Annotated in this window: 49 protein-coding genes and 2 pseudogenes (2 of these 51 cut by a window edge); 23 read left to right on the top strand and 28 right to left on the bottom strand. The window is 67.3% G+C overall.

Annotated elements, in window-relative coordinates:
• From gyrA to dnaA, 6 genes and pseudogenes are all read right to left on the bottom strand, one after another.
• Positions 1–360, bottom strand: partial view of a DNA gyrase subunit A gene (gene gyrA, locus ACIA76_RS14940; protein WP_397152334.1) — the 5' end (the start) only. It extends 2,154 nt beyond the left edge of the window; 360 of the gene's 2,514 nt are visible here — the first part of the coding sequence; it begins with the start codon at positions 358–360; the stop codon falls past the left edge of the window.
• Positions 361–444: 84 nt separating this feature from the next.
• Positions 445–2,493: a DNA topoisomerase (ATP-hydrolyzing) subunit B gene (gyrB, locus tag ACIA76_RS14935; RefSeq protein ID WP_397152333.1), complete on the bottom strand. Its 2,049-nt coding sequence runs from the start codon at positions 2,491–2,493 to the stop codon at positions 445–447.
• A 380-nt stretch (positions 2,494–2,873) separates the two neighbouring features.
• Positions 2,874–3,443, bottom strand: a complete 570-nt coding sequence (locus ACIA76_RS14930) for a DUF721 family protein (RefSeq protein ID WP_397152332.1) — start codon at positions 3,441–3,443, stop codon at positions 2,874–2,876.
• A 135-nt stretch (positions 3,444–3,578) separates the two neighbouring features.
• On the bottom strand, positions 3,579–4,790 hold the full coding sequence (gene recF, locus ACIA76_RS14925) for a DNA replication/repair protein RecF (protein WP_397152331.1): 1,212 nt from the start codon (positions 4,788–4,790) through the stop codon (positions 3,579–3,581).
• Between the two features lie 85 nt (positions 4,791–4,875).
• Positions 4,876–6,030, bottom strand: coding sequence for a DNA polymerase III subunit beta (gene dnaN / locus ACIA76_RS14920; RefSeq protein WP_397152330.1), 1,155 nt, complete (start codon positions 6,028–6,030; stop codon positions 4,876–4,878).
• An 801-nt stretch (positions 6,031–6,831) separates the two neighbouring features.
• Positions 6,832–8,418: pseudogene (gene dnaA, locus ACIA76_RS14915) on the bottom strand (chromosomal replication initiator protein DnaA); the annotation flags it as partial.
• 668 nt (positions 8,419–9,086) lie between these two features.
• Between dnaA and rpmH the strand changes: the two are divergent.
• The 9 genes from rpmH to ACIA76_RS14870 all read left to right on the top strand — a co-directional run bounded on the left by rpmH (position 9,087) and on the right by ACIA76_RS14870 (position 16,161).
• Positions 9,087–9,230 carry a 50S ribosomal protein L34 gene (rpmH, locus tag ACIA76_RS14910; RefSeq protein ID WP_003942540.1) on the top strand — a complete coding sequence of 48 codons (144 nt, stop codon included), beginning with the start codon at positions 9,087–9,089 and terminating at the stop codon, positions 9,228–9,230.
• A gap of 82 nt (positions 9,231–9,312) precedes the next feature.
• Positions 9,313–9,738: a ribonuclease P protein component gene (gene rnpA, locus ACIA76_RS14905; protein WP_397152329.1), complete on the top strand. Its 426-nt coding sequence runs from the start codon at positions 9,313–9,315 to the stop codon at positions 9,736–9,738.
• Complete coding sequence (gene yidD / locus ACIA76_RS14900; protein ID WP_397152328.1) at positions 9,735–10,085, top strand: membrane protein insertion efficiency factor YidD; 351 nt, start codon at positions 9,735–9,737, stop codon at positions 10,083–10,085. Before rnpA ends, yidD begins: the two co-directional genes overlap by 4 nt.
• Positions 10,086–10,089: 4 nt before the next feature.
• A complete protein-coding gene (gene yidC, locus ACIA76_RS14895; RefSeq protein WP_397152327.1) occupies positions 10,090–11,190 on the top strand; it encodes a membrane protein insertase YidC in 1,101 nt (366 codons plus the stop codon).
• Between the two features lie 31 nt (positions 11,191–11,221).
• Positions 11,222–11,785, top strand: a complete 564-nt coding sequence (locus ACIA76_RS14890; protein WP_397152326.1) for a protein jag — start codon at positions 11,222–11,224, stop codon at positions 11,783–11,785.
• 122 nt (positions 11,786–11,907) lie between these two features.
• Complete coding sequence (gene rsmG / locus ACIA76_RS14885; RefSeq protein ID WP_397152325.1) at positions 11,908–12,660, top strand: 16S rRNA (guanine(527)-N(7))-methyltransferase RsmG; 753 nt, start codon at positions 11,908–11,910, stop codon at positions 12,658–12,660.
• Positions 12,661–13,234: 574 nt separating this feature from the next.
• Positions 13,235–14,200, top strand: coding sequence for a ParA family protein (locus ACIA76_RS14880; protein ID WP_397152580.1), 966 nt, complete (start codon positions 13,235–13,237; stop codon positions 14,198–14,200).
• Positions 14,201–14,204: 4 nt separating this feature from the next.
• Positions 14,205–15,203, top strand: a complete 999-nt coding sequence (locus ACIA76_RS14875; protein WP_397152324.1) for a ParB/RepB/Spo0J family partition protein — start codon at positions 14,205–14,207, stop codon at positions 15,201–15,203.
• Between the two features lie 211 nt (positions 15,204–15,414).
• Positions 15,415–16,161 (top strand): GNAT family N-acetyltransferase, encoded by a 747-nt coding sequence (locus ACIA76_RS14870; protein ID WP_397152323.1) that lies wholly within the window; start codon positions 15,415–15,417, stop codon positions 16,159–16,161.
• A 134-nt stretch (positions 16,162–16,295) separates the two neighbouring features.
• Here ACIA76_RS14870 and ACIA76_RS14865 read toward each other — a convergent pair whose 3' ends face one another.
• The 8 genes from ACIA76_RS14865 to ACIA76_RS14830 form a co-directional block, all read right to left on the bottom strand.
• The gene (locus tag ACIA76_RS14865; RefSeq protein WP_397152322.1) at positions 16,296–17,498 is read right to left on the bottom strand and encodes an N-acetylmuramoyl-L-alanine amidase; all 1,203 of its coding nucleotides are present in this window, start codon (positions 17,496–17,498) and stop codon (positions 16,296–16,298) included.
• A 243-nt stretch (positions 17,499–17,741) separates the two neighbouring features.
• On the bottom strand, positions 17,742–18,068 hold the full coding sequence (gene trxA / locus ACIA76_RS14860; protein WP_397152321.1) for a thioredoxin: 327 nt from the start codon (positions 18,066–18,068) through the stop codon (positions 17,742–17,744).
• A 41-nt stretch (positions 18,069–18,109) separates the two neighbouring features.
• Positions 18,110–19,072 carry a thioredoxin-disulfide reductase gene (gene trxB / locus ACIA76_RS14855; protein WP_397152320.1) on the bottom strand — a complete coding sequence of 321 codons (963 nt, stop codon included), beginning with the start codon at positions 19,070–19,072 and terminating at the stop codon, positions 18,110–18,112.
• An 87-nt stretch (positions 19,073–19,159) separates the two neighbouring features.
• Entirely contained in the window at positions 19,160–19,996 is an 837-nt protein-coding gene (locus tag ACIA76_RS14850) for a hypothetical protein (RefSeq protein WP_397152319.1), read from the bottom strand.
• A 188-nt stretch (positions 19,997–20,184) separates the two neighbouring features.
• Positions 20,185–20,742 carry an RNA polymerase sigma factor SigM gene (gene sigM / locus ACIA76_RS14845; protein WP_397152579.1) on the bottom strand — a complete coding sequence of 186 codons (558 nt, stop codon included), beginning with the start codon at positions 20,740–20,742 and terminating at the stop codon, positions 20,185–20,187.
• A gap of 249 nt (positions 20,743–20,991) precedes the next feature.
• Entirely contained in the window at positions 20,992–25,032 is a 4,041-nt protein-coding gene (locus ACIA76_RS14840; RefSeq protein ID WP_397152318.1) for a lipid II flippase MurJ, read from the bottom strand.
• A 769-nt stretch (positions 25,033–25,801) separates the two neighbouring features.
• The gene (locus tag ACIA76_RS14835) at positions 25,802–28,369 is read right to left on the bottom strand and encodes a DUF6049 family protein (protein ID WP_397152317.1); all 2,568 of its coding nucleotides are present in this window, start codon (positions 28,367–28,369) and stop codon (positions 25,802–25,804) included.
• Positions 28,366–28,923, bottom strand: a complete 558-nt coding sequence (locus ACIA76_RS14830; RefSeq protein ID WP_397152316.1) for an NUDIX hydrolase — start codon at positions 28,921–28,923, stop codon at positions 28,366–28,368. The genes ACIA76_RS14835 and ACIA76_RS14830 overlap by 4 nt, the downstream gene beginning before the upstream one ends.
• A gap of 273 nt (positions 28,924–29,196) precedes the next feature.
• Here ACIA76_RS14830 and ACIA76_RS14825 point away from each other — a divergent pair, with 273 nt between their 5' ends.
• Complete coding sequence (locus ACIA76_RS14825; RefSeq protein WP_397152315.1) at positions 29,197–30,660, top strand: CCA tRNA nucleotidyltransferase; 1,464 nt, start codon at positions 29,197–29,199, stop codon at positions 30,658–30,660.
• Here the strand turns inward: ACIA76_RS14825 and ACIA76_RS14820 are convergent.
• Complete coding sequence (locus ACIA76_RS14820) at positions 30,657–31,397, bottom strand: hypothetical protein (protein WP_397152314.1); 741 nt, start codon at positions 31,395–31,397, stop codon at positions 30,657–30,659. The genes ACIA76_RS14825 and ACIA76_RS14820 overlap by 4 nt on opposite strands.
• A gap of 138 nt (positions 31,398–31,535) precedes the next feature.
• Between ACIA76_RS14820 and ACIA76_RS14815 the strand changes: the two genes are divergently transcribed.
• The 4 genes from ACIA76_RS14815 to ACIA76_RS14800 all read left to right on the top strand — a co-directional run bounded on the left by ACIA76_RS14815 (position 31,536) and on the right by ACIA76_RS14800 (position 35,017).
• Complete coding sequence (locus tag ACIA76_RS14815) at positions 31,536–31,934, top strand: molybdopterin-binding protein (protein ID WP_397152313.1); 399 nt, start codon at positions 31,536–31,538, stop codon at positions 31,932–31,934.
• Positions 31,931–32,692 carry a molybdate ABC transporter substrate-binding protein gene (gene modA, locus ACIA76_RS14810; protein WP_397152312.1) on the top strand — a complete coding sequence of 254 codons (762 nt, stop codon included), beginning with the start codon at positions 31,931–31,933 and terminating at the stop codon, positions 32,690–32,692. The genes ACIA76_RS14815 and modA overlap by 4 nt, the downstream gene beginning before the upstream one ends.
• 85 nt (positions 32,693–32,777) lie before the next feature.
• Positions 32,778–33,629, top strand: a complete 852-nt coding sequence (locus tag ACIA76_RS14805) for an ABC transporter permease (RefSeq protein WP_397152578.1) — start codon at positions 32,778–32,780, stop codon at positions 33,627–33,629.
• A complete protein-coding gene (locus tag ACIA76_RS14800) occupies positions 33,590–35,017 on the top strand; it encodes a sulfate/molybdate ABC transporter ATP-binding protein (RefSeq protein ID WP_397152311.1) in 1,428 nt (475 codons plus the stop codon). The genes ACIA76_RS14805 and ACIA76_RS14800 overlap by 40 nt, the downstream gene beginning before the upstream one ends.
• On the opposite strand, the gene ACIA76_RS14795 is transcribed toward ACIA76_RS14800, so the two are convergent.
• The gene (locus ACIA76_RS14795; protein WP_397152310.1) at positions 35,018–36,490 is read right to left on the bottom strand and encodes a DUF4185 domain-containing protein; all 1,473 of its coding nucleotides are present in this window, start codon (positions 36,488–36,490) and stop codon (positions 35,018–35,020) included. It lies immediately after the preceding gene.
• Between the two features lie 176 nt (positions 36,491–36,666).
• On the opposite strand from ACIA76_RS14795, the pseudogene ACIA76_RS14790 reads away from it, so the two are divergent.
• Positions 36,667–36,770: pseudogene (locus ACIA76_RS14790) on the top strand (pullulanase); the annotation flags it as partial.
• 10 nt (positions 36,771–36,780) lie between these two features.
• On the opposite strand, the gene ACIA76_RS14785 reads toward ACIA76_RS14790, so the two are convergent.
• Positions 36,781–38,109, bottom strand: coding sequence for a hypothetical protein (locus tag ACIA76_RS14785; RefSeq protein WP_397152309.1), 1,329 nt, complete (start codon positions 38,107–38,109; stop codon positions 36,781–36,783).
• A gap of 1 nt (position 38,110) precedes the next feature.
• Complete coding sequence (locus ACIA76_RS14780; protein WP_397152308.1) at positions 38,111–38,581, bottom strand: NUDIX hydrolase; 471 nt, start codon at positions 38,579–38,581, stop codon at positions 38,111–38,113.
• 276 nt (positions 38,582–38,857) lie between these two features.
• Here ACIA76_RS14780 and ACIA76_RS14775 point away from each other — a divergent pair, with 276 nt between their 5' ends.
• Both ACIA76_RS14775 and ACIA76_RS14770 read left to right on the top strand, forming a co-directional pair.
• Positions 38,858–39,637, top strand: coding sequence for a pirin family protein (locus ACIA76_RS14775; RefSeq protein ID WP_397152307.1), 780 nt, complete (start codon positions 38,858–38,860; stop codon positions 39,635–39,637).
• Between the two features lie 57 nt (positions 39,638–39,694).
• On the top strand, positions 39,695–40,219 hold the full coding sequence (locus ACIA76_RS14770) for a DUF4190 domain-containing protein (protein ID WP_397152306.1): 525 nt from the start codon (positions 39,695–39,697) through the stop codon (positions 40,217–40,219).
• Here ACIA76_RS14770 and ACIA76_RS14765 read toward each other — a convergent pair.
• Positions 40,216–40,665, bottom strand: coding sequence for a hypothetical protein (locus ACIA76_RS14765; RefSeq protein ID WP_397152305.1), 450 nt, complete (start codon positions 40,663–40,665; stop codon positions 40,216–40,218). The two genes, ACIA76_RS14770 and ACIA76_RS14765, sit on opposite strands and share 4 nt — an antisense overlap.
• A gap of 136 nt (positions 40,666–40,801) precedes the next feature.
• On the opposite strand from ACIA76_RS14765, the gene ACIA76_RS14760 reads away from it, so the two are divergent.
• From ACIA76_RS14760 to ACIA76_RS14750, 3 genes are all read left to right on the top strand, one after another.
• A complete protein-coding gene (locus ACIA76_RS14760; protein WP_397152304.1) occupies positions 40,802–41,653 on the top strand; it encodes a helix-turn-helix domain-containing protein in 852 nt (283 codons plus the stop codon).
• A gap of 9 nt (positions 41,654–41,662) precedes the next feature.
• Positions 41,663–42,046: a DUF397 domain-containing protein gene (locus ACIA76_RS14755; protein WP_397152303.1), complete on the top strand. Its 384-nt coding sequence runs from the start codon at positions 41,663–41,665 to the stop codon at positions 42,044–42,046.
• Positions 42,047–42,133: 87 nt separating this feature from the next.
• Positions 42,134–44,116, top strand: a complete 1,983-nt coding sequence (locus ACIA76_RS14750) for a M13 family metallopeptidase (RefSeq protein WP_397152302.1) — start codon at positions 42,134–42,136, stop codon at positions 44,114–44,116.
• Between the two features lie 79 nt (positions 44,117–44,195).
• On the opposite strand, the gene ACIA76_RS14745 is transcribed toward ACIA76_RS14750, so the two are convergent.
• The 8 genes from ACIA76_RS14745 to ACIA76_RS14710 form a co-directional block, all read right to left on the bottom strand.
• Positions 44,196–45,278, bottom strand: coding sequence for an ABC transporter ATP-binding protein (locus tag ACIA76_RS14745; protein WP_397152301.1), 1,083 nt, complete (start codon positions 45,276–45,278; stop codon positions 44,196–44,198).
• A 48-nt stretch (positions 45,279–45,326) separates the two neighbouring features.
• A complete protein-coding gene (locus tag ACIA76_RS14740; protein WP_397152300.1) occupies positions 45,327–46,655 on the bottom strand; it encodes an ABC transporter substrate-binding protein in 1,329 nt (442 codons plus the stop codon).
• A gap of 19 nt (positions 46,656–46,674) precedes the next feature.
• Positions 46,675–47,568, bottom strand: a complete 894-nt coding sequence (locus ACIA76_RS14735) for a carbohydrate ABC transporter permease (protein ID WP_397152299.1) — start codon at positions 47,566–47,568, stop codon at positions 46,675–46,677.
• Entirely contained in the window at positions 47,565–48,494 is a 930-nt protein-coding gene (locus tag ACIA76_RS14730; RefSeq protein ID WP_397152298.1) for a carbohydrate ABC transporter permease, read from the bottom strand. The genes ACIA76_RS14735 and ACIA76_RS14730 overlap by 4 nt, the downstream gene beginning before the upstream one ends.
• A 368-nt stretch (positions 48,495–48,862) precedes the next feature.
• Positions 48,863–49,804 carry a L,D-transpeptidase gene (locus ACIA76_RS14725; RefSeq protein ID WP_397152297.1) on the bottom strand — a complete coding sequence of 314 codons (942 nt, stop codon included), beginning with the start codon at positions 49,802–49,804 and terminating at the stop codon, positions 48,863–48,865.
• Between the two features lie 305 nt (positions 49,805–50,109).
• Positions 50,110–51,480, bottom strand: a complete 1,371-nt coding sequence (locus tag ACIA76_RS14720; RefSeq protein WP_397152296.1) for a cytochrome P450 — start codon at positions 51,478–51,480, stop codon at positions 50,110–50,112.
• 39 nt (positions 51,481–51,519) lie between these two features.
• Positions 51,520–52,743 (bottom strand): serine hydrolase domain-containing protein, encoded by a 1,224-nt coding sequence (locus tag ACIA76_RS14715; protein ID WP_397152295.1) that lies wholly within the window; start codon positions 52,741–52,743, stop codon positions 51,520–51,522.
• A 25-nt stretch (positions 52,744–52,768) separates the two neighbouring features.
• The gene (locus ACIA76_RS14710) at positions 52,769–53,284 is read right to left on the bottom strand and encodes a DUF6764 family protein (protein WP_397152294.1); all 516 of its coding nucleotides are present in this window, start codon (positions 53,282–53,284) and stop codon (positions 52,769–52,771) included.
• Between the two features lie 119 nt (positions 53,285–53,403).
• Between ACIA76_RS14710 and ACIA76_RS14705 the strand changes: the two genes are divergently transcribed.
• Positions 53,404–54,939, top strand: coding sequence for an MFS transporter (locus ACIA76_RS14705; protein WP_397152293.1), 1,536 nt, complete (start codon positions 53,404–53,406; stop codon positions 54,937–54,939).
• A gap of 165 nt (positions 54,940–55,104) precedes the next feature.
• On the opposite strand, the gene ACIA76_RS14700 is transcribed toward ACIA76_RS14705, so the two are convergent.
• The gene (locus ACIA76_RS14700) at positions 55,105–55,776 is read right to left on the bottom strand and encodes a S1 family peptidase (protein WP_397152292.1); all 672 of its coding nucleotides are present in this window, start codon (positions 55,774–55,776) and stop codon (positions 55,105–55,107) included.
• A gap of 561 nt (positions 55,777–56,337) precedes the next feature.
• Here ACIA76_RS14700 and ACIA76_RS14695 point away from each other — a divergent pair.
• Together ACIA76_RS14695 and ACIA76_RS14690 are read left to right on the top strand one after the other, a co-directional pair.
• Complete coding sequence (locus ACIA76_RS14695; protein ID WP_397152577.1) at positions 56,338–57,156, top strand: MlaE family ABC transporter permease; 819 nt, start codon at positions 56,338–56,340, stop codon at positions 57,154–57,156.
• A gap of 4 nt (positions 57,157–57,160) precedes the next feature.
• A protein-coding gene (locus ACIA76_RS14690; protein WP_397152291.1) for an MlaE family ABC transporter permease crosses the window boundary here: on the top strand, positions 57,161–57,671 show its 5' portion. Its footprint extends 353 nt past the window's final position; 511 of the gene's 864 nt are visible here — the first part of the coding sequence; it begins with the start codon at positions 57,161–57,163; its stop codon lies off the right edge, out of view.

The following is a 57,671-nucleotide window of genomic DNA, read 5'->3' as shown; positions in this document are numbered from 1 at the left end:
GCCGCGCGAACCGAAGTTGCCCTGGCCATCGACCATCGGATAGCGCAGCGACCACGGCTGGGCCATGCGCACGAGGGTGTCGTAGATCGAGGCGTCACCGTGCGGGTGGTAGTTACCCATGGTCTCGGCGACCGGTCGGGCCGACTTCACATAACCGCGGTCGGGCCGGTAGTTGTTGTCGTACATCGCGTAGAGCACGCGGCGGTGCACCGGCTTCAGGCCGTCGCGCACCTCGGGCAGCGCGCGGCCCACGATCACACTCATCGCGTAATCGATGTAGCTGTTCTGCATCTCGTGCTGGATGTCGACCGGTTCGATGCGGTCGCCGCCGCCGTTGGGCGGCAGGGTGGTCTCGGTCATGGAATCGTCTCCGTTGGAAGTCTTTGCGGGCCGGTCTCATTCGTCGTTCCGGCGTGCTGGAGCAGCCGGAACGACGAGGCGCGCCTACAGATCGAGGAAGCGGACATCCTTGGCGTTGCGGGTGATGAAGCTGCGCCGGGCCTCGACGTCCTCACCCATCAGAATGCTGAACAGCTCGTCGGCCGCGGCCGCATCGTCCAGGGTCACCAGTCGCAGCAGCCGGGTCGCCGGATCCATGGTGGTCTCCCACAGCTCCTTCGGATTCATCTCGCCCAGACCCTTGTAGCGCTGCACGCCGTCGTCCTTGTTGATCTTCTTGCCGGCGGCCAGACCTCGCTCCATCAGCGCGTCGCGCTCGCGGTCGGAGTAGGCGAACTCCGGCTCGGAGCGCTGCCACTTGAGCTTGTACAGCGGCGGGCAGGACAGATACACGTGACCGTGTTCGACCAGCGGACGCATGAAGCGGAACAGCAGCGTCAGCAGCAGGGTGGTGATGTGCTGGCCGTCGACGTCGGCGTCGGCCATCAGGATGATCTTGTGGTACCGCAGCTTCGCGATATCGAATTCGTCATGGATACCGGTGCCGAACGCGGTGATGATCGACTGGACCTCGTTGTTCTTGAGGACCCTGTCGATGCGGGCCTTCTCGACGTTGATGATCTTGCCTCGGATCGGCAGGATCGCCTGATACATCGAGTCGCGGCCGGATTTGGCCGAGCCACCGGCGGAGTCACCCTCGACGATGTAGATCTCCGACAGTCTCGGATCCTTGGAACGGCAGTCGGCCAGCTTGCCGGGCAGACCGCCGAGGTCGGTCGCGCTCTTGCGCCGGACGAGCTCACGCGCTTTACGCGCGGCGATGCGTGCCTGCGCCGACGAGACCGCCTTTTGCACAATGGTTTTGGCATCGGCCGGATTGGCCTCGAACCAGTGCGCCAGGTGTTCGTTGCAGGTGCGCTGCACGAACGACTTGACCTCGGTGTTGCCGAGCTTGGTCTTGGTCTGGCCCTCGAACTGCGGATCGGAGATCTTCACGCTCACGATGGCGGTCAGACCCTCGCGGATGTCGTCGCCGGTGAGGTTGCCGTCCTTCTCCTTGAGGATCTTCTTATCCTTGGCGTACTTGTTCACCACCGTGGTGAGCGCCGCGCGGAAGCCCTCCTCGTGGGTGCCGCCCTCATGGGTGTTGATCGCGTTGGCGAAGGTGTGGACCGACTCGGAGTAGCCCGAGTTCCACTGCATCGCCACCTCGACCTCGTGCCCGGTGCCCTTACCCGTGAACGCGACGAGCGAGTTGTGGATCGCCTGCTTGGACCGGTTGAGGTGCTTGACGAAATCCTCGAGGCCACCCGGATAGTGATAGGTGCGGGTCTTGACCTTGTGCTCGACCGGCGCGCCGACGATCTCGGCCTGCTTGGGCGCCTCGGCGGTCTCGCTGACGACCTCGTCGGTGACATCGGAGGCGGTGACGCGCTGATCGGTGAGGGTGATGGTCAGGCCCTTGTTGAGGAAGGCCATCTCCTGCAGCCGGCGCGCGACCGTCTCGAAGTTGTAGACGGTGGTCTCGAAGATCTCCGAATCGGCCCAGAACCGCTGCGTGGTGCCGCGGCGCTTGGTCGGCTCGCCCTGGATCAGCTTGCCGGGCTTGGAGTCCTTGTACTCCTGACTCCAGTGGTAGCCGTCCCGGTCGATCTCCACCTCCATCCGGCTCGACAGGGCGTTCACCACGGAGATACCGACACCGTGCAGACCACCGGAGACCTGATAAGCATCGGAGTCGAACTTGCCGCCCGCGTGCAGCTGGGTCATGACGACCTCGAGGGTCGGAATGCCCTGGGCATGCATCTCCACGGGGATGCCACGGCCGTCGTCGACGACCTCGACACCGCCGTCGGCCAGCAGGGTGACATCGACCCGCGTGGCAAAACCGGCCATCGCCTCGTCGACGGAGTTGTCCACAACCTCCCAGATCAGGTGGTGCAGACCGCGCTCACCGGTGGAACCGATGTACATACCGGGGCGCTTACGGACCGCCTCGAGGCCCTCCAGGACCGTGATGTTGGAGGCACCGTAGTCCTTGTTGCCCGCTGTCGCCGGGGTCGAGCCGCTTGCGTTGGAGTCGTTGGCAGCCACTGCTCGGTAGCTCTCCTTACTTGCTGATCCCTCGGCGCAGCGCTGACAACACACACAGGGGGCCCGGTAGATAGGCTCGAGGTGACGAACTGCTCGAGAATTACGGGTCCTCGTGCGGGCTGCGCGGAAACGCGCCGAAGGTATCGCCGCTAGTTACTCCCCCATCCTACTGGCACACCCGGCCCAGGATGCACCTATGACACCCCTGAGAGCGCCGTGAGTGCGTGAAATCGATCGCCCACGAGACCGGTTGTAGGTATCCGGGGTCCCGGGAGCCTCAGCGGCGCACTGCGCACCGACGCAAGATTGTTTGCTGTCCCGTTCGCACTCCACCCGATTCGCGGACCCCGGCGCACTCGGGTTCCACGTGAAACGACCGATCAGCCGTAGGTGTCGCGCGGGCCGCGGCCCTTGATATGCCGCTCGCCCTTGCGCCAGCTCGGCGCGGCGGGGCCGCTGATCTTCAGTTTGGTGACCACGCCCTGGCCGACGGCCGCGTTGATCTTCGCCAGCAACTGGGACTGCAGCATGCGCAATTGCGTTGCCCACGCGGTGGATTCGGCCTGAATGCTCAGCACCCCGTCGGTCAGCGAGATGGGTGTCGCATGCGAGGCGATATCCTCGCCGACCACGCTCGACCAGCGCCCGAACACCATGCCCTCGGCCACCTTGCTCGACCAGCCGCGGCTCTTGGCCAGGGCACCGGTGAGCGAGGACAGCAGCTGCGGATCGCGCTCATCGGGCCGCGCCCCGGACCAGCCACGCCGGCGCAATGCCCGCACCCCGGTCTTGCGCGGCGACGCCCGGCCCTGACCGACGGCCTTCCCACTGGCCTTGGCGGCCGCGCGCGCCTCCTCCAAGGCCCGGCGCGCGAGATCGATCCCGCGTAGTTCGGGCTCCGAACCGGTAGCGGCCGAACGATCACCGTCATGGTCGGCGCCGTCCGCCATCACTACCTCCCGCCGCCTCGAACCGATGAATGCTGCAGGACAGGCTAGCCGCTGGCAACCGCGACACCGAACCGACGCGACCGGCGTCACGCGGCCCAGTTGTGACATCGGGAAGCCGGCCGCAGCGGGCGACGGTCACGACTCGCCGGGTTCCGAGATCGCCGGAATCGCGGAGTCGACGATATGGGATGTGCGGTTGTCGGATTCGCCGGTGGTCTCCACGCGCAGCGGGGTGGCCTCGAGTTCGGGCGGGACGTCCTCGGGGACCGCAGCGGTGATGAGAACCTGTTCGGCGGTGGCGGCCACCGCTGCCAGCGCGGCGCGGCGGCGGCGGTCGAGTTCGGCGAAGACATCGTCGAGGAGTAGCACCGGATCGGTGCCGATATCGCGCAGCAGTTCGAAGGACGACAATCGCAGAGCGAGCGCGAAGGACCACGATTCCCCGTGGCTGGCAAAGCCTTTCGCCGGTGCCGAGCCGAGCATCAGCTCCAGATCGTCGCGGTGCGGCCCGACCAGGCACACCCCCCGCTCCAATTCCTTGGGACGGGCTGTGGATAACTCGCGCAGCACGATCGACTCCAGCACCTCGGCGTCGTCGGACTCCGGCGCGCGGTCGGGTTCGAGGAATTCCGGTGGGAGATAACCACTTCGGTAGCGGATGGCGGCCGCGCGCGATTCCGGCGCGATCGAACGGTAGGCCTGCTCCAGATACGGGAACAGCTCGTGCACCAGGCGCAGCCGCTGGGCCAGCAGCTGGGCGCCGTGCGCCGCCAGATGGCCGTCCCAGACGTCGAGGGTGCTCAGCTCGGCCGCCGACCCCGCGCGCGAACGCGCCTGCCGCCCAGCGGTTTTCAACAGGGCGGAGCGCTGCCGCAGCACGCGGTCGTAATCCGCGCGTACCCCGGCCAGCCTGGGTAACCGGGCTGTGCACAACTCGTCGAGGAAGCGCCGCCGCTCCGATGGATCGCCACGCACCAGCGCCAGATCCTCCGGCGCGAACAGCACCGTCTGCAGGATCCCGAGGATCTCGCGCGGCCGCCGCACCGGCGACCGATTGATCTGCGCGCGATTGGCCGCACCCTGATTCAGCTCGATATCGATGCGCAACTCACGGCCGGAATTCACCACTGTCGCACCGATCCGGGATCGCTGCGCTCCCAACCTGATCAGCGGCGCGTCGGTGGACACCCGGTGCGAGCCCAGGGTGGACAGATAGCCGAGGGCCTCCACCAGATTGGTCTTGCCGTTGCCGTTGGACCCGAGGAAAACCGTACGGCCCGAGGGCAATTCGAGATCGACCTCGGACCAGGAGCGGAAGTCCCGCAGGGTGAGCGCCCGGACGTACACGGCTCAGCCCACCCGTCGTCGCGAAATCGCCACGCGCCCAGGGTTCCTCACAGAGTTGTCAACAGTGTTCACAGATATGCGGGGATCAGCCCGGCAGGCGGACCGGCATGAGCAGGTAGATGTAATCGCTCGCCAGCGCGGGGTAGGCACCCGATTCCGAGGGCGTGGGCTCCTCCTCGACGGTCGGGCACATCACGGCCGGCCGACTCGGCGTGGTGAATCCGAAGGTCACCCGCTCCGAATGCAGTGCGGACAGACCGTCGTTGAGATAACCCGGGTTGAACGCGATGGTCAGCGGCTCGCCGCGGAAGTCGGCCTCGAGCCATTCCTCGGCGCGGCCCGCATCGTCGCCACCCGCGGACAGCTGCAGACCCTGTTCGGAGAACTCCAGCCGCACCTGGGCGCCGCGCTCGGCGACGAGGGCGACGCGCTTGATGGCCTCGATCAGGACGCTCACCTGCAGGGTCGCGATGGAGGTGTGTTCCTTGGGGAGCAATTGGCGGAACTTGGGGAATTCCGCGTCGAGCAGTCGCGTGGTGGTGCGGCGGCCGCCGTTGACGATGCCGAGCAGGCCGTCGGTGCCGGTGCCGAATGCCAACTGCACGGGGACATCCGATGTGCCCAGGGTCTTCGCGGCCTCGGACAGGGTGCGGGCCGGAACCAGCACGGCCGTCTCCACATCGTCACGACCCGGCTGCCACTCCAGATGCCGGACCGCGAGCCGGAACCGGTCGGTGGCCGCGAGGACGACCTTGGTGCCGTCGATCTCGACCCGGATGCCGGTGAGCATCGGCAACGTGTCATCGCGCCCGGCGGCGACGGCCACCTGGCCCACGGCCGCCGAGAACAGGTCGACGCCGAGTTCGCCGGTCTGCGGCGGCAACTCGGGCAGCTGGGGATAGTCCTCGACCGGCATGGTGGGCAGCGAGAACTTCGCACTGCCGCAGGCGATCAGCACGCGAGTGCCATCCACGGAGACGTCGACGGGCTTGTTGGACAACGCTTTTGTGATGTCGGCCAGCAGGCGGCCGGACACCAGTACCTGACCAGGCCCGGCGACCTCGGCGGCCACGCGCATCTGCGCGGAGACCTCGTAGTCGAAGCCGGAGACGGTCAGCCCGCTCTCATCGGCCACGAGCAGAACGCCACCGAGCACCGGCACGGGCGGGCGCGACGGCAGGCTGCGGGCCACCCAGGCGACGGATTCGGCGAAATCCTCGCGAGCGACCCGAAACTTCATGCTCTCCATCGCCCGGTTGTCCTCTCCCAAGTCTCGATCGGTCGTGATCCGGTTCGGCTCAGCGGCCGGTTCATACGGGGGGTGCTGGATCGGACGCCCCCGCATCGAAGTGTGGCACGGGCGACCGACACCAAACCGTACTCGTGTGCGTCGGTGATCACCACGTCACCCCTCCCGATGCGTGTCGTCCCCAACCCTGTCCTCGATGCGCTCTTGCCCTGAGTGAGTGAGCGCGGTCGGGTGGTCCGTCCCCGAACCGAGTTTCCACACACCCTGTTTTAAAGAGAGATCTTCTAGGAGAAGAACTGAAGTAGTAGTAGGCACTGTGGATTCTGTGGACTTCGAGCGAATCCGCTGCTCGCGGCGCGTGCCGCCATGGGGATGTCCGGCGGGTGACTCGAGGATGAACGGCGGGGCCCTGTGGAGGTTACGAATCTGTTCATGCGCTGTCCTCGAGTCATCCTCGAGTTCTTCCATGTCTGGACCGGGGTTGTGCACACATGTGCGCAAGTACGGGGACAACTCGAGGATTCCTCGAGGAGCTGACAAGGACTCCTCGAGGAATCCACAACCCTGTACGGGGATTCGGGCAGCTCAGTGCCGGTGGATGAATCAGCCTGTGCGAACTGTGTACTACCGGGTGTGAGTGAAGCCGTCAACGACCCTCACGCCCAACTGTGGGTAAACCGGTGGAGAACGGTGGGATTCCTCGAGGACTCCACAAGGATTCCTCGAGGAATCCACAACACGAAAAAGCCGATCCGCCCAGGTCATTCGGGTGGATCGGCTTGTGGAGGGAATTCAGCGGGAGCGCTGTTTGATTCGGGCTGTGAGTTCCTGAACCTGGTCGTACACCCGGCGCCGCTCGGTCATCTCCTTGCGGACCTTCTTCTCGGCGTACATGACCGTCGTGTGGTCGCGCCCGAAGGCCTGACCGATCTTCGGCAGCGACAGATCGGTCAGCTCGCGGGACAGATACATCGCGATCTGCCGCGCCTGCGCCAGCGGCCGCGCCTTACCGGGCCCGGTCAGCTCCTCGAGCGTGGTGTTGAAGTACTCCGCGGTGACGGCCATGATCGTCGACGCGGTGATCTCGATCGTGCTGGTATCGGGCATCAGATCCCGCAGCACCAGCTCGGCCAGCGACAGATCCAGCGACTGCCCGTTGAGCGAGGCGAAGGCGGTCACGCGGATCAGCGCGCCCTCCAATTCGCGGATGTTGCGCTCGACCCGGCTCGCGATCAGCTCCAGCACATCGTGCGGCACGTCGAGGCGATCCATCCGAGCCTTCTTGCGCAGGATCGCGATTCGAGTCTCGAGCTCCGGCGGCTGCACATCGGTGATCAGGCCCCATTCGAACCGCGTGCGTAGCCGCTCCTCCAGCGTGGCCAGCTGCTTGGGCGGCCGATCCGAGGAGACCACGATCTGCTTGTTCGCGTTGTGCAGGGTGTTGAAGGTGTGGAAGAACTCCTCCTGGATGCCTTCCTTACCCTCGATGAACTGGATGTCGTCGACCAGCAGGATGTCGGTCTCGCGATAGCGGCGCTTGAACGCCACCTTGCGGTCGTCGCGCAGGCTGTTGATGAAGTCGTTGGTGAATTCCTCGGTCGACACGTACTTCACCCGCATGCCCGGGAACAGCCGCTGGGCGTAGTGACCGGCCGCGTGCAGCAGATGCGTCTTGCCCAAACCCGAAGCGCCCCAGACGAACAGCGGATTGTAGGCCCGGGCCGGCGCCTCGGCGATCGCCACCGCGGCGGCGTGCGCGAACCGGTTGGAGGCGCCGATGACGAACGTCTCGAAGGTGTACTTGGAGTTCAGGCTGGCCGAGGGGCTCGCGGGCGCCGTCGCCGAGGGCTCGGGCGATTTGGTGAAGTAGGTCGGCCACGAGTTGCGCACGCTGACGACCGGTTCGTCCTCGCCGGATTCCTCCCCGCCGCCGGGCCGACGCGCGCCGGCATCGCTCTCGGTGGTGAACAGCGACTCCTGTCCCGGCGGATTGGCCGCCGGGTGGGCCGAGTGCATCTCCATCTCACGGCGAGCGGATGTGGCAGGTTCCACTCCGGACGGGTCCGGCAATTCTCCGGCCATCGGTGTGGCGGAGAACTCACCCTGGGGATAGTCGGGTCGAGCGGGGTAGTCGGCTGGGGACAGATAGCGCGGTGCGGCGTAGTCGGCGGGTCCGGGATACTCCGCCGCGGCGGAATAGGCCACCGATTCGCGCGGCGCCTCGCGCACCCGTTCCGGCCGCGATGTGAGTCGTGCGTGGCGCGGCGGACCGGCCGGGCGATCGGCCGGCGGGGTGGTCGGCGCGGCGATGCGGACACCGAGTCCCTCGACCTGAGGACCCAGTCGGCGGGCCAGTGAGCGCAGGATCGGCTCGCGCAGATCGCGTTCGATCGCCTCCTGTGCGAGTGAGGAGGGCACCGAGAGCAGTGCGAAGCCCTGGGCCACCGTCAGTGGCTTGACCAGGCCTAACCAGGCCTTTTGAGCATTGGTCACCGGCGGAATGGCGCCATCGGCCGAGCCGGTTGTAAGCTCTGCCACCACCTCGTGCCACACAGCGGTCAACACGTTCTGCTCGTCGTCCACGTACGTTTTCCTCCCCGGAATAGGTAGATAGGAGCAGACGGTCGGAACCCGCCCGCATCCCCCGTCAGCGCGGGCGCTCGGCATGGCCGTCGGCCCTACGAATATGCCACTCCAGGGGTCTTTCCACACAATTATCCACAGATGTGGAGAACCACAAGGATGTGAGTCGCGCCGTGGCGAGCCGTCGCGGCCGGTCCGGACCTGCGCTTCTATAGCAATCCCCTGGCTACGCGGCGCGGACATGGGCGTGTCGCGGTGTCGAGCCGGGTTCACGGGCACCCCGAGTTTGACCCCGATCGGCCCGATCAGTACCCTCGTACAGTCACCCATTGATGCGGTGGCGGCTGCTTGCTGCCCGTGCCGCGATGGGCGTTGCACCGACGAGGCACTCGTCGCGCGCATACCAGTTTCATCGATAAGCTTCGAGCGCCGTACGGCGCTCACCAACTCGAGGAGTGTTGACCGTGGCCAAGGGCAAGCGGACGTTCCAGCCGAACAACCGTCGTCGGGCGCGGGTCCACGGTTTCCGTCTTCGGATGCGGACCCGTGCGGGCCGTGCCATCGTGTCGGCGCGCCGTCGCAAGGGCCGCGATTCGCTGACGGCCTGATCCACCGGCACCGGGTTCGGCGTCATGTCTGATTCGCCGTTCGGTCCGTTATCTCCCGCCCGTTACGCGCTCGGACACTCGGGTGTTGCCTGAGCCGTATCGGCTGCATCATCGTGCCGATTTCTCCCGGACGGTGCGGCGTGGCCGGCGAATCGGGAGGCGTGATCTCGTCGTGCACGTGCTGTTGTCGAACGAGGCGGACTCCGACGCCGCGGCTCCGGCCGTGCGAATCGGTGGGCCGCGCTTCGGACTTATCGTCAGCAAGGCGGTGGGCTCCGCGGTGATTCGTCATCGCGTGGCCCGCCGCCTGCGTCATATCTGCGACCCGCTCATCGGCGAACTGCCGGAGGAGACGGATGTCGTGATTCGTGCGCTGCCCGGTGCGGCGCATACCGACTCCGCCGAATTGGAGCGGCAGCTGCGCGCCGCGTTGCGCAAACTCGTTCCGGCCGTGACCGTCCCCGAGACCGATCCTGTCGGATCGTTCGATCCGGGTGGATCGTCATGAGCCTGCGCACGCTGACTCGGCTGCCGTCCCACGCGCTGATCTTTCTCATCGAGCTGTACCGGACCTATGTCTCCCCTACCCGCATGCCGGTGTGTCGGTTCACCCCCACCTGCAGTGAGTACGCGGTGACCGCACTGCGCACCCGCGGCCTGTTCGTCGGGCTCGGACTGACGGTCGTGCGTCTGGCCAAATGTGCTCCCTGGCACCCTGGTGGGTGGGACCCCGTTCCGCCGTCCCGGCGAGCCGGGGCAGCCGCCGAGCCGACGGGCGACGAAGTGGCCGAACACAAGCCTGTAAAAGGGTCGCCGCACGCGGTGACCGGCGATACGACGGACGGGAGTACATAGAGCCGTGCTCGATTTCATTTATTATCCGGTGTCTTGGATCTTGTGGTTCTGGCATCGGGTCTTCGGGTTCGCGCTGGGCTCGGACAACGGCCTGGCCTGGGCGCTGGCCGTGGTGTTCCTTGTCTTCACGCTGCGGTTGGTGCTGTACGTACCGTTCGTGAAGCAGGTTCGCACCACCCGGCAGATGCAGGAGTTGCAGCCGCAGATCAAGGAGCTGCAGCGCAAGTACAAGAACGATCGCCAGAAGATGGCGGTCGAGATGCAGAAGCTGCAGAAGGAACACGGCTTCAATCCGCTCATGGGCTGTCTGCCCGTGCTGGCGCAGGTGCCGGTGTTCATCGGTCTGTATCACGTGTTGCGCTCGTTCAACCGAGTGGGCGGCGCCAGCGGTATCGGCGGTTTCGGGCACAGCGGCGGCATGACCGCGGCGCAGAACGCCATGACCCCGAACTACGTCTTCAACGCCGACGATGTGCAGTCGTTCCTGCGGGCCCGGATCTTCGGCGCCCCGATCTCGGCGGCGATCACCACGCCCAAGGCGCAGTTGGAAGCCTTCGCGGACTTCGGCGGTATTCCGCATATGGCCAATATGGCCGCGGTCGCCATTCCGCTGATGCTCATCGCGGGCCTCGCGACCCACTTCAACGCACGCGCCTCGGTCGCCCGGCAGAGCGCGGAGGCCGCGGCCAATCCGCAGGCCGCGATCATGAACAAGATGGCGCTGTGGGTCTTCCCGCTCGGTGTGGTCGTCGGTGGTCCGTTCCTGCCGATCGCCATCCTCATCTACTGGGTCTCGAACAACATGTGGACCTACGGGCAGCAGCATCTGGTGTTCGGTCGCATCGAGAAGGAAGAGGAGCAGAAGAAGCAGGACGCCCTCGAGCGCCGTGCCGCGAATGCTCCCAAGCCCGGTGCCAAGCCTGTCGATCAGAAGAAGAAGCCGACCGATGCGCCGGTGGTCGACGCGGAGGTGACGGAGCCGTCGCCGAACGGGACCGCCAAGCCCGCGAACAAGGCCAACGCGTCCTCGGGTAGATCGACGGGCCAGGGCAACCGCAAGCGATCCGGTAATCGAGGCCGCGCCAATCAGAAGCGACGTCGTTAGACGACCGACGATGCAGATTGAGGAAACGACAATGACTGTTGAGACCGACGGAGGAGACGCCACAGTGGCGACGACGATCGCGGACACCGAGCCGGACGCGGTGGACGAGGTGGACGAGGAGGCGAGCGATACCGAGGAGGCGCTCATCGAGGAGGGCGAGATCGCCGGTGATTACCTCGAGCAGCTTCTGGATGTCCTCGACTTCGACGGCGATATCGATCTCGATGTCGAGGGCGACCGTGCGGTGGTGAGCATCGACGGTGGCCGCGATCTGTCGAAGCTGGTGGGGCGGCGCGGTGAGGTCCTGGACGCGTTGCAGGAGCTGACCCGGCTGGCCGTGCAACAGGCGACCGGCGTGCGCAGCAGGCTGATGCTCGACGTCGCAGGCTGGCGGGCCGGTCGGCGTTCGGAGCTGAGCACGCTCGGCACCGAGACCGCCCAGCGGGTGCTGGAGTCGGGTAAGCCGGAGTCGTTGTCGGCGATGACCCCGTTCGAGCGCAAGATCGTGCACGATGCGGTGGCGTCCGTCGAGGGCGTCATGAGTGAGAGCGAGGGCGTAGAGCCGAATCGGCACGTGGTCGTGCTGCCGGCCTGATCGCCATCGAAAGTCGTTGCGGGGCCCCCGGTTTCTTCGAGCCGGGGGCCTACGCTTGTCCGGGGGGCTGTCGCATGGACGAACCCTCGGACGCCCCGTCGATCTCTTCGAGTTTCGGAAGGATGTTTCACGTGGAACGAGGCACCGGTGTGACGAACGCGGACCACTCCCCCGAGCCGTTCGATGCGGTGGCCGCGGTCGAGCCGCCTCCCATCGCGGCACAGGTTTTCGGTGAGCGGCTCGAGCTGGCGAAGCGGTATCACGCCGTGCTGGCCACCATCGGGGTCGAGCGCGGGCTGATCGGACCGCGTGAGATTCCCCGGCTCTGGGAGCGTCACATCCTCAACTGTGCGGTGGTGGGTGAGCTCATTCCTGTCGGCGCGACCGTGGTGGATATCGGTAGCGGCGCCGGACTGCCCGGCATCCCGCTCGCCATCGCCCGGCCCGATCTTCGGATCACGCTTGTCGAGCCGCTGTTGCGGCGGACCATCTTTCTGGCCGAGTTCATCGAGGCGGCCGGGCTCGAGGTGACGGTCGTCCGGGGGCGGGCCGAGCAGCTGGATGTTAGGAAGGAGGCGGGCGGCGCGGATGTGGTGACGTCCCGGGCGGTTGCTCCGCTGGCGAAACTGGCGAAGTGGTCGCTCCCGCTCGTGCACGACCACGGTCGGATGCTCGCGCTCAAGGGATCCAGTGCCGCCGAGGAATTGGAGCGCGACCGAACGGATCTCACTCGCGCGGGCGGCGGTAATGCGGAGGTGGTCGAGTGTGGTGTCGGCATCATTACGCCGCCGACGGTCGTCCTCAGTGTCGAACGGCTGCCGCGTTCAGAACGTCCGAGTCGCAAGTCCGTCCGTCGCGCTCGGAAGCCCGAATGACGCTCGGCGCTTGTTTCATGTGAAACATCGCGGGGGCCTATCGCCTTCGCTCCCGGCATGTTTCACATGAAACAAGGAACTCCCGCCTTCCCCCTCCTGGATGCCCCTCTCGATTGCCTCTGTATGCGGGTCCGGCCGATGTGTTGCGCGCAGTCCCCCTCTTCCTCTTGGCGCCTGCCGAACGACAGCCCTCGCTCCGATCACCTGCATGCGGGTCCGGCTGATGTGTTGCTCTGTGGCGCTTGGGTGTTGTCGGCCGGGATCGGCTTCCCTCTGTTTCATGTGAAACATCGATCGAGGGAACGGCGATTCGACCGATTCTTCGCGTGTCGCAGAAGGATTGCCGCGGTTCAACTTCCGTATCGTGTCGAGTACTGGCAAGCTAGGTGTCGTCGAGCGTGAGCGCAGATTTGCGGTGCCCGACAGGCTCGCCAGGAAGCAACCGCGCTCCGCTTGCTCGAGCCCGGCGGCGCTGAAGCTGCCTGGGCACGTGTCTGAAGTTCTCGGGTTAGGAGCCTGTATGTCTAAAGGTCCGGCGAATGTTTCACGGGAAACAACATCGCGCGTGCCCGGAATGTTGGACGGCAGCGTCGATATGGACGAGTTCGGGCGCACTCCCTTCGGGAACATATCCGCCGCCGAGACTCCTATCGCCGCGGAGGCTCAGCGTGCCAGTCAGGTGCTGCACCCCGGCTCCATGACGATCCCGAAGCCGCGCGAACAGCGCATCATCACTATCGCCAATCAGAAGGGCGGGGTCGGCAAGACGACCACCGCCGTGAATCTCGCCGCCGCACTCGCGCTGCAGGGCATGACCGTGCTCGTCATCGACCTCGATCCGCAGGGCAATGCCAGTACCGCGCTGGGCGTGGAACATCATTCGGGTGTGCCGTCCAGCTATGAACTGCTCATCGGCGAGATCTCGGTCCAGGACGCGATTCAGCGCAGCCCGCATAATGAGCGCCTGCTGTGCATTCCCGCGACCATCGATCTGGCCGGTGCCGAGATCGAGCTGGTCTCGATGGTGGCCCGCGAGGGGCGGCTCAAGGCGGCCATCCAGGAGGCGAATATCGCGGGCTACGACATCGATTACGTGATGATCGACTGCCCGCCCTCGCTGGGCCTGCTGACCGTGAACGCCATGGTCGCTGCCCGCGAGGTGCTGATCCCGATCCAGTGCGAGTATTACGCGCTGGAGGGTGTCGGCCAGCTGCTCCGCAATATCGGCCTGGTGCAGGCGCATCTCAATCCCGAACTACACGTCTCGACCGTCGTTCTCACGATGTACGACGGGCGTACCAAGCTGGCCGATCAGGTCGCCGAGGAAGTGCGCGGGCACTTCGGCGATGTGGTGTTGCGATCGGTGATTCCGCGCAGTGTGAAGGTGTCCGAGGCGCCGGGGTACGGAATGACCGTGCTCGACTACGATCCGGGCTCGCGCGGTGCGATGAGCTATCTGGATGCCGGTCGGGAGATCGCGGCCAGGTCCGTGCCGGCGGCACATGCGGCGAATGGTGTGAACGAGGAGAGGGGTCGGTAGGCCGATGACTCAGGCGAAGAAGGGTGGATTAGGGCGCGGGCTTGCCGCGCTGATCCCGACCGGGCCGACCGAGGTGCAGGGGCTCGGCAGTGCGGCCGCGAATGCGGTGATCGGACTCGATCCGATCGGTCCGCATCCGGCCTCGGCCTATCTGCATCGGGTCCCGGATCCGGGCGAGGACACTGATGCCGGAGCGATCTATCGCGAGATTCCGCCGGATCAGATCGAGCCGAACCCGAAGCAGCCGCGGTCGAATTTCGATCCCGAGCCGCTGGAGGAATTGGTCCACTCCATCCGCGAATTCGGCCTCATGCAGCCGATCGTGGTTCGTCAGCTCGACTCCTCCCCCACTCCGCGCTATCAGCTTGTCATGGGCGAGCGCCGGTGGCGGGCCAGCCAGGAGGCGGGCCTGTCTGCTATTCCGGCGATCGTGCGCGAGACCGCTGACGGGTCGATGCTGCGCGACGCGCTGCTGGAGAACATCCACCGCGTGCAGCTGAACGCGATCGAAGAGGCATCGGCCTATCAGCAGCTGCTCGAGGAGTTCGAGGTCACGCACGAGGAGTTGGCCTCGCGCATCGGCCGATCCCGGCCGGTCGTCACCAATATGATCCGGCTGCTGAAGCTCCCGATTCCGGTGCAGCGGCGAGTGGCCGCCGGTGTCCTGTCCGCCGGGCACGCTCGCGCCGTGCTCGGCCTGGAGGCCGGTGCCGAGGCGCAGGAGATGCTGGCGGAACGAATTGTGGCCGAGGGGCTTTCGGTGCGCGCCACCGAGGAGGCCGTCCTGCTGGCCAACAAGTATCCGGAGGAGGAGAAGAAGCCTCCGGCCGAACGCAAGCCCATGCAGCAGCCCGGTGTGGACCGGCTCGAGGCGCGGCTGTCGGACTCCTTCGATACACGCGTCGCGATCAGTATGGGCAAGAAGAAGGGCAAGATCGTGATCGAATTCGGCGGTCCGGCCGATCTCGAACGCATTGTTACCTTGATGGACCCGAACCGGTAGTTTCGAAGGGTGTGAACGGTCGAAATGGCCGCGGCACGGCCATGACTACCACCCTGGCGCCGAAACGTCACTGTGACGATGCCGGGCTTGTGATCCTGAAGAACAGCAGATGGGAAATGAGGCGGTTCGCGTTGATCGCTTATTCTTGGCGAGCAGATATTGATGCGACGTGAGTGTGGACGAATCGGATAGCTGGAGGCTGAGCAGAGCGGTGTCGACCAGCGTGACCGCACTGACCCTCGACGGGTTGGACAAACTCCCCGCACACGCCCGCAGGTGCGTGTTCTGGGAGATCGACCCGGCCGTGGCCGAGGACTCCCGGGAATTCAGCGATCCGGTCTTCGAGAAGGAAGCATGGCTGTCCACGGTCATGCTCGAATGGGGGTCGTGCGGTCAGATCGCCTCGGTGAGTGATCAGCCCGTCGGCTGCGCCCTGTACGCGCCGCCGAGTGCCGTGCCGCGTGCCTCCCTGTTCCCCACCTCTCCGGTGAGCCCGGATGCGGTGCTGCTGACCACGCTGCGCACCGAATCCCCGTATCAGGACACCGACATTGCCAACCGCCTGATTCAGTCCGTGGTGGCCGATCTGGTGCGCCGTGGTGTCCGGGCGATCGAGGCATTCGGACTTCGCAAGGATCCGGCGGCCACGATGCTGCCGACCCGTGCGATCAGCTCGATGATGCTCATGGAACGGATTGACACCCCCGCCCTCGGCCTGCCCTCGGCGGGCGGATCGGCGTCCCGGCGAGGGTTGGAGGCCTGCTCCCCGGAGAGCTGCATGATCGATGCCGACTTCCTGGAGGACGTCGGTTTCAAGGTGGTGGCCTCGCATCAGCGATTCCCCCGGCTGCGGCTGGAGCTCGACAGCGATCACCTCTGGAAAGAGGATGTGGAGCGGGCGCTGGATCAACTGCTCGCGGCAGCCTCGATGACGTCGGCTTCCCGGGTGAGCTGTTAGCTCTCCCCCAGGACGATTCGATGGGTACCTCGTCGGGCACGCCCGAATTCGATCGGTACCAACGCAGGACCTGTGATCGATTCGAGCGGCGCCCGACTTGTATGGCCTGACACTCGGAGAGGTGGGCCGGTGACCTACATCCGGTCGGCGGCGGCCAGTTCCTCGGCGAGCAGTTCCGCGAAGGTGTATGTGCCCGTGGGCTGATCGTCCTGGCCGAGCAGATACAGCCGCTTCACGGAGATGAGAATGGCCTCGGCGATGACATCGCGCATGCGGGGATTGGTCAGCACCGTGGCGTCGTAATCGTTGGTGAGATAACCGATGTCGACCTGCACGGTCGGCATCTTGGTGAGCCGCAACAGATCCCAGGTACGCGCGTGGGTTCGACAGTCCTGCAATGAGGTTCGGGCGACGATCTCGCGCTGGATGAAGCCGGCCAGCACCTGGCCGATCATCGAGACCGAGCCGTGTGAATTACCGAAGTGGAAGCCGGCGACGCCGCTGGCCAACGGGCTCGGATTGGTCGCGCAGCGCAGCGAGATCATCAGATCCGCGTCGAAGGTGTTGGAAGTCTCGGCGCGCTCGGCATCGGTCGGATTGGCGCCCCACGGGCGGGACAGGAACGTCTCCATACCGGTGGCCGCCATCCGGCCCTCCAGCCGGCTGGCCAGATCCCAGAGGATCTCCGATTCGTACACGTCGCCGAATTCGGTGGGGACGGCGAAACCCTTATCGGGGCCGCCCAGACCCGGGTCGATGACGATGCGCTTACCGGTCAGCTGCGGCCCGGCCCGGTGCACGACCTCCTCCTCGGCGATCCGATGCGGATTGCCGCCGGTGACGCGCGCGCCCAGCTGTTCCAGGGACCGCAGCGTGTCGGGGCCGCAGATACCGTCGGAGGACAGGCCGATCTCGCGCTGGAACGCCGTGAGCGCATCGTGGGTGTGCGGGCCGAAGTAGCCGTCTACGCGGTGCACGTAGTACCCCAGATCCTGCAGGCGGCGCTGCAGGGTGGCGACATCGTCGCCGTACAGCGGTGCGGACAGCTGATAGATCAGGGTGCGGGCGCCCAGTCGATAGGACGCCTCCTTCAGCGCGCGATACGTGGCCGGGCCGACGACGCCGTCGACGAGCAGGCCACGATGCTGCTGGAACGCGCGCACGGCGGAATCGAGGTCGTGATCGAAAACGGCATCGGAATCCTTCCAGTACTCGCTGCTCCGGGAGGCGTCGGTATCGGCTCCGTTCGGGCGCATGTGTAAGAACCCGAGACTTGCCAGGGTGCTCCGAACCTCAGCGACGGCTGGACCGGTATCGCCGTGACGAAGTCGGTGCATGCGTGAGAGCCCTTTCCTTCCGCCAACCCGGGTACCCACTCATGCGACGGCGTAACACCCTCGCACGACCGGTGCGTCGGTCGATTGTCTCAGACCCGGACCGAATTTCGGCAATTCTCCGAGTGCGCAGGATTGGACTCGGCGCCGAAATACTACCCATCCCTCGGCGCCGTGCGGGGCCGAAGGCTACAGCTGAGACTTAAGCAACGGCCGCGACTACGGCGAGAATTCATCCGACGCTCGTCAGATGACACCCTCCAGTTCGCGCAGCAGGGCGGCCTTGCCCTTGGCTCCGACGATCCGCTTGGCCTCCTTGCCCTCGGCGAACAGGATCATCGTGGGCAGGGCCAGCACGCCGTAGTCACGCGAGGTCGTCGGGTTGGCGTCCGCGTCGAGCTTGGCCACCGTGAGTTTGTCGCTGTAGGCGGCGGCGATCTCCTCCAGCACCGGGGCGACCATCTTGCACGGGCCGCACCAGTCCGCCCAGAAATCGACGAGAACCGGCTTGTCGCTGGCCAATACGTCCTGGGCGAAGGTTGCATCGGTCACGGTCTTGGTGACGTCGGACATGGTTGAACTCCTGTGGTTCAGTGGGCGGTGACTTCCACCGGCTAGCCGGCGTGGTCGAGCGTGTTGCGGGTGATGTCGCCCTTCTCGGCGAGCCAGCGCTCCGCGTCGATGGCCGAGCGGCAGCCGGTGCCCGCGGCGGTGATCGCCTGGCGGTAGGTGTGATCGACCAGATCGCCCGCGGCGAAGACGCCCTCGATCGTGGTGGCGGTCGACGGATCCCGCACCAGCACGTAGCCCTCATCGTCGAGATCGACCTGGCCGCGCACCAATTCGCTGCGCGGGTCGTGGCCGATGGCGACGAACAGGCCGGTCGCGGCCAGTTCCGAGGTCTCGCCGGTCGCGGTGTCGCGCAGCGTCAGGCTGGTGACGCTGCTCTCGCCGTGCACCTCGAGGATGTCCGCGTTGGTGATGAAGCGGATCTTCTCGTTGGCCTTGGCGCGCTCCAGCATGATGCGCGAGGCGCGGAACTCCTCGCGGCGATGCACGATGGTGACGCTCGCGGCGAACTTGGTGAGGAAGGTCGCCTCCTCCATGGCCGAATCGCCGCCACCGACGACCACGATGTCCTGGCCCTTGAAGAAGAAGCCGTCACAGGTCGCGCAGGCGCTCACACCGCGGCCGAGCAGGCGCTGCTCGCCCGGGACGTTCAGATAGCGGGCGGCCGAGCCCATCGCGAGGATGATCGCGTAGGCCTGATAGGTCTCCCCGCCCACGGTGACCGACTTGATCGGGCCGGACAGGTCGATGGCATCCACATCCTCGGTGCGGATATCCGCGCCGAAGCGCTTGGCCTGCTCGCGCATCTCCTCCATGAGATCGGGGCCCATGATGCCGTCGCGGAATCCGGGGAAGTTCTCCACCTCGGTCGTCGTCATCAGGGCGCCACCGAATTGGGTGCCCTCGAACAGCAGCGGCTCGAGTTCGGCGCGGGCGGCGTAGACGGCAGCGGTATAGCCGGCCGGGCCGGAGCCGACGATGATCAGATCGCGAACAGGCGTACTCATGGGGCCCTTCCGAAGAGGTTCGTCAACTGGCGTGTCAGTCAACAACAGGGTAAACGCTGTTGTTCCCCGAACACCGGGCTCGGTCGGTCAGCCCCCGATGTCCTGGGTCGCCAGGATCTGCGGATCCCCTGTGCGGCAACCGGTTCCCACGATGAGGACGGTGATCCTCGGCGCGCGGGGGCCGGTGAGCAGGATCAGGACCGCGGGCTGTTTGGCGTAGGTCACATTCATCGAGCCGAGAATCTGACGGCCCGGAATCGCGGCGGCCGCGCAGCTGGTCAGGGCGGCGGTGGAGGACAGCGGACCGGTCACGTCGTGGCGGCCCATGGCGCTCAGGATCATCCCGGTGGACATATCGCCCTCGTCGAGGGCCACGGTGGGAGATGGCTTGGCGGGCAAGGCATTCGGCGGGGTGTCCTTACCGCGCACGGCGTCCACGGCGACCAGGGAGCCCGCGATCACGGCGACGGCCGCCGCGGCGGCGGTGAGCCAGCGCAGGCGGCGGGAGCGGCGCCCATCCAGGCGGATGGGCTCATCGGGCTCGAGCGCCTCCACCAGCGGCATGGGACGGGTGCTCGGGGGCGCGTCGGCGGGTTCGGAGCGCGGCTGCGGTGCGGTGACCGGGAGGTGATGCACGGTCGCCACATGCTCATCGGAGGGCGTGGGGCGGGACAGATCCTCCAGCAGTCGGTCGAGGCGGGCGCTGACGGGGCCGGGCATCGGATGGAAGACGCGGGAATCGTTGGTGAGCATGCGCAGCTGGCACTGGACATCGTCCAGATCGCGCAGGTAGTTCAGCGCCTGAGGGTCCTCGCGGACCTGGGGCCACAGCTGTTCGGACAGTTCGGGCGGCAGGTTGTCGGCATGCAGATCGGCGAGCAGATCCGTGGAGAAGGGCGGTTGCGGCATCGAGCGCGCTGCCATCGCACCTCCTGAATTCTGTCCGCCATCCCGTGCCCCGGGCCGGCGCCGCCGTGCGGTGGCTTCGCCCTTGTCGTCCATCGCCTCTCCGGGTCGGGCCTCACGTATTCGGTATCCGTACTACCCATCGAGGATGGGGGCTACGCGTACGACGAGTGTTTTCGTCCGTCTCTAGTAATGACGCATCTGGACTACATCCGGTTCCCAGGGTTGCGCAGGAATCCCAGCTCCTGCTTCAACCGCTTGCGGCCGCGGGCACACCGGCTCTTGATCGTGCCCTCGGCAACGCCGAGCAGCTGTGCCGCCTCCGCTACGGTATACCCCTCCATATCGATCGCAACCAACGCGGCGCGCTGATCGGCGGGCAGCGTGAACAGCGCGGCGTCGACCACCATCGACGTCTCCCGATGCGCGATATCGTCACGCTCCACGGCCGGCTCGGCCACGGTCTCATCGGACAGTGACACGCTCGCGCGCGACTTGTTGCGCCGGATGCGATCCAGGCACGCGTTGACCACGATGCGATGCAGCCAGCTGCGGACCTCGGCCTCGCCGCGGAAGCCGGCGGCGTTGCGATGTGCCGACAGCAGTGCGTCCTGTAGTGAATCGGCGGCGTCCTCGGCGGTGTAGGACGTGCGCAGGGCCACCTGCCAGAGATGGTCGTAATGGCGACGGAACAGCACGGCGAAGGCATGTGGATTGCCCGTGGCGTGGGCGTCCAGTAGTTGACGGTCGGTGGCCTCGCCCAGCCCGAACGAGCGGTGCCGGACGGTGAGCGACTCGGAGGACCCCCCACTGGATCGTTCGACCGCTTCAGACGACAACACAAACCCCTAGGATCAGCGCTCACGGCGGCACCGGCCCACGGACGGGACATCGCCGCATCTTTCCGCGTCATCCAGGACCGAAGCACCAGATCCCAGGAAGCTCCCCTGCTGAGAGCGCGCTGTGGATCATATCGGCTGGAACGAATCGCTAGCAACCAGACTGTTCGGGAATCAGGGCGCCGCTTCGAATCGGATGCTGGCGATCGAGGATTGGAACTGGCCGCCGCGGTCCGCCAATGCGGTGATCCAGACGAGCACGTAGCGGGCCGGTTGGTCGGCCCGCACGGCGATATCGGTGCTGCCGTCGGCCAGGGTGGCCTGGCCGACGAGCTGGGTCTGATCGATCGTGGGCGAGGCGGTCGGCGAGGTGCGGATCTCCACCACCGTCCCCGGGCTGGGCGAGGTGATCGTGACCTTGCTCAGCCTGCTGGGGCTGCCGAGCGTGGCCAGGATCCCCAAGCCCTGCTTGTAGGCGGGGAATTGCTGGCGGTACTGATCGGTCCGCCAGACCTTGGTCGGATCGTTGCCGGTGACCGCGTTGACGGTGCCGGTGCCGTCGGGAGTGCCCTCCGGCGAGAAGACCGAGACGGCGGTCACGGGGATCGGGGCTCCGGCCGCGGGCGGCGCCGCCGAGGACGAGGTTCCCGCGGTCGGTTCCTGTGGGGCCACATTGGCCGTGGTCAGGCCCAGCTTGCGCTGCTCGTCCAGCGGCGCCTCGGACGAACTGGGTGCGAAGACGCTCAGCAGCCACCAGATGATCACGCCGACGACCAGGGCCGCGAGCACGCCCAGGCCGACCAGCATCCACATCATCCGCTGCGAGCGCTCGCGCTCGGCGGCCAGCAGTTCGGGATCGGCCAGCGACTCGTCCGGTGCGGAGGGGGCCCGCTGGCCCAGTCGCAGCACCGGAATGAAATCGGTCTTCTGATCGACCACCGACGCCTGTTCCAGCACATGCTGCACGGTCGCGGCGGTGCGGACGCCCTTATTCGATTCCAGCGAGCGCACCGCGACCGCGGAGATCTCGAACGGAACCTCGGGGCGGATCTGGCGCGGTTCGATCGGGGTGCCGTCCGGGCCGAAATCGGCCGGGCGTAGCCCGCCGACCGTCGCCGTGGCGCCACCGGTGCGGATCGGCCAGCGCGCGGTGATCAGCGCGTACAGCATCGCGCCGAGACCGCGCACATCCGATTGCGCGTCCGAATCGGCGAGCGTGCCCGGGAAGGCCAGCACGGCATCGCCGGAGGCGCTGATCCGGATCCGGTCGGGATTGTCGATCGAGAGCGAGCCACCGCCGCGATGGGCCAGTTCGGCCGCCGCGGCCAGGGCCCGGATCGCGCGCGCCGCACCGATCGGCGACGGCACGGTCTCGGCCATCTCGCGCAGCGATCGACCGGGCGTCCACTCGGCCACCACGATGCCGCCGGAGCTGCCGCGCACCACGTCGAGCACGCGCGCCAGGCCCGGGGAGTTGATCCGGCCCAGCCGTAGCGTGCGGGACAGGATCGCCTGCGGCCCATCGTGCCCGGCGTTGTCGGAGGCCTTCTGATCGGCGTCGACGAAGGTCAGCGCGACCTCGCGGTCCAGCTTCACGTCCAGGGCCTGCCAGAACTTCAGCCCACGCGCGCCGCCGTGCCCGGCCAGCAGCCGATATCGCCCACCGGCCACCGACGCGCCCGGAATCAGCTTGGGACCGCGCGGCGTTCGCTTATTGGGCGGCTCGACCCGCATCGGTGGCATCTCCGGCGACGCGACCGGCAGCATGCCGGTGTCGTAGCTCTGATCGCGCGCCGGTCGATCCGGTCCGGCGGGCGAGGGCGTATCGCCCTGCTCCGCGTGCTGGTCGCCGTCGTCGCCCTGGGTGTCCTCGGCGTGATCGGCCGGGGTCACCTGTTCGGGCGAGACGTCGTCGGTGCGGACTGAACCTGCTGCCTCGGCAGCAGCATCGGCGGCCGGGACGCCCCCCGCCGCATGGTCGCTCACCTTCGTTCCTCCTTCGCCCTGGTACATCGAAGTCCGAGATGGCGGCACAGTACCCGGCTCGACGCCGGTCCGGCCGTAATTCGGCTCGCGCATACCGGTCTCGGCGTCCTCGCGAGAGCCTTCTCCGGTATTTGCATTTCTCTGCCGAACAGGGTACGGGAACTCGCCCATGCCGGTGCGGTCAACTATGCCTGGTCGGATGACTGGCAGCACCATGGTCTGGGCGTCCATGTACGGGTCGTAACGGTAGTAGTACGGGGTATCGAGTTCGGGCCGCGGCAGTAGCGTGGTCGCCTGGACATCCGACTCGGACCCGCCGTCGAGACCCAGATCCGGTGCGGGCGGGGTGATTCCGAGACGCCGCGAGAGCGAGACGGTGATGGCGACGATCTCCGGAACCCCGGCCAGTCTCATGAGGCCGAAGGCGACGCCGAACATGACGACGGCGTCGAGACCGACGCGGAAGATCGACCCGATCCCGCTGTGCAGACGCGACAATCCCAGGATCTGCTCGACGATCAGCGTCACCGCCGCGCCCGCGACCGAGGCCAGCACCACACGTGTGACCGTGCGACCCACATTGGCCATCCGCAGATCGCCGAGGCTGCGATGCAGCAGCCAGCCGCCGATGATCGCGCCCGCGACGAAGCCCAGCCCGTTGGCCACGCCGAGCGCGATCACGACGTGATCCTCGGAGAACAGCACGGGCGCCAGCGCCGACAGGGCGATCTTGACCACGGTGATGCCCAGGATGATCCAGGTCGGCGTCCAGGCCTGTTCGCGCGCGTAGAACACCCGCAGGTGAATCAGCACCAGCGCGTAGGGAATCAGGGTGAAGGCCGACCAGCTGACCGCCTCGCCCAGCCGGCTGGCGTCGGAGCCGCCGAAATGGCCGTAGCCGTAGAGCGCCTGACCGACCTGCGGTCCGGCGATGGTCAGGAAGGTGACCACTGGGACGAACGCGATCATGGTCAGCCGCGTCGCGACCGACAGATCGTCGACGACCGCCGGTGTGTCGTCCGAGGCGGCGTTGCGGCTGAGCCGGGGCATGATCGCGGTCAGCAGGGTCACGCCGAGCACGCCGTACGGCAGCTGCAGCAGCAGCCAGGCGTTCTGGTAGATCGCCGGACCCGCGACATCGGCGTGCGAGGACACCCGGGTGCCGAAGACGAAGCCCGCCTGGCTGATCAGCACGTACAGGATGACCGCCGCGCCCATGCCGCCGAACTGCTTGAGCCGCTCGTCGACACCCCACAGCGGCCGGATATCGATGCCCGCGCGCCGAATCGGCGGCAGCAGGCTGGCCACCTGCACGAAGACGCCCAGCGTGACACCCAGGCCCAGGATCAGCAGTTTGGGCTCGCCCATCCGCACCGGATCCAGACTGATCTCCCCCGGCATCAGCGCGTACAGCCCGAGCACGAGCAGGACCACGAGGTTGTTCAGTACCGGCGCCCACGCGCCCGGTTTGAAGATCTCGTGCGTGTTCAGGATCGCCATCAGCAGCGACGACAGGCCGTAGAACAGGATCGCGGGCACCAGCAGGAAGGCCAGGGCCGTGGTCAATCCGGTGCTGACCTTGCCGCTGTCGGACAGGAAGACGTACTTGATCAGCAGCGGGGAGGCCGCGGTACACAGCAACGCGGCCGTCGCGAGGACCGCGAACGCCATGGTGATCAACCGCCGCACGAAGGCGACGCCACCGTCGGCATCCTCCTTCTCGGCCCGCACCAGGGTCGGCACCACGAATGCGGTCAGCACCGCGCCGAGCACCAGCTGTTCGACCATGGTCGGGATCTGGCTGGCGACAGTGAACGCGCTCGCGATCGCGGGGCCCAGCACGGTGAGTAGCAGCAGCTGTTTACCGAAGCCGGTGACGCGGCTGATCAGAGTGGCGATCGCGATCGAACCCGAGGCGTTCAGCAGGCGCGAGGTCGAGCCCTGCGGTCTTTCCGCGACCGCGACCTGCTGGGCCGTCCGCGCGGGCGCCGAGCGTCCGGCCCGCCGGGCGGCGGGCTCGGTGCCGGGCAGATGCCGGGGTAACGGCCGCGGGGCGCGTACCTGTTGCAGGGGTCCGCTCGGCGGGCCGGGCGGATACGCGTGATCGGGCGGGGCCGGTCGGCGGCCCGCGGGCGGTGCGCCGCGCGGCGGCTCATCCGGCCAGCCGTCCGGCGGTGCCTGCCGGGGCGGGACCGGACGCGCGGAACCGCTCGGCGGCGCCTGGTTCACGCCCCCCGGAACCCGGCGAACCGGGCCGCTGGGCGGTGCCGCCTGTCGTGGTCCGTGGATCGAGGCCTGATGCGTCGGATCGCCGGAGGGCGCCGGTCGCATGGCACCGTTGGGCGGCGCTTGATTCGGCCCGCCCGGGGGGACCGGCCGCATGCTGCCGCTGGGCGGTGCCTGGTTCGGTCCGCCGGGCGGGACCCGCCGCATGGCGCCACTGGGCGGCGTTTGGTTCGGCGGGGCCTGTCGCATCGCCCCGCTGGGCGGTGCCTGATTCGGTCCGCCCGGCGGGGCCTGTCGCATGGCGCCGCTGGGGGGCGCTTGGTTCGGAGGTACCGGGCGCATGGCGGCGCTCGGGGGCGCTTGGTTCGGGGGCATGGGTCGCATGGCGCCGCCGGGCATCTGGTTCGTGCCGTTGGGCGGTAGCGGTCGCATCGGGTCGCTGGCGGGGCCGGGGCGGCCGGGCACGTTGGGCGGGAGGCGATGTGGCGGGCCGGCGGGCGGAACTCGAGTGCCGGGGGAAACTCGCGGGATCGGGCCGGTCAGCGGCGGCCGGGGCGGCTGCGGTGATTCGTCGACGGGTGGGCCGTCGGCCTGCGCCGGGCGCGGGCCGCGTTCCCACGGGGCGGCCGGTGCGCGGCGCGGGGCCGAATGGTCCTCGCCCGGCCCGTTCGGTCTGGGGGCGTCGTAGTCACTCACCGCGCCTCCCGATCTCCGGGCGACCGGAGGTTCACCACTATCGCCGCCTCGGCCGGACGTGCGCCGTGATCGCCGCTCATGGTCTCTCCTGTCGCTGCAGGACCCGTAGTCGCGCTCGCAGGTATCGGTTGACCCTGCGGCGCGTCCCGGGGTCCAACCCCTCGTCGGCCGGATCCGGCTGCCCCCGGAACCGACGCCACAGACGGCGACCGGCGAGCAAGAGCAGCAATGCACCGGCGCATGCGGTAATTATCGCCAACGCCTGACCGTAGGCGTTGGACCGCACTCTTACCGATACGGCATTCCCGAGCGCGACGCCGTCCGGTGTGGTAAGGGAGATCGGAATCGCCAGGTCGCGACTGTCGGTGACCTCGGTCGGAATCTGGAAGGACCGGGTACCCTCCGCGGGCAGGATCTGCGGGCCGATATCGGTGATGTTCGTCTCGGGGGGCGCATCGATCCGGAACTTGATGCCGATCGCCACCGGCAGATCGTTGCGCGCCACCAAGAGCAGCGGGCTCTTCTCCGAGGCCAGGGTGTACACCCCACCCGGTGGCAGCACGGTCACCTTGCCGTACAGCGTGTCGATCGTGCGCTTGTTCTGATCGAGCCGTCGCTGCGCGACCGTATCGGTCTGCGAGTCGGGGTTGTTGCGATCCGACCGCGTCAGCGCCCGCACCAGATCGTCGCGCAGCGGCGTGAGGTAATCCCGCGGCGTCGGTTCCTGCTGCGGCACGTCCACCAGTGCGGACAGCAGATCCGCGATGCGCTTGTCCTGCTCGCGGATCGGATCGATGAACTGATCGGGCACCGCCACCTCGGATACGCCGGACAGATAGTCGAGGTCGTACGGGCGCGGATCCGGCGGCACGGCAAGGAGTTCGGTGAACGGGCGCGGGGCGGCCAGCCCATTGCGGACCAGCAGATCGAGCTGACTGAGCAGCGCCGTGGCCTCGTCGCGGCTGGGCCACCACTGCTGCGGCGGCATCAGCAGCAGCGATCGCGGACCACCCGCCTGCGGATTCAGCGCCGACCACGACACCGCGCCGAGGGCGTCCTGCAGCCGTGCCGTCCTGGAGTCGATGGCCACCGGGTAGCGCACCCGCTTGGGTGTGAACGAGGGCGTTTGCGGGTTGGCGCCTACCGCGGCCAGCGCCGTCGCCGGCCAGATATCGAAGGTGGCGGCCTTCATTCCGGGTTCGGCCGGGGGCGGCGCGGTGGGCGTGCCCGGCGTGGCGGGCGGCGTGATCGTGGGTAGCCGCACCATTTCGGGTGTGGCCGAATCGTTCTCGGCGGCCATCGCGGCGGTATTGCGTACGGTGCCGTCGACTCCGGTGGCGGTACTGCGGGTTTCGGCCGTCGTGACGGCGGTATCGGCGAGTATCGCGGTGTGATAGCCGTGCCCGGCGAGCAGGGTGGCCGCATCGGCATCGATACTGCCCGGATCGGGCAGGGCGACACCGCGCACCGATCGGACCGGCAGCAGCGAATCCACGATATCGGCGGGCGCGTCGATCGCGCGCGCGGTCAGATCCGCATCATGCACGGCGGCCAGCGCGGGCAGGTCGACCTGTGCGAACGGCAATGCGACAGTACATATTCGGGGCGCGATCGAGCGCAGCCGATCCAGCCACGCCTTGGCGGTGGCCGTGCCCGTGCCGTCATGGGTCGGGCCGTACGGATCGGAGGGGCTGTCCAGCACCTGATATCCCTCGGTCATCGCCGAGACCGTGAGCAGCAGATCAGGATCGATCGCCAGGCAGAGCGATGCGGCCAGGCCGGGCCGTGCCGGATCGCGACCGGTCTCCGGACGCAGGACCGATTCGAGGGCGGCCAGCAGTTGATCGAGGCGGCCCGGGCCGGGCTTCAACTCGCCCGCCAGATCGTCGTCGGTCAGCACCGCTCGACCGTTCTTCAGTGGTCCGGTGACACCGCCCATCAATCGGGGGCGATCGGCCAGCGGCCAGATCGTCGTGATCGCCACCGGCGCGTCCGTCGGCGCGGGAACGGGCTGTCCCGCATCGTCTTTGGCGTCGGCGCCGGTCGACAGCGCGGGCAGGCCCAATACGGGCAGCAGGAAGCGGGCGTCGTCGAGGTGGGACGGTTGGCCGTAGTCGGGTTTGCCGTTGACATTGAGCAGCAGCGGATAGACCCCCGGATCGGTGATACCGAGCGAGGAGGTGACCGGCGCGCTGCCGCTCACCCCGCGCGCCCCGGCCCGGATGGCCACCCGCAGGGTGAACGATTTGCGCTGCAGGGGCGTCAGGCGGTCGGCGATGTCCTGGAACGGGCTGGAGACGTTGTAGTTCAGCTCGTCCTGGCGCAGGGTCGAGCGCAGACCGCTGCCCGTGCCGATGGCCGCCCCGCGCTGAACGCGCACGATGATGTCCTCGACCGGCCGATCGCCGATATTGGTGATGGTTCCGGCGACGGTCAGGATGGCGTCGCTGGTGGTGGTCACCGTGTTCGGGCTGACCGAATCCAATGTGAGCTTGAGGAATTCGGGTCTGGAGGAGCCGGTGCCGTTCGAGGGCTGCGCGGCGGCCGGTCCGGCGAGTGTCGCCGCCGATCCGGAGAGCACCGCCAGCGCCAACGCGACGAACATCGGCACCAGGCGGCGCAGATGGCGCCCCGCACGCGTCATTGTTTGCCGTTCTCCATCCGGTCGATCAGGCGGTTCGCGACCTCGGCGAGACGCCGTTCGTCGGCATAGGCCAGGCGCGATTCGAGTTCACCGAGCGGAACCCACGCGACCTTGGTGACCTCGACATCGGCGTCGGAGAGCTCCCCGCCCAGCGAGCGCATCAGATAGTGATGCACGGTCTTGTGTACCCGGCGGCCGTCGGTCACGAACCAGTAGTCGATGCTGCCCAGCTCGGCCACGACCGTGCCGTTGATCCCGGTCTCCTCGGCGACCTCGCGGACCGCGGTCTGCTCGGCCGTCTCGCCCTCTTCGATATGTCCCTTGGGCAGTGACCACAGCAGCCGGCCGCGGCGATCGGTGCGTCCGATGAGGGCAGCGCAGCGCTTATCCCGCGGGCCGTCGAGGCCGTCGACCACCAGGCCGCCCGCGGAGGTTTCGCGCACCGTGCGCATGCGCGGTTTGCTCTTGTTCTTGGGATTGTCCGCAGAGCTCCCGGCCGATCCGCGGCGCCGGGGCTGGCGGCGGCGACTGTTCGCGCGATCGGCCGGAGACACCGCGCCAGTTTAGCTGTGTTTAATTAGCCGCTCCTTCGTCGCGGCGGGGTTTGCGGCCCTGAGGCTCGTCGTTTCGAGGCCGTCGCTTGCTCCTTCGTCACTTGCGCGACGGCCTCGAAACGACGAGCCGGCCGCAAACCCTTTGGGGTTTGGGCTGGGGGTGGGTCGGGCGTGTCGTTGATGGGCTGTTGTCAGGTGGTTCGGTTCGGTGTCGTTGTGGGGTGTTCGGTGCGGCGTCAGTGGTGGGGGTTACACCAACTAAGCTGCATCTCTGTGGTGCCGCCGAACTCCGAGTCCGAGAACGACCGTCGTACCCGATTGCTCGCCGCGGCGGCGATCACCGTGGGGCGGTTGTCGGATGTGCTGACCCCGCTCGGGGAGATGTTCGCTGCTCGGGGGCATGAGCTGTATCTCGTGGGTGGCAGTGTGCGGGATGCGGTGCTCGGGCGGTTGGGTACCGATCTGGACTTCACCACCGATGCGCGGCCCGAGCAGGTGCTCGAGATCGTGCGAGGGTGGGTCGACAATCTCTGGGATACCGGCGGGTTGGCGTTCGGCACGGTCAGTGCGTCGAAATCCGGCTGGCAGCTCGAGATCACCACCTTCCGCGCCGATTCCTACGACCGGATCTCGCGCAATCCGGAGGTGACCTTCGGCGACAGCCTCGAGGGTGATCTGGTGCGCCGCGACTTCACCGTCAACGCGATGGCCGTTCGGATCGGGGCGCTGGGCGAACTCGAATTCGTCGATCCACTCGATGGCATGGCCGCGCTGCTCGACGGGATCCTGGATACGCCTGCGGCGCCGGAGGATTCGTTCACCGACGATCCGCTGCGCATGCTGCGCGGGGCGCGGTTCGTCGCGCAGCTGGGTTTCCGGCTGGCCCCGCGGGTGCTCACGGCGATCACGGCCATGGCGGCCGAGATCGATCGGATCACCGCCGAGCGGGTGCACACCGAACTGGACAAGCTGATCGGTGGGCTGCATCCGACCGAGGGCATCGATGTCATCTGCGAGACCGGGCTGGCCGAGCGGATACTGCCCGAGGTGCCCGCCATGCAGCTCGAGATCGACGAACATCATCAGCACAAGGACGTCTACCAGCATTCGCTGACCGTGCTGCGCCAGGCCATCGATCAGGAGCAGGGCGATCCGGATCTGGTACTGCGCTGGGCGGCGCTGCTGCACGACATCGGCAAGCCGCCCACCAAACGCAATGAGCCCGGCGGCGGGGTGAGCTTCCACCACCACGAGGTGGTCGGCGCGAAGATGGTGCGAAAGCGCCTGCGCGCCTTGAAGTATCCGAAGCAGTTCACCGAGGATGTGGCCCGGCTGGTGTATCTGCACCTGCGCTTCCACGGCTACGGCAAGGGGCAGTGGACCGATTCGGCCGTGCGCCGCTACGTCACCGACGCGGGTGAGCTCCTCCCCCTGCTGCACAAACTGGTCCGCGCCGACTGCACCACCCGCAACAAGCGCCGCGCCGCCCAATTGCAGTCCACCTACGACGATCTCGAGACGCGCATCGCCCGCCTGCAGGAGCAGGAGGACCTCGCCCGGGTCCGTCCGGATCTGGACGGCAACGCCATCATGGAACTGCTGGGTCTTCCGCCGGGCCCCGAGGTCGGCCGCGCATGGCGTCATCTGAAGGAGCTGCGCCTGGACCACGGCCCGCTCAGCCGGGACGACGCCGAGGCGGCGCTGCTCGAGTGGTGGAACAAGGGCGCGCCGGACTAGAAGATGATCAGGGTCGTCCCCGCGACGATGGCCGCCCGGATCTGTGCCAGATCGAATGAGCCTGTGATGTCCGGGATTTCGATGCGGAACGCGATGCGGTCGGCCTGGCGGTCGGCGCGCACGATGCGGATGTTCTTCGGCAGATCGGTCAGCGGGATCGGGGCCGGGCGCACCCAGCGGCGCGGTACGGGAATGCCCAGCCAGTGGGCCCGGTGGACGGCGACGGTGAGCAGGTTGTCGCCCACTGCCGCATCCACCCGGGCGCGGAGTCGTCGGCGGCGATGCCGCGCGGTGATCAGGCCGTCGGAGGCGACCCCGAGCTCCCAGGCCGGGTGCCCGTCGTTGAGCCAGTTCGTCACGGCCGCGGTGGTGACGGTGCCGGTGATATCGAGTGAGCTGGTCCGCACCCGGGTCGGCATGCCCGGAATCAGACGCACGCCATGCGCGATCACGGTCACCTCCTCGATCGGATGACCGTTCCACAGCAATCCGGTCAGCACCGTCTTGGCCTGGAAGTGGGCGCCGCGGCGGCGCACCTTGAGCGTCGTCAGCGTGGCCGTCATCTCGTGGCCGAGCAGTGTGGCGCCGACCTCCCGCCCGCCGAACTGGCGCAGAATCCCCTCGCTGAGCAGCGTCATCAGCACATCCGGCATGAGTGCGGTGACGGTTCCCGCACCCAGATCCGCCACCGGGTCCAACCAGGTGAACCAGGACTTGGGGTCGAAATACGTGGCCATGATTGGTTCGAGCGTACTGGCCGGGGGCTGATTCGCCGGTCCGTGTTGGCGACTCCTCCGGAAGAAGCGGCCATTCGATCCGCAGATTCGGATGTTCGCACGTTGTTCGTCCGAGTATGCGGTTCTATGCTGCTGCTCGTGCCCAGCTTGCGGATCCGTGACGCCGCCGAACTACTCGGCGTCAGCGACGACACCGTGCGTCGCTGGATCGATACCGGTGCGCTCGACGCGCAGAAGGATGATTCGGGACGCCTGGTGATCGACGGCGGGGAGCTAGCCGCCCTGGCCGCCGAACACGCGCGGACGCCGCGGACCCGGCTGGGCAGTGCCAGTTCGGCACGTAATCGGTTCCCCGGACTGGTCACTCGAGTGGTGGTCGACGGGGTGATGGCTCAGGTGGAGATGCAATGCGGTCCGTTCACAGTCGTGTCGTTGATGAGCAGCGAATCGGTGGCCGCGCTCGGCCTGGAGCCGGGCAGCGTCGCGGTGGCGAGCGTGAAGGCGACAACCGTGGTCGTGGAAACGCCGTCGGCATGAAGCGGATCGCGACCGTCCTGACCGCCGCGGCCCTGACGGCCGCGCTGGCGGGCTGCGGTTCCCAGGATTCCGGCGGCGGTGACAAGACCACCCTGACCGTCTTCGCCGCGGCCTCGCTGAACAAGGTCTTTGCCGACCTCGGCACGAAATTCGAGGCGGCCCATCCGAATACGAAGGTCACCTTCTCCTTCCTCGGATCCTCGGATCTGGCCGCCCAGCTGAATCAGGGCGCCCCCGCCGACGTCTTCGCCTCGGCCGATACCGCGAATATGGACAAGGTGGTCAAGACCGGGCGCATCACCGAGAAGCCGGAGAACTTCGCGACCAACGTGCTCACCATCGTGACCCCGCCCGGTAATCCGAAACACATTGCGACCCTGGCGGATCTGAACCAGCCCGGCCTGCGCCTGGTGGTCTGCGCCCCGCAGGTGCCGTGCGGATCGGCGACCCAGAAGGTGAGCAGTGCCGCGCATATCCCGCTCAAACCGGTGAGTGAGGAATCGGCCGTGACCGACGTCCTGGCCAAGGTCACCTCCGGCGAGGCCGACGCCGGTCTGGTCTATGTCACCGACGCCTCGGGCGCCGGAAACAAGGTCACCACCGTGGCGTTCCCGGAATCCTCGGGCGCGGTGAACACCTATCCCATCGCGGCCGTGGCCGATTCGAAGCACGCCCAGCTGGCGCACGACTTCGAAACCCTGATCACCGGACCGGACGGCCGCGCCGCGCTGGCCACTGCGGGCTTCGGCGCACCGTGAGCCTCGGCGATGATTCACGTGAAACCTGATGCGCGTGGGTGAGAACCCTTCGCGGCCGACAGGTTTCGATCTTGTGCGGCGGGTGCTGGGTCGCGCACCCGGCACCGGCGTGCCGCGCTGGCTGCTGCTGCCCGCGGCGGTCGGTTTCGCCTTCGTGGCCGGGCCGCTGCTCGCACTCACCGGCGCGGTGCAGTGGTCGCATTTCTTCGCGCTGGTGACCTCGGACGCCTCGCGGGCCGCCCTGTGGCTCAGCCTCAAAACCTCCGTGGCCAGCACCGGGTTGTGTGTGGTGATGGGTGTGCCGATGGCCGTCGCGCTGGCGCGGCTGCGGTGGCGCGTTCTGCCGGTGCTGCGGGCAATGGTCCTGCTGCCGTTGGTACTTCCGCCGGTGGTGGGCGGTATGGCGCTGCTGTATCTGTTCGGCCGCTACGGCCTGGTCGGCCGTCACCTCGAGGCGCTCGGCGCCCGAATCGCCTTCAGTACCACCGCCGTTGTGCTCGCGGAGGCGTTCGTCGCCCTGCCGTTCCTGGTGATCACGCTCGAGGGTGCGATGCGCACCGCGGGTGACCGCTACGAACGGATCGCGGCCACCCTCGGCGCGGGCCCGAACACGGTCTGGTGGCGAATTACGGTGCCGCTGTTGCGCCCCGCGCTGATCTCGGGTTCGGTGCTGGCCTTCGCCCGCTCACTCGGCGAATTCGGCGCCACCCTCACCTTCGCGGGCAGTCTGCAGGGCAGCACCCGCACGCTGCCGCTCGAGATCTATCTGCAGCGCGAGAACGATCCGGATGCGGCCGTGGCGTTATCGCTGCTGCTGGTGCTGTTCGCCGTGGTGATCGTGTTGGTCGCCTACCGCCGCGTGGGTGTGGCCGAGGGTCGCGACTGGGCGGGCGGGCTATGGCGCTGGGGTGGTTCGGAACGGCGGGAGCGGGCGTGAACGATCCCGCGGGACTGCAGGTTTCGGTGCGGCTCACCGAGCGCGACGTCGATATCGAGCTGGCGGTGGCGCCCGGTGAGGTGCTGGCCCTGCTCGGGCCCAACGGCGCGGGCAAGTCGACGGTGCTCGAGCTGGTGGCCGGGCTGATCCGCCCCGATGAGGGCCGAATCCGCCTGGGCGACAGGATGCTCATCGATCGGGCCCGCGGCATCGAGGTGCCGCCGCATCGGCGCGGCGTGGCCATGCTCGCCCAGGATGCCCTGCTGTTCCCCCATCTGTCGGTGGCCGCCAACGTGGCCTTCGGCCCGCGCAGCCGCGGAATGGGCAGGCGCGCGGCAGGGGATATCGCCCGGGAGTGGTTGCGGGCCGTCGACGCGCTCGCCCTGCGCGACCGGCGTCCCGGTGAACTGTCCGGCGGTCAGGCGCAGCGGGTCGCCCTGGCCCGCGCCCTGGCCGTCGATCCCGAGCTGATCCTGCTGGACGAACCCATGGCCGCCCTCGACGTGGCCACCGCCCCCGCGATGCGCACCCTGCTGCGCCGGGTGCTGCGCGATCCGGAGCGAAACAGCAAGGGCCCGAGCGCGATTCTGGTGACCCATGACATCGTCGACGCGCTGACCCTGGCCGACCGGGTCGTCGTGCTCGAAGCGGGCCGCATCGCCGAACAGGGACCCGTCACCACCGTGCTGTCACGCCCGCGCAGCGCCTTCGCCGCCCGGATCGCCGGTGTCAACCTCCTCATCGGACACGTGGCTGACGCGGGTATCGCTGGGCGGCGACTCGATCCCGTGGCCGACGCGAGTACCGCTGGGCGGCGACTCGATCACGTGGCCGATGCGAGTACCGGAGGGCGGCAGCTCGATCCCGTGGCTGACGCGGGTATCGCTGGGCGGCGACTCGATCACGTGGCCGATGCGGGTACCGCTGGGGGGCAGCTCGATCACGCGGCTGATGCGAGTACCGCTGGGCGGCGGCTCGATATGCCCGGGTCCGGGCATGCCGCCGAGGCGGCGGACGGTTCGGGCGGTGCGGCGCAGCGGGATCCGGCCGATTTCGGTACGGTCCGCTGCGGTGCGGACCTGGTGTACGGGCGGCGGGTGGGCGACTGGGCCGAGGGCGGGCGGGCGGCGGCCGTATTCTCCCCCGCCGCGGTGGCCGTGCATCGCGACCGGCCGACGGGCAGTCCGCGCAACGTCTTTCGCGTCGAGATCGCCGAACTTACCGATCGCGGCGGCAGCATCCGCGTGCATGCGGTCGATCGGCCCGACGGCGGTGCGGGGATCGTCGCGGATCTGACGCCGAGCGCGGTGGCCGAACTCGGCCTGACGCCGGGCCTGCCGGTGTACTTCGCGGTGAAGGCTACCGAGGTCCAGGTCTATCCCTGCTGATCACGGATTCGGCTGATCCAGCGTCGCATGCATCAGATACACGTTGTAGCTGTCCCAGGCCGACATGGTGAAGTACAGATCCCGCCCCGTCGACCAGGGATGGATGAATCCGCCGTAGGCCTTCGGATAGTCGTCGGTATCGATCAGGACCGTGCCGTCGGTCCACGCGCCCTGCGGATCGGCCGCCGTGCGCAGCACGATCGCGTGCCGGGTCGGATCCAGATACATCATCTGCCACTGACCGCTGGACTCGTCGTAGCGCACCGACAGCTCGCCCGCGATACCCGGGAAAAGCGGTGTCGCGCCGTTCTCCTCGGCCGGCGCCCAGGTGCCGTCCACCCAGTACTGGTAGGCCGACTTGTTCAACACCTCGCCCAGGGGCACGCGGGCCAATCCGATCGTGCCGACCCGGCCGTTCGGGGTGCCGAACATATAGACGTAGTCGCCGTGCGGGACCATCGTCGTCACCTGGAAGCGGTCGACGCCGAACATGTTGTCCCACTGGGCGTATTGATCCTTGACCCAGGTGCTGCCGCCGTCGTCGGAATAGGCCAGGCCACCGCGGTTGGTCCACCACATGCCCGGGATCAGGCTCCAGCGGTTGACCGACATATAGCTCAGATACTGCCGGGAGCCGAGCGCGAAGCCGGAGGTGGGGATCACCGTGGTCTCGAAGTTCTTGATCTTGCGGCTGTCCAGCAGTTCGGCCGCGTGGCAGCGGCTGTCCTGCACCATATCGTCGAGGACCAGACCCTTGGACAGATCGTGTTCGGTGCTGTACCCGAGAACGTTGCTGCGCCAATCCTGTTCGACACCCATGGGCCCGCCGGGCGTCCAGCCCGTGCCGAAGGTATCGCCGAATGCCACGGCGATGCGCCCGGGCGCGCTCTCCCACATGATGCCCAGATCGGTGCCGTCGACCTGCCAGCGCAGATCGGTGCGATTGGTGGAGCCGTGCCCGGTGACCTGATTGACCAGATCGACCGATTCCACGCGCCGCGGCGCGACGGGCGCGGCGAGCGGCCCGGGTTCGGCCGGATTGACGACCGGCGGCGGTGGCGGTTGCGGCGCGGGCGGTGGGCCGCCGGGGACTGGAATGGGAATCGGCTCGATATCGGGGGTAACGGAGATGTTCGGCAGGTTGAGCTGCCCCACACCCGATCCCGTCCCGGAATCGATGGGCGGCGCGGGCGTATCGGCGGAGTCCCGGATATCGGGACAGGGGTTCTGGCAGGGGTCGGCGGGTAGCGGTGCCGATTCGATGCGAGTGTCGTTCGGCGGCGGTCCCGGAATCGGGACGGGAACGATCTGCGGCACGGGCACCGGAATGTTGATGCGGGGCGGTAGCAGTCCGGGCGGCGGTGCGTGCGGATCCGGTTCGCGCGCCCGCGGGTCGAATCCCGTTTCGCCGCAGCCGTTCACGGGCAGGGGAGCCCACGGCGCGGGCGCGGCGGGTGCGGGCAGCGCCACCACACCGCTCAGCAGAATCCCGAAAAGCGCTGGTAAACAAGCCTTCTGATATCGAACAAGCACAATCGAACCGCATATCTCTACTAGAAATCGCCCGATTCAATCTAAACGACGCAAATGCCGGTTCGCAGGCCGATGGGGAACCTGAGGGGAGCCGTCCGTGGTCCTCGCCCGCCGATCTGGAGCTGGCCGGCACGGTGTATTCGACGCGGTCCGACTCGATTTCGACGACGACGGCGTCCTCGACCACTACTTCACCGATCCGGACGGCCTCGGCACCTGGGCCGAACCGCTCAGCGAGTGATGGTCCGCCGGCGCGTATTCGCCGCGATGGCCGCGATACCCACTCCGTAGATCACCGCACCCGCGAGCACCACCCCGAGCGATCGCCCATCGATCGGGATCACCAGCGCGGTCACCGCGATCGCCAGCACGAAGGTGATGTTGAAGACGGTGTCCTGCAGGGCGAAGACCTGTCCGCGCCGCGAATCATCGATATCGATCTGCATGGTGGCATCGCCGGTCAACTTGATGGTCTGTCCGGCCAGACCGAGCAGGAACGCCCCCACCAGCAGCAGATGATGGGCCCGGCCCTCGGCCGCGCCGGTCGCGATCGTGATAGGGGTGACCAGCGCGAGCTCCACCACGATCGCGGTCAGCAGCCCGGCCACCACCGTGCGCGGGCGGCCGAGCCGCGGAATCAGCAGCGGCGCGATCACGGCCGCGGCCAGCATGCCCGAGGCGACCGCGGTGATGGCCACCCCGAATCCCACCAGGCCGCTGCTCAGCGAGACGCCGCTACCCGATGTCCGCCGCAACACCAGCACCATCAGCAGGGTGTTGGCGCCGAACACGATCCGATGCACCCCGATGCCGATCATCGCGGTCGTACATTCCCGCGAATCCCAGACCGCCCGGGCGCCGGTGCGCAGGCCCGTCATGATCGCGCGCAGCGAACTGGTCGGCGCGCCCTCCCCCGGCTCGGGGCCGAGGATGCGGGCGCCGAATCCCGCCGCGGCCACCGCGCCGATCACCGATCCGGACGCGCTGACCGCCACCGCCACCGCGGAGGCGATATCGCCGGAACCGATCGCGCCGATGATCGCGACCGAGGTCGCCGCGCCCAGTCCGGCGCAGGCCGAGGCCGCGGTCGCCAGCACCGAATTCATCGGCACCAGCCACCGCTGCGCCACGACCTGCGGCAGCGCCGCCGACACCCCGGCCAGTACGAAGCGGCTGATCCCGACCACGGCCAGCGCCAACAGCAGCAGCGGCGTATCCGTCATGCCGCCGAGCAGGCCCGCCGCGGTGATCGCGATCAGTACCGCCCGCGCCACATTCGCCACCAGCAGCACGGTCCGCCGATCCCAGCGGTCCAGCAGCGCCCCGGCATACGGTCCGATCACCGAATACGGCAGCAGCAGCACGATGAATCCGCCCGCGATGGCCAGCGGATCGGTCGCGCGCTCCGGATTGAACAGAATCGCCCCCGACAGCGCCGCCTGGAACATGCCGTCGCCGAATTGCCCCGCGAACCGCACCAGCGCCAGCCGCGCCATCCCCGGGCTGCGCAGCACGGCCGCCGCGGCCGCGCGCCGCGTATCGCGGCGTTGGTCGGTCATCTCAGTGCTCTGACTTCGCGGTCACCAGTGCGGACACCGTCTCGCGCATATCGGGCGCCATGGGCAGACCGGCCAGCTCCGCGGCATCGATCCAGCGGAACGCGTCGTGTTCGCCCGGCGCCAGCGATACCTCGCCGGGTTCCGCCTCGACCACGAAGCTGTACTTGCGCACCCGGGCCTTGGTGCGGGTCGCGTAATCGAAGCCGCCGACCACATCGACGATGCGGCGGACCCGCAAACCGGTCTCCTCGAACAACTCTCGCGCCGCACAGTCGGCGAACGATTCCCCGGGTTCGACACCGCCGCCGGGCAGCTCGTACATCCCGCCGTGCCAATCATCCGCGACACGCCGTACGACCAGCAGTTTTCGTTCCCGGAACACGGCCACGCCGATGACGAAGTGATCGATACCCGCGCTGCCGGCCTGCTGCCGGAGGGTGCGCTCGATGCCCGCCAGCACTTCGGGTCGCATCGGCGATTCACCTCCGGTTCGGGTTGCGGCACATCATGATACGGGCGGTGTACCGGCGGGGCTCGAGTCGCGGGACGCCCGCGCCGAGACGGCGCGGCGCCGGGCATTTGCCACCGCCGTACCGCCGGGTCCGAACCCCACGCTAGCCGGACCGCGATCGCCGGGTCCGGGGCCGGTGGGGCTCCGGGCTAGAATTTACTAGGAATTCAGGGTCCGGTGCGGGAGGTGCTCCTACCCTGAAGGATGATCGGTGCTCGGCCCGAGAGGAGGACCACGGTGTCCACACTCACGACACCACACATCGATGTCCATCGTGGCGGTGACCGCATGAAAACCCGTGTGGCGTGGCTGGATTCGAAGCATTCGTTCTCGTTCGGCGAGCACTACGATCCCGAAAACACCCATCACGGCCTGTTGCTCGTCAATAACGAGGACATTGTCACTCCCGGACAGGGTTTCGACACCCATCCCCACCGCGATATGGAGATTGTGACCTGGGTGTTGAGTGGATCACTGGTGCACCAGGATTCGCTCGGGCACAGCGGGATCATCTATCCGGGTCTGGCGCAGCGGATGAGCGCGGGCACCGGAATTCTGCACTCGGAGAAGAACGACGCGTGGCGGATGTCCCCCGGCACGACCGAACACGCCGATCCCGTGCACTTCGTCCAGATGTGGGTGGTGCCCGACGAGCCCGGCCTGTCGCCCGGATATCAGCAGCTCGAGGTCGACGACGAGCTGGCCGGGGGCGGTCTGGTGACGGTGGCCTCGGGTTTACCGCGCTATCGCGACCGGACCGCGATCGCGATCAACAGCAGCCATGCCGCGCTGCATGTCGCGCGCATGCCCGGTGAGTCGGGCCCGCCGGTGGAACTGCCCGAGGCGCCCTATCTCCACCTGTTCGTCGCGCGTGGCGAGATCGATATGGCCGGGGTCGGCACCCTCTACGAGGGCGATGCGGTGCGGCTGGCCCGAAGTGGTGGTCAGCGGATCACCGCGAATCTGCCGTCGGAAATCCTGGTGTGGGAGATGCACGCGCGGCTCGGTGCGCAATAACATTCCACAGGCGCATCGAAACCCGGCATATCACCCGGGGTCAACGAGAGGACAGCCATGACGGAGAATCCGCCTCCCGGCCAATACCCGCCGCCCGGGCAGACTCCCCCGCCCGGCCAGTACCCGCCCCCGCCGCCGGGTTCGTATCCCCCACCGGGTTCGTATCCGCAACCCGGCCAGCCCTATTGGCAGGAGCAGAAGGGCAGGGGGCTGGCCGTCACGGCGCTGGTGCTGGGCATCCTCGCGCTGCTGAGCTGCTGGACGATCATCGGCGGCATCCTGTTCGGCCTGGTCGGCCTCGTTTTCGGCATCATCGCGCTGGTCAAGTCCCGCAAGGGAACCGCCGCGGGCGGCGGAATGGCCATCGCCGGTCTGGTGCTGAGCCTGCTGGGCCTGATCGCCGCGATCGTGATCACGGCCATCGGCGTGAACATCTTCGTCAACAACGGCGGTAAGGACTTCCTCGACTGCGTGAACAAGGCGGGCGGGAGTCAGTCGAAGATCGACCAGTGCCAACGCGATTGGAATCAGACGCTGGAGAACAAGTACAGCGTCACCCCGAGCCCGCAGCCCACGAACTAATGCGTCCGGCACCCGCGGGTGATCGCCACGACCTCACCGAACGTCGGTCGTAGCGCATCCGCGGGCATGTCGATCCACACCCGATAGCCCGTACGCTCGTCGGCCGGTGACGGCAGCACGATGCGGGTGCCGGGCAGCGCGAGTGCGGCACCCAGACCGATCAGCTCGGCGACCACGCTCATATCCTGACCCGATTCGTCTACATGTCCGGTCAGGAAGGTCCAGCGCGCCGAGCGCGGATGTCCGATGATCGGACCGTACGCGGCGAGGCGTTCGCGGACCCGATGTCCGAGCACGGCGGGCATCGTGACGGCCCCGACCGGCCCGACCTCCAACATGATTCGGCCCAACGCGGGTTGGACTACGCCGTAGAGGGCGTTCTCCTTGCGATACCGGCGACAGCGTTCGAGCGCCTCCTGCACGGCGGCGTACGACGCGGTGCTCATGGTGGGCCCAGCATGTTCACGGCGAACCTCATTCGGGGTAGTCGGCGTGAAGCGGTTATGCACAGACCGTATCGTCGGGTAATGCGGATGACAATAGTCACACGCCGGAGATTCCCGCGGCGTAGCATGACCGTGCATGGCACCCCTCTCGCCAACGGTCGCCCGGTGGGAATTGGTTCTGCGCCTGCGTGAATTGCGTGAGCAACGGGGATTCGATTCGGCCACCTTCGCCAAACGTGCCGGATTCACCCCGGCCAACTGGTCGCATGTCGAGAAGGGTCGACGGGTTCTCACCGTCAATACGATCGGTCCGGTGCTGGCGTTGCTGGACGTGCCCGACGAGGAGCGCGACGAACTGCTGGGTCTGCTCGCGGCCAGTAAGGATCGAGGCTGGTGGACCAAGTCCTCGGCGCTGATCGGTCCGGAACTGCAGCGCTACTACGGCATGGAGTACGGGGCGGAGAGCATCCGCAGCTACGACAGCCTGGTGATTCCCGGTCTGCTGCAGACCGAGGCCTATGCCCGGGCATTGATCAGCGCGGACGTCATGATCCGCCCGGTGCAGGTGGAACAGCTGGTGGCCGTGCGCATGCGACGTCAGCAGCGACTGCGCGGATCCGAGCGAGTGGAGTTGACGGCCGTGGTCGGCGAGGCGACGCTGCTGCAGCAGCTCGGCGGTCCGGGGGTGCTGCGCGGTCAGCTGGAATATCTGGCCGATCTGCTCGAGGAGCTCGATTCGGTGAAGCTACGGGTGATTCCGTTCACCGCTCCGGCGGGGGCCATCCTGGGCGGATCCAGCTTCCACCTGCTGGATTTCGCCGCCGCCAGCCTGCCGACCTTCGCCTGGGCGGAGAGCGCGGTATTCGGCGGTGCGGTCGACAATCCCGAACAGGTGCGCGATCTGGCGTTCGCATATGTCCGCGCACTGGACCAATCCCTCAGTCGCACTGAGACATTGGCGCTGATTCGCAAGTACGCCCGCGTGTAAAATCTGCCCATGCCAACCACCGCCAGATATCGGCCGGAGGTCACCGGCTGGTTCACGTCGACCCGTACCAATAACGGCAATCAATGTGTCGAGGTCCGGTTCGAGGGCGATGCGGTGCTCATCCGTGACAGTAAGTTCCGGCGCAATCCGGTCCACCGCCCCGAAGACGAGCCCGTCATCACCGTGACCGCCACCGAATGGATGTCCTTCCTCGCCATGGTCCGCTACCGCGCGGTGATCGCCGGTGAACTCACCGCACACACCGCGAACGACGGCCACACCACCCTGCGTCACCGCGAGGTGATGCTCACCTACACCCCCGCCGAATGGGCGGCCTTCGTGGCCGGAGCCCACGACGGCGAATTCGACCGCGATCCCGCGCGGATCCGCTAGGGATCCGATCCAGAGGTTCCGCATGTTCCCGGTCCAGAGGTTCCGCATGTTCCCGGCGCAGCCGGGATCGTCGGCATACTGGACTGCGTGACCTCCGATGTGACGACTCCCTCCGGCCTCGATCTGACCCACCGCGACGATGCCGTGCGGGTGCAGGACGATCTGTTCGCGCACGTCAACGGGAAGTGGCTGCACGACTACGCGATACCGGCCGACCGGGCGGTCGACGGCGCCTTCCGGAAGCTGTACGACCGGGCCGAACTCGATGTCCAGACGATCATCCAGCGGGCGGCGGCCTCGGCTGCCGCACCGGGCAGTGATGAGCGCAAGGTCGGCGACCTCTACGCCAGCTTCATGGACGAGGCGGCGGTCGAGGCGGCGGGGCTGACCCCGATCGCCGAGGAACTGGCCGCCGTCCGGGCGGTGCGCGAGCACGGCGAATTCGCGGGCCTGCTGGGCCGGTTGCAGCGCATCGGCGTGGGCGGTGCGCTGATGCTCTACGTCGACACCGACGATAAGAATTCGCAGCGCTATCTGGTGCACGCCACCCAGTCGGGTATCGGACTGCCCGATGAATCCTATTATCGCAGCGACGATTACGCGGAGATCCGCACCAAGTACATCGAGCATATCGGGCGCATGTTCGCATTGGCGGGTATCGACGACGATCCGCAGCGGGTCTTCGAGCTCGAGCGCAAGCTGGCGGCCGGGCATTGGGATGTGGTCCGCCGCCGCGACGCCGAATTGAGTTACAACCTCACCACATTCGAGGCGCTGGCCGCCGAGAATCCGGAATTCGACTGGACCGCCTGGACTTCCGCCCTCGCCGAGGGCGCCGATCGTCCGGGCACGGAACTGTTCGCCGAACTGGTGCTGCGCCAGCCGGATTACGTGCGCACCTTCGCCCAGCTGTGGGCCGCCGAACCGCTCGAGGATTGGCGGGCCTGGGCCACCTGGCGGGTGCTGCGCTCGCGCGCACCGTATCTCACCGCGGCCCTGGTCGAGGAGCATTTCGACTTCGCCGGACGCACGTTGACCGGCGCGCAGGAGAACCGCGAGCGCTGGAAGCGTGGCGTCTCGCTGGTACAGGATCTGCTGGGTGAGGTGGTCGGCAAAATCTATGTGGCCGAGCACTTTCCGCCCGCGGCCAAGGAGCGGATGAAACAGCTGGTCGCCAACCTGACCGAGGCCTACCGCCGCAATATCGCCGATCTGGACTGGATGGGTCCCGAGACCAGGCAGGCCGCGCTGGCCAAGCTGGAGAAGTTCACGCCCAAGATCGGCTATCCCGATACCTGGCGCGACTACTCCGCGCTCCAGATCGATCCGGCCGATCCGGTGGGCAACTACCGCCGCGGCTATGCCGCCGACCACGATCGCGATGTGCGCAAGCTGGGCGGTCCGGTGGATCGCGATGAATGGTTCATGACCCCGCAGACGGTCAACGCCTACTACAACCCGGGCATGAACGAGATCGTCTTCCCCGCCGCGATCCTGCAGCCGCCGTTCTTCGATATGAACGCCGACGACGCTGCCAACTACGGCGGCATCGGCGCGGTCATCGGCCACGAGATCGGGCACGGCTTCGACGATCAGGGCGCCAAATACGACGGCGACGGCAACATGATCGACTGGTGGACCGATGCCGACCGCGAGGAATTCGGTCAGCGCACCAAGGCGCTGATCGAGCAGTACAACCAGTTCTCGCCGCAGGATCTGGGCGATAGCCATAAGGTCAACGGCGAATTCACCATCGGCGAGAACATCGGCGACCTCGGCGGGTTGTCGATCGCCCTGCAGGCCTACAAGATCTCCCTCGACGGCGCCGAACCGCCGGTGATCGACGGCCTCACCGGCCTGCAGCGCGTCTTCTTCGGCTGGGCCCAGGTCTGGCGCACCAAGGCCCGCAAGGAGGAGGCCATCCGCCGCCTCGCCGTCGACCCGCATTCCCCGCCGGAGTTCCGCTGCAACGGCGTCGTCCGCAACCTCGACGGCTTCCACGAGGCCTTCGGCGTGCAGCCGGGCGATGCGCTCTACCTCGATCCGGTGGAGCGCGTCCGGATCTGGTGATCCCGGCGAAAAGCATGCCGGGAGCATAAGGGGCTACCTGCCGGGAGCATAAGAGGCTGCATGCCGGGAACATAAGGGGCTAATTGACTCTGAGCTCGCTGTTCGCGTCGAAGAAATACACCTCGTCGATCTTCGGCGTGAGCAGCAGGCGGTCGCCGAGGGCGACCTGGAAGCGGCGGTCGACCCGGGCGACGATCTTGCCGGAGTGGCTCGACCATTCGTCGGTCACGCCGTGGGCGTAGACGAAGGATTCGGAGCCGAGTTCCTCGAGCAGTTCCACCTCGGCGGGCAGGGCGTTGCTCTCGTCGGTGGTGGTGTCCCAGGATTCGGGGCGGATGCCGACGATCACCCGGTCGCGAGCGGAATCGGTGCGCGGCAACGGGATCCGCAGCTCGTTCAGCACGGCCGCGCCCTCGCGCACGGGCGCGGTGAACAGATTCATCGCGGGTGATCCGATGAATCCGGCCACGAAGGTGTTGACCGGATCGTCGTACAGTTCGCGCGGCGCGGCCACCTGCTGGAGCCGGCCGTCGCGCAGCACCGCCACCCGATCGCCCATGGTCATCGCCTCCACCTGGTCGTGGGTGACGTAGACCGTGGTGGTGCCCAGTCGCTTCTGCAGCGCGGCGATCTGGGCGCGGGTGCTGACGCGCAGCTTGGCATCCAGATTCGACAGCGGCTCGTCCATGCAGAACACCTGCGGCCGGCGCACGATCGCGCGACCCATCGCCACCCGCTGCCGTTGTCCGCCGGACAGTTTCGCGGGTTTGCGATCGAGCAGCTGTTCCAGTTCGAGCATGCGCGCGGCCTCGAGCACCCGCGCGGTGGTCTCGGCCTGGTTCATGCCCGCATTGCGCAGCGCGAAGCCCATATTCTGTGCCACGGTCATATTCGGGTACAGGGCATAGCTCTGGAACACCATCGCCACGTCACGGGCCCGCGGCGGCAGGCCCGTGACATCGCGTTCGTTGATCAGAATGCGGCCCCGCTCAACGGATTCCAGACCGGCCAGCATGCGCAGACTGGTCGACTTGCCACAGCCCGACGGGCCAACGAGGACGAGGAACTCCCCGTCGGCGATATCGATGTCGAGGCTGTCGACGGCGGGTGTCGGCGCACCCGGATACAGGTGCGTCGCACCGTCGAATTGCACAGTCGCCATGTGGCTTCCTTTATACGTTCACGGGTCCCGGCATGCTTGTCGCCGGGACTACTTGGGCAGCTTGGGGGCGATCTGGCGGTCGTAGATCGCCTGCAGCTGGCTGCTCACATCGGCGAAGACCGAGCTGACATCCTTGTTCTGCAGACCGATCTGCTCGAGGCCGGTGCCGATGATCTTGTCGCCGCCGGGCAGGAAGACGCGGGCGTAGTCCTGCGACTTCGTCAGCGGCAGTTGATCGAACGCGGTCTTGGAGTTCGGGTTCTTGGCCAGGAAGTCCTGTTCGCTCGCGTCCTGGTTGGCCGACTTACGCACCGGGATGTAGCCGGTGGCCTGGGTGAAGTAGGCCGTATTGGCCGTATTCGTCAGGAAGTCGATGAACTTCAGCGCGTTGACCTTGCGCTGATCGGAGATGCGCGCCGGAATCGCCAGTCCCGCACCGCCGGTGGTGCAGCCCGGACCGTCCGGATGCGGCAGGAATGCGGTGCCGAATTCCAGCTTGCCGGTGGCATTGGCCTTGATGCCCTTGAGATCTCCGGTGGAGGCGATGGTCGAGGCCACCACGCCGGTGCCGAAGTCGGTGGCGATATCCGGGCGGATGCTGGCGTACTTCTTGTTGTTGATCGAGTCGCGCAGATAGTTACCCGCCGCGATGGTGCCCGGATCGGTGAACCTCAGCTTCCACTGATCCGAATACGCCCCGCCGAAGGTCCAGTTCGGGCCCTGGAAGGTCCAGGCCAGGTAGTTCTTGGCATCGCCCCAGCCGTGCGCCCACTTGCCGCCGCCGATGACACCCTGGATCTTCGGGCCCCACTCGTCGAATTCCTGCCAGGACTGCGGGCCGCGGTCGGGCAGTCCGGCCTTCGACCAGACGTCCTTGTTGTAGTAGAACAGCGGCGTCGAGCGCGAATACGGCAGCGCCCAGGTCTTCCCGTTGAACTTGTAGTCGTTGACGAAGGTGTCGACATAATCGGCGACATTCACCCCGGCGGCGGAGAAGTGCCCGTCCAACGGCTCGATCGATCCGTTCAGCGCGTAGTTGAACCACCAGACATCCGACAGCACAACCACATCCGGCAGCTCGCCACCGGACAGCGCCGCGTTGAACTTCTGCGACACCTCCTCGTAGGTAGCTCCCGCGTCGACCAGCTTCACCTTCAGGTCCGGATTCGCGGTCTGGAACCGCTTGATGATCTCGTTCTCCAGGTCCTTGGAGGTGCCGGGGTGGCTGGACCAGAACGTGATGGTGTTCGCATCGCCGGACTGCTTGGAGCCGCCGCCGGTTCCGGCGCAGGCGGTCAGCGCGAGACCGGCCGCGGCCGCGCCGGACAGACCGAGAAACCCGCGTCGCGACAGCGACGGGAATCGAACATCGGACACAGGAATCTCCTTGTGAGGGTTAACCTTTGACCGCACCGGAGGTGAGGCCTTTGATCATGTGACGCTGCAGGATGAGGAAGACGATCAGGATCGGCAGCATGGTGAGCAGGGTGCCCGCCATCACCGGACCCCAGTTGGTGACGCTGGGATTCTCGGTGTTCTGCAACAGGGTCAGGCCCACCGGCAGCGGCGCGACGCGTGAATCGTCGGCCATCAGGAACGGCCACAGGTATTCGTTCCACTCGTTGACCAACGTGACGACCGCGAAGGCGACCATCGTCGGGCCGGACATCGGCAGCACCACCCGGGTGAGCAGCCGCCACCAGTTCGCGCCGTCCATCCGCGCCGCCTCGATCACCTCGACCGGCAGCGACAGGAAGTGATTGCGCATCAGAAAGGTGCCGAAGGCGACGCCGCACAGCGGAACGATGATGCCCTGGAAGGTGTTTCGCCAGCCCAGCTGCGCGATGAGCGCGTAGTTGGAGATGACGGTGATCTGATTGGGCACCATGAGTGCCGCGATGATCAGCAGGAAGACGATTGTCTTACCCGGGAAGCGCAGGAACACCAGACCGTAGGCGCTGAACACGCCGAGCACGAACTTCACCGCCGCGATGATCACGGTGATGATCACCGAATTGCGCAGGAACTGCCAGAACGGCAGCGCGGTCGTCGCCTCGCGATAGTTCTCCGGATGCCAGCTGTGCGGCCAATACACCGCGGGCTGGGTGTAGATGTCCGGGCGGTCCTTGAACGAGGTGATGATGATCCAGAACAGCGGCATCCCGACGATCAGCAGCACGCACACCATGGCGGCATAGCCGAGCAGCGTGGCGGCGCGCTCGCGCCGGCGGTACGACGCCGCGAAGCGGTGCGCCGCTTCGGTTCCGGCGGTGACTGCGGTGGTGGTCATCGGTCGCCTCGATCCATGACGCGCACCTGCACCAGCGTGACGATCAGCAGCACCACGAACATGATGGTGGCGACCGTCGCGCCGTAGCCCGCGCGGAAGTTGCGGAAGGACTCCAGGTAGACCTGGTAGACCATGGTCGTCGTGCCGGTGCCCACCGGTCCGCCGCGGGTCATCACGTTGATGATGTCGAAGACCTGCAGCGAATTCAGCATGACCGTGATCGACAGGAAGAACGTCGTCGGCCGCAGCTGCGGCAGCAACACCCGGGTGAAGGTGGCCCAGCGGCTCGCCCCGTCGATCTCCGCGGCCTCCAGCAGTTCCTGCCGGGTGCCCTGCAGCGCGGCCAGGTAGATGACGAAGGTGTAGCCGAGGTTCTTCCAGATGTAGGTGAACGTCACCATGACCAGCGCCCAGTGCGGATTCTGGTAGAAGTCCGGCACATTCGTCACGCCGATCCGATGCAGCAGATCCTGCACCAGGCCGAAGCTGGGATCGAAGATGAACTGGAAGGCCACGCCGATGGCGGCGCCGGAGATCACGAACGGGGCGAAGATCGCCGAGCGGACCACATTGCGGCCGAACAGCTTCCGATCCAGCAGCAGGGCCAGCGCCAGGCCGAGCGCCATGCTGCCCACCACCGCCGCGATCGTGAAGATCAGGGTATTGGCGACGATATCCCAGGAATCGCTGCGGCCCAGCCACTCCGTGTAGTTCGCGATGCCGATGTAGTTGGCGACCGGATCGGAGATGTTCCAGTCGGTGAAGGACAGCCGAATGTTGTCCAGCAGCGGCCGATACACGAACAGCCCCAACAGAATCAGATTCGGCACGACCAGAACCAGGAACAACGCGTAGTCGCTCCAGGGGCGGCCCTTCAGACCACGAACCGGGGGTTGGGGAAGCACTCGTTCGGGCCGGGATCGCACCGCGGCAGCTTGACGGTTTCGGGCAAATGAACGGTTAACCGCTGATGCCCATCTGCTGAACTGTCCGTGCGCATCGGCACATTCGACGGGGGAATCCTTGGGCAAACCGGACATGCGCCGAATAGTAGGGCGACGTAAGGCAATTCATCAGTGAAACGACGAAGCCCGCTCCGCGCATCGCGGAGCGGGCTTCCCGGCATGTGCCCGACTACTTGTCTCCGGCATGTGCCCGACTACTTGTCTCCGGCATGTGCCCGACTACTTGTCTCCGGCATGTGCCCGACTACTTGTCTCCGGCACGTGCCCCACTACTTGTCCCCGGCATGCGCCTGACTACTTACTTGTCCCCGGCATGCTCTTCGCCGGGATTAGTTCCAGTCGCCCATACCGTCGCTGGTGCTGAAGGTGCCCTTGGAGTTCTGGACGATGACCGGATCGCCCTTCTGGGAGTTCTCGAAGAACCACTGGGCGTCGGCGGGGCTGACGTTCAGGCAGCCGTGGCTGGTATCCGAATAGCCCTGCTGCGGAACCGACCACGGGGCGGAGTGGACGAAGATGCCGCTGTTGGACAGGCGGGTGGCGTACTCGACCTCGAGCTTGTAGCCCTCCGGATCGGTGACCGGGACCCCGTAGGTGGAGGAGTCCATGATCATCTTCCGGTTCTTCTCACCCACGTAGTAGATGCCGTTGGGCGTCTCGTGCTTGGTCTTGCCCATGGAGGTGGGCATCGTCTTGATCACCTCGCCGTTGCGGGTGATGGTGACGGTATGGGTGGCGTCGTCGGCGATCGCCTTGACCTCGTCGCCGATCTTGTAGGCGACCTTCGTGCCGCCGGCCTCGACGGTGATATCGGAGTTCGCGGGCCACAGATCCTCGGGCCGCCAGCGCACCTGCTGGTCACCGCGCCAATAGAAATGGCCCTTGGTGGCATTGCTGGAGGTGATCCGGATGGCCTTCTCGGCCGCGCCGTGATCGGTGACCGGATCCTTGAAGTTCACGATGATCGGCTGCGCCACGCCGACCGTGTCGCCATCGCTCGGGCTGACGCTCGGCGGGGCGAAGTTGGCCTGCGGCAGTGGCGGCGGATTCTTCACCGGCGCCGCGCCCGGATCGGGCTGCGGGGCCTGTACGACCGCCGGGGCGCCCGGCAGGTCCGGGCCGCCGGGCCACAGCGGGGCGGCCGAGGCGGGAGCGACCGAGATAGCGGCGGCAGCTGCCAGCGCCAGCGAGGTCACCGCCAGGGATAGGACACCGATTCGAGCGGGTCGGCTCGTCGAGCCCCGAGCGGGTTTCCAGGTGGTGGTGCGCACAGCCGTTCGTCCTCTCCATCCTCTTTCGCACGCGAGCGGCGTGCGGGAAGGTCTCGCGCGATACGAGCGCCGGTCGGTATATCGACCCCGACCTGGAATCCATTACTACATCCCGTGCGTGTCCGGGCCAATTGCCTTCTCGCAGTTATGAAGACCGACCCATCGGTGTGCGATACGTCACGTACGCGACGCGCTGCCACCACCGACCGGGGAAAGCGCCGTTCGCATCGGCGAGTCGGTGACCTTGTGGATGCGACCGGATGGAAACGGCGGCGATGCTTCCCCAAACCCCATTGTGAGGCAAATCACTCGCTAACGGTTCGGGCGGACCGGACATCGAAGGTGATTCCGGCATGCGGCCCGGTGGCGATGTTATGCGGGACCGACAGCGGAATTCGGGCGCGGGCATAGCGCGGGGCCAGGGCCAGCTCGACCCGGTTCAGTATGGTGGCCAGCGCGATGCGCAGCTCGTAATCCGCCAGCGGCGCACCGACGCAGCGGCGATGCCCGCCGCCGTAGGGTGCGAATTCGAACGGTCCGTAGCGGCGTTCGAGGAAGCGTTCGGGCGCGAACTCGCCGGGATCCGCCCAGATCTCGGGATCGGAGTGCAGCAGCGGCATGGCCAGGCCCACGGTGTCCCCCGCGCCCAGCGCGACCCCGCCGAGGGTGAACGGCCCGGTCAGCCGCCGCAGCACGATCGGCACCGGCGGATGCAGCCGCAGCGTCTCCTGGCAGACCGCGTCCAGATACGGCAGCCGGGCCAGCTCCTCGGGTTCGGCGTCGGCGCCCGCCCCGGCGAGTTCGGCCCGCAGTCGGTGCAGCGTCTCCGGCTGGCGGTGCAGCCGATACAGCGCCCAGACGAGACTGGTCGCGGTCGTCTCGTGCCCGGCGACGAGCAGCGTGCGCAGCTGTTCGCGCAGGTCGGCGTCGGTGATCGCGGTGCCGTCCTCATAGCGCGCCGCGAGCAGCATGTCGAGGATGTCCGCGCCCGCGGATCCGCCGGCCCGCCGGGCGGCGATATCGGCGTCGACGAGGGCGTCGAGGCGGGCGCGGGCGGCCAGGAACCGATCCCACGGTCCATGCCCGAATACGCTGTGCCGCAAGGCCGGAACGAGCATGAGCGGCCCGCTGAAGGCGGTCAGGAAGGCCACCACCGTCGCGGTGTACTCGGCGCGCCGCCGATCGTCCTCGAGGCCGAAGACCGCACGCAGGATGACCCGCAGCGTGATCGCCCGGGCCGCGACGCGCGCATCGACCCGCGCGCCCGATCGCCAGGCCACCCCGCGCCCGCAACCGTCCAGCTCCGCCCGAACGGAATCGCGAATGATCATGCCGTAGTGGCGAATTCGATCGCGATGGAATGCGGGCGCCAGAAGCGATCGTTCTTGCCGATGCCGCACACCGCGCGCCAGAATCAAAGAGGCCGAACCGACCAGCGGCTCAATGGGATTCGGCAGTGGCGGCGCCAATACCTCGACGGGCGCGCGAAACAATTCCATTGCGCCGGAACCTGTTCCGGTGAACAAGGCCGCGCCGAATCCGGGAAATCGGACGAAGAACGGATCACCCTCGCGTTCGCGCCGCCATCGGAAATACCGATCGAAGTCGATTCCGGCCCACAGCGCATGCGCCACCGCCACCCGCGGTACCGGCGGTATTCGCTCCGCGCCGTCCATCTCCAGGAATACGGGTCGGCGGGCCGGATGGTTCGATGCCTACTCCGTGCTCCGCAGCACCGCCGCCCGAGCCATGGCGCCCAACCGGGCCAATCGGCCGTCCCCGATGGTGTTCAGGGAATTGCCCAGCCGATTGGTGACGAAGGCGACCGACATGCCCAGTTCCGGATCGGCGTAGGCGCCGGAACCGCCCACGCCGTAATGCCCGAAGCCGCGGCGGATCGGGCGGCGGGAGGCGATGGGCGGCCGGTGATAGCCGAGAGTGAACCCCAGCGGCAGGCCGATGACGTAATCGCGACCGTGGCTCTGCACCCGGCTGATCTGTGCGATGGTCTCCGGCCGCAGCAATCGCACCTCGTCGACGTCTCCGCCGTTGGCGAGCGCGCCGTACATCCGGGCCAGTGCCCGGGCCGCGAAGACGCCGTTGAAGCCGGGCATCACCGAATCGTGTACGCGTGGATCGTCCACCAGCGCATCGAAACCCAGCGGCATCCCCGCCTCGGCGATCCCGCCGAGGCGACGGCTGCGCTCGAAGACGGCCGCGGCGGTGTCCCAGCGCAGCACCGGCACTCGCAGCCGCGGGAAGGTCCGGGCGATGCGATGCCGCTGGTCCTCGGGCACCCGGAACCAGAACTCCTCGGCCCCCAGCGGTTCGGCGATCTCGCGCCGCAGGACATCGGTGAAGTCCGCACCGGTCACCCGCGCCACGATCTCGGCGACCAGCCAGCCGAAGGTGACCGCGTGATATCCGGAGGACAGCAGGCGGCGCGGATCCGGTTCGGCATCGGCCAGCGCCCGCACCATCGCGTCGTAGTCGAGCAGGCCCGCGGGCGTCTCGGCCAGCCCGCGCACCCGATGCAGTCCGGCCCGATGCGCCAGCACATCGCGCACGGTGATCTCGCCCTTGTCGTGCGCGGCGAATTCGGGCCAGTACGTCGCCACGGGTGCGTCGTAGTCGATGAGACCGCGCTCGGCCAGCCGGTGCAGCACGGTCGAGGCCACACCCTTACCGGTCGAGAAGCTCAGCGCGACGGTATCCGATCGCCAGCGTCGATCGGGTGCGGCCCAGCCGGCCCATACATCGACCACGGGCTGTCCGTGCAGATAGACCGCGAGCGCGCCGCCGCCGCGCGACGGCCGATCGAACATGCGGAAGAACCGGTGCACCAACGGCACGAAGCGCGGATCGATCGTCATCCGCGGTTCGGCGGGCGATGCGGATCCGGACCGCTGTGACTCGGGAAAGGGCGTTGCCGCAACCATGTTCCCACCTCCTTGCGTCCGACGCTCAGGGTAACGCGATCGACGAACCGCGCCAGAGTCCGACCGGGGTCGCCAGGCATAGGCGGCCGGTGCGCGAATCCCAGGCGAAGGCCGCAGCCCCCAGGCAGACGACCGCACGATCGGCCGAAACCACCTGCGCCCGAGAGCCGTTGAGTGCGATGGCGACCCCTGCCCGGCCCGTCTGATCCAGCGCGGTGTGTGCCAGGGCATCCGGCCCGAGGCCGATCGCCACGGGCAGTCCGGCCGCACCCTCGCTGGCACCGGTGCCCCCGGCCGCGCCCAATGCCACGGCGATCGTGCCCGAGTTCGCGCTGGCATAGCCGATTCCGTCCAGGCTCAGAGCGCGAGCGTGGCCGGATCCGGTCGCGACGGCCCGGCAGGCGGTGCGACCGGTGACGATGACGATGTCGCGCCCGGTATCGGAAGCGCAATGCGCGCCGGTTGCTGATGCATTGCCAGCTGCTCCGAGGTAAGCGCCAACCGCAGCGGCCGAACAGAGAATCGCGCTGATCACCTTCATGATCGACTCCTTCCGCCCGCCCTCGCTCACCATACCCAGATCGGTTGCTGGAACGTCGAATCCGCGCGCGGCCGCGTCGAATCCGCCCGAACCGCCCGCACTGGTCGTAGCGTGAGACCGTGAGCACCCAGGAGTTGCCGCGGCTGCGTTCGGCCACCGGGCGGTGGATCGTGCTGGCCACCGTATTGGGTTCGTCGGTCGCCATGCTCGACGCGACGGTCGTCAACATCGCCCTGCCTCGCATCGGCGAGTCGCTGCACACCGGCATGGCCGGGCTGCAGTGGACCCTGTCGGGGTACACCCTGACCCTGGCGTCGTTCATCCTGCTCGGCGGATCGCTCGGCGATCGGCTCGGCCGCAGACGGGTATTCGTCTGGGGCACAATCGGGTTCGCGATCGCCTCGGCGCTGTGCGGCGCGGCGGTGAATATCGAGATGTTGGTCGCGGCCCGGATCGTGCAGGGCCTGGCCGGTGCGCTGCTCACGCCGGGCAGCCTCGCGCTGATCTCGGCCTCGATCGATGAGCGCGATCAGGGTGCGGCCATCGGGGTGTGGTCCGGATTCGGCGGTATCGCGGGCGCGATCGGGCCGTTCCTGGGCGGATGGCTGATCGAGGTCGCGGGCTGGCGGTCCATCTTCCTGATCAATCTGCCGCTGGCGGCCGTCGTGGTCGCGGTGAGTGTGCGGCATGTGCCGGAGAGCCGCGATCCCCATGCGGCCCAACGGTTGGACGTGCCGGGCGCGGTGGTGGTCGCGCTGGGCCTGGGCGCGCTCACCTTCGGCCTGATCGAATCGATGGTGCTGCCCGCGGTGGCCGGTGTGGTGCTGTTGGCGGCCTTCGTGGTGATCGAGCTGCGCAGCGACCATCCGCTGGTGCCGCCCGCGCTGTTCACCGGCCGGCGCCGCGACGGTACGAGAGTCGATGCGGCGCATGCGCGTCCGCGCATGTTCACCGCCGCCAACCTCGTGACCTTCGCCGTCTACGCGGCGCTCGGCGGGGTGTTCTTCCTGCTGGTCCTGCAGCTGCAACAGGTCGCGGGATATTCGCCACTGGCCTCCGGAGTGGCCACGCTGCCCATCACGGTGATCATGTTGTTGCTCTCCGCTCCGGCGGGTCGCTGGGCGCAGCAGCACGGCGCGCGGCTGCCGATGACCGTCGGTCCCCTACTGGCCGCCACGGCGACACTGCTGCTGTTGCGGATCGGCCCGGATTCGCATGGCGTATCGGGATATCTGCTCGATGTGCTGCCCGGCGTGGCCATCTTCGGATTCGGGCTCGCCACGCTGGTCGCACCCCTGACCGGCGCGGTCCTCGGCGCGGTGCCCACGGGCGAATCCGGAATCGCCTCCGGGGTGAACAATGCCGTCGCCCGCACGGCCCAGCTGCTGGCGGTGGCGGCCCTGCCGGGTCTGGCGGGCATCTCCGGGTCGATCCAGGACGCCGCGACCATCGATCACGGCTTCACGATCGCCATGGAGATCTGCGCGGGCCTCCTGGTGACCGGTGCGCTGCTGGCGGGTGCGCTGCTCGGAACCCCACGCCGGGACCGACGGGCCCCGGCCTCGACCGAGCCGACCGTGGACCGCCTGCCGCACTGCGGCATGACCGGCCCGGCGGTCCAGCCGCAGCACCCCGAACAGACCACAGGGCGGTGATTCGCATGCGAATCACCGCCCCGCAAGATCTTCCCTGGGTCCCGGTGCAAGATCTTCCCTTGGTCCGGGCGTGCTTTGTCTTCCGTGGGTCCTGGCGTGCTTTGTCTTCCCTAGGTCCTGGCGTGCTTTATCTTCCCTAGGATCCCGGCGTGCTTTTGGCCGGGACTAGATCGGGCGGAACCCCGCACCCACGTCGCCGCGCGCGTTCATATCGCCCATGATGGCGGTCATGTTGGTGCCGACCTCCGGACCGAAGCAGGCGACGGCCAGATAGGCGTTGACCATGCCGACCAGCGTCGTGCCGACCACCACCGGCGCGCCGGAGTCGCCCTCGACGACGCACATCTGAGTCCAGGTCTCCTGGGTCTGGAAGACATCACCCCAGGCGATGCCGCAGGTGTTGCCGGTGGTCCGGCCCTCCTTGCAGACGATCGCGGGGAACGATGCGGGCGCGCCCAGGCCGGTGATGGTCACATTGCCGACCCGGTTGACCGGGATGATGCGGCCCTCGTCGAACTGGATGACCGCGTAGTCGAGATCGTGATTGGAATAGACGAAGTGACCGATCACGCCCGCGCCACGGGCCTGCTCGGCCACCACCTGCGCCCCGGCGTCGCCGCAGTGCCCGGCCGTAAGGCCGACCAGCCGACCGGCGCCGTCGCGACCCACCGTGGTCACCGTGCATTCGAATTCGTTGTTGACGATGATCCCCGAGCCGCCACCGAGCACGGGCGGGGCGGGATCGGCGTGCGCGACTCCCGCACCCGTCCCCAGCAGCGCCGCGCCGAGGGCGACGGCACAGGCGGCGCGAGCCGCCTTGGCGAGTTGTGTGAACATGTCCCTCCAGACCGTCGGAAGTCGCACGATATCAAGTCATGTAGTTACTACATCCTGTCAGGATTCGAACGCGGACGCGTCCTCCACCAGCGCAGTGTTTGCTGGATCGATGCCGATGATCAAGACGTTACGGCCGGGTCGCCGACGTGTCCGATTCGTCGCGGTGACCGGCGCGTCGCATATTCGAAGCCGGTGTCGCAACCCCTAGATCGGCATCGGACTGGATAGGCTCGAACGGACATTCCGCACGTGTCGCTCAATTTATATAAATCCGATCCGAGAAATTCTCCCGGCGCGACCCGATAGTCGGACATTCGTTCTCATTGATGGAACTAGTTCTAGATTTTGGCCGTGTTCGTTGTGGTACTTACCAACCCGATGTCGTGGATCACAGCAGATGGCGGAACGTGATCTGGGTCTATGACCGGAACCACACTTTGTGGTGTGCTTTTCCTAACTCCGTAGTAAGGTGCGTCAAGCAAACAGTCGTCGGGGCGGGCAACCGGCGTCGAGAGGGGTTAGCCAGTGCAGGTCACCAACAGTCCACCCGTGAGATCCCGAATGAGTGGTGCGGTCGACTGGACAACGGCTTACTGGCAGGACCATCCCAAACGGTCGCTGGAGACCTTCGGTCGCCAGATCACCATGGGCATCGCCGCCGTGGCCGAGCTGTTCGTCGCGATCTTCCGCGGTCGCTTCCCCTTCGGTGAATTCGTGCGGCAGTGCTCGTTCATGGCGAGCGTCGCGGCCGCGCCCACGCTGCTGGTGGCCATCCCGATCGGCGTCATCGTCTCCATTCAGGTCGGGTCGGTCACCGAACAGGTCGGCGCGACGTCGTTCATCGGCGCGGCCAACGGCCTGGGCATCATCCAGCAGGGCGCCCCGCTGGTCACCGCGCTGATGATCTCGGGTGCGGTCGGCTCGGCCATCTGCGCCGATCTGGGCTCGCGCACCATCCGCGAGGAGATCGACGCCATGAAGGTCATGGGCGTCGATCCGCTGCGGCGACTGGTCACCCCCCGGCTCGGCGCCGCGATGCTGGTATCGGTATTGCTCTGCGGCTTCGTGGTTTTCGTCGGCTTCCTGACCGGCTACGTTTTCAACGTATTCGCCCAGAACGGCACCCCCGGCTCCTATGTGGGCACCTTCTCCTCCTTCGCGGTGACGACGGATCTGTTCGTCGCCCTGGTGAAGTCGCTGATATACGGACTGCTCGCGGCGATCATCGCGTGCGATTCCGGACTGAATACGCGCGGCGGCCCGGGTGGTGTGGCCAACTCGGTGAACACCGCCGTGGTGCTGTCCGCGGTGATGTTGTTCGGCGTGAACCTGATAATCACGCAGCTTTACAACACCCTGTTCCCTCCCCAGGTGGTCTGAGCCGGTGTCATCAACCTATGTTCCGCCGCTACTGCGGCCCCTCCGGCGGTTACGCGCGTCGGCGTCCGCACCCCGCGACTGGCTCGCGCGGATCGGCCATCAGGTGTTCTTCTTCCTGCGGTCGATCGGCTCGATACCGTTGGCGTTCAAGCACTATCCGAAGGAAGTGTGGCGCCTGCTGTCGGATGTCACCTGGGGCAACGGCAATCTGATCGTCGGTGGCGGAACCATCGGCATCGTGCTGATCCTCAGCTCGTTCGCCGGTATCACCGTCGGAATCCAGGGCTACAACTCGCTGAACATCCTCGGCCTGGGACCGATCACCGGTGCGGTATCGGCCTTCGCGACCACCCGCGAGCTGGGTCCGTTGCTGGCCACGGTGGCCTTCGCGGCACAGGCGGGCTGCCGGTTCACCGCGCAGCTGGGCGCCATGCGCATCTCCGAGGAGATCGATGCGCTGGAGGCACAGGCCATCCGGCCGCTGCCCTATCTGGTGAGCACCCGGATGATCGCGG

The organism is Nocardia sp. NPDC051570 (genome assembly GCF_044454005.1).
Lineage (GTDB): Bacteria > Actinomycetota > Actinomycetes > Mycobacteriales > Mycobacteriaceae > Nocardia.
This window is presented reverse-complemented; position numbering and strand designations above follow the sequence as displayed.

What these genes read in the sequence shown, in the direction of transcription:
- ACIA76_RS14930 (WP_397152332.1), bottom strand. Translation starts at nt 3,443, where the DNA reads ATGGCGGACGGCGCCGACCATGACGGTGATCGTTCGGCCGCTACCGGT.
- dnaN (WP_397152330.1), bottom strand. Translation starts at nt 6,030, where the DNA reads ATGAAGTTTCGGGTCGCTCGCGAGGATTTCGCCGAATCCGTCGCCTGG.
- yidD (WP_397152328.1), top strand. Translation starts at nt 9,735, where the DNA reads ATGAGCCTGCGCACGCTGACTCGGCTGCCGTCCCACGCGCTGATCTTT.
- ACIA76_RS14890 (WP_397152326.1), top strand. Translation starts at nt 11,222, where the DNA reads ATGACTGTTGAGACCGACGGAGGAGACGCCACAGTGGCGACGACGATC.
- rsmG (WP_397152325.1), top strand. Translation starts at nt 11,908, where the DNA reads ATGTTTCACGTGGAACGAGGCACCGGTGTGACGAACGCGGACCACTCC.
- ACIA76_RS14880 (WP_397152580.1), top strand. Translation starts at nt 13,235, where the DNA reads ATGTTGGACGGCAGCGTCGATATGGACGAGTTCGGGCGCACTCCCTTC.
- ACIA76_RS14875 (WP_397152324.1), top strand. Translation starts at nt 14,205, where the DNA reads ATGACTCAGGCGAAGAAGGGTGGATTAGGGCGCGGGCTTGCCGCGCTG.
- ACIA76_RS14865 (WP_397152322.1), bottom strand. Translation starts at nt 17,498, where the DNA reads ATGCACCGACTTCGTCACGGCGATACCGGTCCAGCCGTCGCTGAGGTT.
- trxA (WP_397152321.1), bottom strand. Translation starts at nt 18,068, where the DNA reads ATGTCCGACGTCACCAAGACCGTGACCGATGCAACCTTCGCCCAGGAC.
- trxB (WP_397152320.1), bottom strand. Translation starts at nt 19,072, where the DNA reads ATGAGTACGCCTGTTCGCGATCTGATCATCGTCGGCTCCGGCCCGGCC.
- ACIA76_RS14850 (WP_397152319.1), bottom strand. Translation starts at nt 19,996, where the DNA reads ATGGCAGCGCGCTCGATGCCGCAACCGCCCTTCTCCACGGATCTGCTC.
- ACIA76_RS14835 (WP_397152317.1), bottom strand. Translation starts at nt 28,369, where the DNA reads ATGACGCGTGCGGGGCGCCATCTGCGCCGCCTGGTGCCGATGTTCGTC.
- ACIA76_RS14820 (WP_397152314.1), bottom strand. Translation starts at nt 31,397, where the DNA reads ATGGCCACGTATTTCGACCCCAAGTCCTGGTTCACCTGGTTGGACCCG.
- modA (WP_397152312.1), top strand. Translation starts at nt 31,931, where the DNA reads ATGAAGCGGATCGCGACCGTCCTGACCGCCGCGGCCCTGACGGCCGCG.
- ACIA76_RS14800 (WP_397152311.1), top strand. Translation starts at nt 33,590, where the DNA reads ATGGCGCTGGGGTGGTTCGGAACGGCGGGAGCGGGCGTGAACGATCCC.
- ACIA76_RS14785 (WP_397152309.1), bottom strand. Translation starts at nt 38,109, where the DNA reads ATGACCGACCAACGCCGCGATACGCGGCGCGCGGCCGCGGCGGCCGTG.
- ACIA76_RS14780 (WP_397152308.1), bottom strand. Translation starts at nt 38,581, where the DNA reads ATGCGACCCGAAGTGCTGGCGGGCATCGAGCGCACCCTCCGGCAGCAG.
- ACIA76_RS14770 (WP_397152306.1), top strand. Translation starts at nt 39,695, where the DNA reads ATGACGGAGAATCCGCCTCCCGGCCAATACCCGCCGCCCGGGCAGACT.
- ACIA76_RS14765 (WP_397152305.1), bottom strand. Translation starts at nt 40,665, where the DNA reads ATGAGCACCGCGTCGTACGCCGCCGTGCAGGAGGCGCTCGAACGCTGT.
- ACIA76_RS14760 (WP_397152304.1), top strand. Translation starts at nt 40,802, where the DNA reads ATGGCACCCCTCTCGCCAACGGTCGCCCGGTGGGAATTGGTTCTGCGC.
- ACIA76_RS14755 (WP_397152303.1), top strand. Translation starts at nt 41,663, where the DNA reads ATGCCAACCACCGCCAGATATCGGCCGGAGGTCACCGGCTGGTTCACG.
- ACIA76_RS14745 (WP_397152301.1), bottom strand. Translation starts at nt 45,278, where the DNA reads ATGGCGACTGTGCAATTCGACGGTGCGACGCACCTGTATCCGGGTGCG.
- ACIA76_RS14735 (WP_397152299.1), bottom strand. Translation starts at nt 47,568, where the DNA reads ATGACCACCACCGCAGTCACCGCCGGAACCGAAGCGGCGCACCGCTTC.
- ACIA76_RS14720 (WP_397152296.1), bottom strand. Translation starts at nt 51,480, where the DNA reads ATGGACGGCGCGGAGCGAATACCGCCGGTACCGCGGGTGGCGGTGGCG.
- ACIA76_RS14715 (WP_397152295.1), bottom strand. Translation starts at nt 52,743, where the DNA reads ATGGTTGCGGCAACGCCCTTTCCCGAGTCACAGCGGTCCGGATCCGCA.
- ACIA76_RS14710 (WP_397152294.1), bottom strand. Translation starts at nt 53,284, where the DNA reads ATGAAGGTGATCAGCGCGATTCTCTGTTCGGCCGCTGCGGTTGGCGCT.
- ACIA76_RS14700 (WP_397152292.1), bottom strand. Translation starts at nt 55,776, where the DNA reads ATGTTCACACAACTCGCCAAGGCGGCTCGCGCCGCCTGTGCCGTCGCC.
- ACIA76_RS14695 (WP_397152577.1), top strand. Translation starts at nt 56,338, where the DNA reads ATGAGTGGTGCGGTCGACTGGACAACGGCTTACTGGCAGGACCATCCC.